The sequence below is a fragment of the Leucobacter faecis genome (genome assembly GCF_054456635.2).
Genome location: NZ_JBTJEP020000010.1, coordinates 57,231 through 114,901, shown reverse-complemented (window position 1 = coordinate 114,901; position 57,671 = coordinate 57,231). Strand labels below are relative to the sequence as shown.

The window sequence follows — 57,671 nt, the reverse complement described above, 5'->3', positions numbered from 1 at the left end:
GGACGGGTCAGAGGAGCGCTGACTGGTTACGCGGCGGGCTCGGGTTCGCGCACGGTTGCTTGATCCGGATCCGGCGCTAGGGTGCCTGCCGCGGTCGTGGCCGAGGCAGCGGCCGCAGCCGGTGCGGAGGCGGCAGCTGCGGCCTGAGCGGGACCGACGGCGGGGCTCCCAGCCGCGGGGTGCCCAACAGCGGTGCTCTCGACGTCAGCGCTCTCGACAGCGGCATGTTCGACGTCAGTGCTCTCGACGTCGGTGTTGTCGAACGCGAGGCCCTTGCGGGGCGCGTTGTAGAGCTGCTCGTCGAGAATTCCCTCGCGCTTGGCGACGATCGTGGGCACGAGCGCCTGGCCCGCGACGTTGATCGCGGTGCGGCCCATATCGACGATCGGATCGACCGCGAGCAGCAGACCGACGCCCTCGAGGGGCAGGCCGAGCGTGGAGAGGGTGAGCGTGAGCATCACGGTCGCGCCGGTGGTGCCAGCGGTCGCAGCCGATCCGACGACCGAGACGAGCGCGATGAGCAGGTACTGCACGATCGTGAGCTCGATGCCAAAGAACTGGGCGATGAAGATCGCTGAGATCGCGGGGTAGAGGGCGGCGCAACCGTCCATCTTGGTGGTCGCGCCGAGCGGCACCGCGAACGAGGCGTAGCCGCGCGGCACACCGAGGTTGCGCTCGGTGACGCGCTCGGTGAGCGGCATCGTGCCGATCGACGAGCGGCTCACAAAGCCGAGCTGCACCGCCGGCCAGACACCCGAGAAGTACTGCTTGATCGAGAGACCGTGCGCCTTGACGAGTGTGGGGTAGACGACGAAGAGCACGATTGCGAGGCCCAGGTAGAGGGTGCCCACAAACCAGGTGAGCGAGCCCATCTTGTCCCAGCCGTACTCGGCGACCGCGTTGCCGATCAGGCCGAGCGTGCCAAGCGGGGCGATGCGAATGATCCACCACAGGATCTTCTGGATGATCGCGAGCGCCGACTCGGTGAGCTTGATGAACGGTTCGGCCTTCTCGCCGATTTTGAGCGCGGCGATGCCGACGGCGACCGAGATCACGATGACCTGCAGAACGTTGAAGCTGGCGTTGGCGCTGAGGGCTCCGGTGTCGGCGTTGACGCTGCCGCCCACGCCGAGGCCGAGGAAGTTTTGGGGGACGAGGCCGATGAGAAAGTTCCACCAGGTGCCGACCGAGTAGGGGTCGCCGGGTGTTAGCTCTGACTGCGAAGCGGCGGCGCCGGGGCGCAGCACAAGGCCGAGCACCATGCCCACCGTGACCGCGATGAGCGCGGTGATCGCAAACCACAAGAGGGTCTGGCCGGCAAGGCGGGCCGCGTTCGTCACCTTGCGCAGGCCCACGATGCTCGACACGATCGCCGTGAACACGAGTGGCACCACCGCTGCCTTGAGCAGCGACACGTAGCTCGATCCGATGACGCTGAGCGTTGCGTGTAGGCCGTTCTTGTTGTCTGCTGAGTCGGGGCCGAGCGACATGGCGATGCCGCCGAGCACCAGGCCGAGCACGAGGCCCGCGAGGATCTGCCAGCCGAACGACGTGGTCCACTTGGGGAGGCGACGCTTCTGGGTGGGCGTGGTCGGTGTTGTTGGTGTTGTTGGTGTTGTTGACGTTGCTTGTGCGAGGCTTGCCGGCTGTGCGGGGCTTGCGCTGGCCGGTGTGGCGGGTGTGGCCGGGGTCGCCGGTGTGGCCGGGGTCGCCGCGGGGGAGTCGAGTGGCACTGGTGGGTTCCTTCTGGTGTGCGAGCTGGCCTGGGTCAGTGAGCCGGGTGGTCGGGCCCGGTAGTGCCGGGCTCGAGCGGCTCGATCTGGTAAACCGGGCCGAGACGAGTATACGCACATATTCGTTCACGTTATGGCACGCATCATAAAACATGACTTCATGTTGCAGGCGCGGGGCTGCGACCCCGCCCCTTGAAAATATGCGCGACTTCTTCCGTCTATGGGGGCCACTTAAGCAGAACTTGTCGCGCATATTTTCACGACGCGGCGCGGGCACGGCTCCACGCGATCCGTGTGCGGCGGCCGCTGGGCGGCCGCTGCTCCGCCGCTGCTCGGCCGCTGGGTGGACTATCTTCGTCCACAGGCACACAAAAGTAGTCAAAGTTGACCAGGTGTCGGGTTGGCTGTGGATAACCCATTTATAAGAGCGAAACCCGCCTAGCCTCGGCCACATGAGGCGACTTGCTCCGATTCAGGCCCCCGGCCTCACCGCACCCGTGGTGCGCGTGAGCGACCTCAGCGCGGCCGGCGTGAAGCGTTGGCGCCGCTACGGCTCAGACATGGTTGTGCCCATACGCGGCACGAGAGCGAGGCCGGGCACCGACGGGACCACGTGGGAAGCGCGCGTGGCCGGGCTGCAACTACTTCTCACAGAAGGCCAGTTTCTTTCCCGTCGCACGGCTGCCAGGCTCCTCAAGATTCCGCTGCCATGGGAACCGGTGAACCCGAGCGCACTGATCCGGTTCGAAGTGGGAGCGGTGCGGCCCAGTAGGCCACCTGAGATGCGTGAAGTCATGGGACACCAGGTGCAGCCGGGCGTTTTGAGTGAGCAGCCGAGCGCACCCGATTGGCTCCCGCACCCCGCCGACGCGTGGGCGCTCCTTGCGGCGGTGGTGGGCCTCGAGGACCTGATCATTGCCAGCGACCATCTCATCTCGACAGTGCGCAAAGACCCGTCGCCATCGTGCACATTCGAGGAGCTTGCTGGAGCGGTGGCTCGGTTCAAGGGATGCCCGGGAGCCGCTCGCATGCGCGAAGCGCTGCCGCAGATTCGGCCGGGGGTGGCGTCGCCGCCCGAGACTGAGTTGCGGCTGCTCGTGATGCGTGCCGGGCTGCCTGAGCCGGTGACGAACTGCCCGGTGCCAACGCCAGAGCGAACCCTGCACGCCGATCTTGGGTATCCACAGTGGCGTATCGCGATCGAATACGACGGCGCGTATCACTTCGAGAACGGCGCGGCGCAGGCCAAGTTCGACACTGCTCGCCGTGAGCGTATGCGCGCCGCTGGCTGGCGAGTGCTCACGTTCACCTCGCTCGACATGCGTGACCCCGTGGAGACGCTGCGGCGCATATCTGAGGCCATTGCGGAGGCGCGTGCGCTCGCCCGCTAGCGCTGCCCCGCACTTGAAAATATGCGCGACTTCTTCCGTCTATGGGGGCCGCTTAAGCGGAACTTGTCGCGCATATTTTTGCCACAGGGTGAGGTTGGTCACCGTGTCTGCTCCGGATCAATGGGCGGGGGCCGCCCGGGGGTGCAGCGATAGCCTGCAGCGATAGCCAGGCGCGCTCAGCCCGTTTCGTCTACGCTTGAGCACATGGCTGATTCTTCATTTGATGTTGTGAGCAAAGTCGACTCTATGGAGGTCGAAAACGCGGTTAACCAGGCCCGCAAGGAGGTCGAGCAGCGCTACGACTTCAAGGACGTGGGGGCCGACGTTTCGCTGTCGGGCGAAAAGATCATGATCAAGGCGAACACCGAGGAACGCGCGCTCGCAGTGCTCGACGTGCTGCAGTCGAAGTTCATCAAGCGCGGCATGTCACTCAAGGTGCTCGACACGGGCGAGCCCTACCCGAGCGGCAAGGAGACCCGCATTGAGTCGAGCCTCAAGGAGGGCATCGACCAGGCCACCGCGAAGAAGCTGAACAAGCTGATTCGTGATGAGGGTCCCAAGGGCGTCAAGAGCCAGATCCAGGGCGACGAGCTGCGCGTCAGCTCGAAGAGCCGCGACGATCTGCAGACGACGATGGCGCTGCTCAAGGGTGCCGACATCGACACCGCGCTGCAGTTTGTGAACTACCGCTAAACCACTTGAGCACAGGCGCACCGGGTGATCGTGTGCGTCTGTGCGAGTCTGCGGGAGTGTGCACGAGTCTGTGCGTCTGTGCGTCACCCGACGCCGCACGTGTGTCAGGCGAGCTCGGGCAGTCGCCCCTGGTGAGCAGAGCGCCGGCAGCGATAGTGTGAGCGCATGGCAGGCATGTTGTTGGGCGAGCACAGGCGCATCGTCGAAGAGCTGTTGTCACGGCTGCGCGCACTGCAGCGCGGCGACCGGGGGGCGCCTCGCGTCGTGCTGCTGCGTGCCGGGGCGGGCGAGGGTAAGACTCGCATCATCAGAGAGGTGTATGCGCGGCTGCGGATGCCGGCGCCGGCGTCATCATCATCGCAGCAGTACTGGCCCGAGCTTGCAGGTGCTGAGCCCCCCGCTGTGCCTGCTGCGCTTGCTGAGCCCGCTGTGCCTGCTGCGCTTGCTGAGCCCGGTGAGCACGCTGTCGGCTCGCCCTCGCCCACGGGGCAGTCCCCAGACCCAATCACGACGCGCAAGGAAGTGGCGCCATACCCTGCCGAGTTTGAGCGCACCATCGGTGCAGTGCCCCAGTTTGGCTGGTGGGTGTTCGACTGTGAGAGCCTCAGCTCGGGGGCATCACGCAGCGCCGTAGGCGCCGCACACCCGCAATGGGAAGCGCACGGGGCACCACTCGTGCTCGCCCGAAACCAAGCGGTGGGCGAGATCGCTGCCAAGGCCAAGCCCGGTGAGCCCGCTGCTGAGCCCGCTGCTGCGTCCGCTGCTGCGCCCGCTGCTGAGCCCGCTGCTGAGCCCGCTGCTGCGCCCAGCGCTGCGGCGCCTTACGCGGCCGTGTTCGCGGCGTGGGGTGAGCACGAGGCCGGCGCTGTCGGCGAGCAACTGCCCGAGTCGCTGGCCGAGCAGGGCATCGCGCTCGGCCGCACGCTGCGCTCCCTCGCCCACCCACAGTTGCCCGGCGTGATCATCATCGAAGACATGCAGCTCATGGGCGAGGAGCTCGCGGCGCTGGTCGACGAGGTGGGCATCTCTGATCCGGATCGGCCCGTGCTCATCATCGGCACCGTGACGTCAGACTCCGCGAGCGCCCCCGCGTTCATTGAATGGCTGGCGCATTCCGGCGCTGGCGTGCAAGTGATCGACGTCGCGCAGTTGCCCGCCCCAGACCTGATCGCCATGCTGTGTGAGTACGCCCCGGGCACCGATGATGCGACCGCGATGCGCGTCGTGGCGCGGCTGGGTGGCCCGCTGCACCTCGAACTCTGGCTGACGTCTGCCGCGGTGCGCAGGCACATTGCCGCGCACGACGGCGCGATTGTGCTCGCCGATCATTTAGGGCTCGCCGATCACTCGGAGCTCGAGGCGTCTGAAACGGCGGCCGCGGGTGACCGCGAAGGAGGCGTGCTGCTTCCCGAGCGCGGTGCCGACGTGCTGCGCGAGCGGTGGAGCGAACTACCGGCGGCCGTGCGGGCGGTGCTGGCGTGCGCGGTGTTTGCGCATCCGCGTCGCGCCGCGGGGGTGGCGCCCTTTGCCGTAGACGTGTTGACCGACGTGTGTGACGAGTTCTTGGGGCACGTGTTTACGCCTGCGCAGCTGCGCGACGCTTGGGCGAGCTCCGTAGCGCCGAATGGTTGGTGTCGGGTAGAAGCGGGGGTGCAGCGCTTTAAAGACACTCTGCTCGCGCAGACCGCCTACGCGGCTGCCGCCGTCGAGCTGCGCAGCCTCGGGCTGCACCGTGCGGGGCTGCGCGCGCTCACGCGTGCCCGCATCGCGCGCTGGGTCGAAGATAAGCAAGACGAGTACACGCTGCCAGACACAGACGAGGCCAGCCTGATCGCCCGCTGGAACGTCGCCTTCGCCGAGACGTTGGTGCCGGGGCCGCCTGCGAAACCCGCGCCGCCTGCGCCGCTCGGCCGCCCACACCCGGCGGCGCTGTGGCGCATCGCCTGCGACGCTGCTGCGCGCTTCAACTATGACGAAGCCGTCGATCGTGCGCGGCAAGCCGTCACCGAACTTCAACGTGTACTAGGCAAGGACCACCCGGCCGAGTATCTGCGCAATCAGCGAGAGCTGCAACAGCAGCAGGTCCAGCAGCACGCCCCACGAACCCTCGACGACCAGCCCAGAGTCGCACCCGAGTGGGCGATGCGGCTCGTCATTGCGGGGTGGCTTGGCGAGCTCGGGCAGCAGAGCGAAGCTATACATGCCCTGCGCGACCTGCTCACCGAAATGGAACGGCATGCGGGCACCCGCCATCTTGCCACGCTCACCGTGCGCCGAGATCTCGCGATTGAACTGCGCGACGCTGGCGTCACCGACGAGGCAATTGGCCAGTTTCGCACCGTCATCGCCGACCTCACCACGGTGGTGGGCGCGGGCGCGACCGAGACCCTCGACGCCCGCACCGGGCTGGCCGAGGCGCTCGGGCTTTCGGGGCAGTACGACGCCGCCGTCGCCGAGCTGCGTGCGCTGCTCCCCGCGTTCATGGAGGCGTATGGCGAGACGAACGCCAATACGTTCCTTGTAAGAGGTGCGCTCGCCGCGTTTCTGAGCCAGAGCGGCCAGCCGCACGCCGCCGCTGAGCAAACCCGCATGCTGCTCGAAGACCAAGAACTCGCGCTCGGCGCAAGCGACCCGCAGGTGTTCACCACCCGTAACAATCTCGCGGTGATGCTGCTTGACGGCGGCGACGCCGAGCAGGCCGCAGGCCAGTTCGCGCAGCTTGCCCGCGAGCGTGCCGAGGCGCTCGGTGAGACAAACCCCGACACGCTTGATACCCGCATGAACCTAGGGCTGGCGCTGCTCGAAGCGGGTAGGGCGAACGACGCGGTGCGCGAGTTTCGCGAGACACTCGCGCTCATGCAGCGCACGCTGCCGCCCGGCCACCCCAGTGTGCTGCGTGGCCGCGCGCAGTTGGCCGAGGCGCTCGGCCGCTCGGGCGACGCGCGTGCCGCCGCCGTAGTGCTGCGTGCGCTTGAGCGCGACATGGCGCGCAGGCTCGGTGCGCGGGCCGCCGACATCGCGCAGATCGCGGCGGCGGCCAGGTACTGGGAGCGCGGCGCACCGTAGGGCCTGCCGTGCTCGCCCCAGCTCGCCAGTTGGGCGCAAGCTCGGCAAGCCTCGGATCACAGCCCAGAACCCCTCGTAGACTGGCGGCATGATCGGCGAAAACCTTCTGGCCCCCGAGCCCACCCTGCTCGGCATCGACCCCGCTGCAGCCGCGCTCGCCGCGGGCACTGAGCTCGAGCAGGTCGTGCGCGACCACCCCGAGTCTCCGCTGGCGTGGGCAGCCCTCGCCGACGAAGCGAACAAGCACGGCCGCGACATCGAGGCGTACGCCTTCGCGCGCGTCGGCTACCACCGCGGCCTCGACGCCCTGCGCCGTGCCGGATGGCGCGGCGCGGGCCCCGTGCCCTGGTCGCACGAGCCCAACCGCGGCGTGCTGCGCGCCCTCTACGCGCTGCGCCGCGGCGCCATCGCGATCGGCGAATCGGGTGAGATCGAACGCCTCACCGAGTTTCTCGACGGCGCTGACCCGCGGGCGATTCAAGCGATCGAGACCGAACAGGCGCTGTAGCGCGGCGCTGAGCACGCACTGATCCGGCACGAAATGGCGCCGGATCAATCGGCCCGGGCCGAGTCTCGGCCCGCGCCGATCTGATCGTCGGTAGACTGGTGCAGTACGTGCTTGCAAAGGAAGGGGCTGAAATGCCCGCAGTTCTCATCACCGGTGCCCAGTGGGGCGACGAGGGTAAGGGACGCGCAACCGACCTGCTCGGTAGCCGCGTCGACTACGTCGTCAAGTTCAACGGCGGCAACAACGCCGGCCACACCGTGGTTGTCGGTGAAGAAAAGTACGCGCTGCACCTGCTGCCATCGGGCATTCTGACGCCGGGGGTGACGCCCGTGATCTCGAACGGCGTGGTCGTCGACCTCGAGGTGCTGAAGGGCGAGCTCGAAGCGCTGGGCGGTCGCGGTGTCGACGTGTCGCGCCTCAAGGTGAGCGCCAACGCGCACGTCATCACGGCGTACCACCGCACGCTCGATAAGGTCACCGAGCGGTTCCTCGGTAAGCGCCAGATCGGCACGACTGGCCGCGGCATTGGCCCCGCCTACGCCGACAAGATCAACCGCGTGGGCATTCGCATTCAAGACATCTTCGACGAGGGGATCCTGCGTCAGAAGGTTGAGGCGGCCCTCGAGTTTAAGAACCAGGTGCTCGTCAAGATCTACAACCGCCGCGCCATCTCGGCCGACGAGGTCGTCGAAGACCTGCTCAGCTACCGCGAAATGCTCGAGCCGATGGTGTGCGACACCGGGCTGCTGCTACACAACGCGATGGAAGACGACAAGACGATCCTCTTCGAGGCGGGCCAGGCGACGATGCTCGACATCGACCACGGCACCTACCCGTTCGTGACGTCGTCGAACGCGACCGCTGGCGGCGCGAGCACGGGATCGGGCCTGCCCCCGCACGCCCTCACTCGCGTGATCTCGGTGATCAAGGCGTACACGACGCGCGTGGGCGCGGGTCCCTTCCCCACCGAGCTGTTCGACGCCTCGGGCGACTACCTGCGCAAGCAGGGCTTCGAATTTGGCACGACGACGGGCCGCCCCCGCCGCTGCGGCTGGTACGACGCCCCCATGGCGCGCTTCTCGGCCCGCATCAACGGGGTCACCGACTTCGTGCTCACCAAGCTCGACGTGCTCTCGGGCCTCGAGACGATTCCCGTCTGCGTCGCCTACGACGTGAACGGTGTGCGCCACGACGAGATGCCCGTCAACCAGAGCGACTACCACCACGCGGTGCCGATCTACGAAGAGTTTCCTGGCTGGAGCGAAGACATCACGGGCGCGCGCAAGTTCGAAGACCTGCCGAAGAACGCCCAGGATTACATCGTCGCGCTCGAGAAGATGAGCGGATCGCGCATCTCGGCCGTCGGTGTGGGCCCCGAGCGCGAACAGGTCGTGGTGTTGCACGACCTGCTCGACTAGAGGCCCGGTCGTGAGCGAGCTTTCGCCGCAGCAGCGGCTCGAGCGCATTCGCGCGAGCATCGATAACATCGACGCCGCGCTCATTCACATGCTCGCTGAGCGGTTTCGCTGCACCCAAGAAGTCGGCATCTTGAAGGCTGAGCACGAGATGCCCGCTTCTGATCCGGATCGAGAGGCGCGACAGATCGCGCGCCTGCGCAGCCTCGCTGAGGCTGCGCACCTCGACCCCGAGTTCGCAGAGAAGTGGTTCAATTTTGTGGTCGCCGAAGTGATTCAGCACCACACCGATATTGCTGCCGAGCGGTAGTAGCCGCTCGCGCTTGCTGCTTGCGTAGAGGCCGTCGTCCCGTTGGGGCGGCGGCCTTTGGTCATTCAGGACACAGCTTGCTGATAGCTTTACATGTGTATGCCGTCCAGCTTTAAGGGGAGCTCAATAGTGCGTCAACCTCGCAACTCACGTGTGCAAACGATCAGGCGATGGCTGGCGGTGGGCGTAACCGCGCTGCTGCTGGGCTCGACCGCGGTCGCGAGCGGTGCAGGCATCGTGCCCGCCACGGCCGCGCCGAACGGTGCGCTGCAGATCGTCAAGAAGGTCGACGGGAAAGACGCGCACCGCGAGCTCACTCCCGGTCAGAGCGTCACGTACCGCGTTGAGTTCAGTGCAGAGAACTACGATGTCGACGGCGCGGCAGCTGACAACGGTGCCGTGAAGCTCGTTGACACGCTGCCTGCAGAGTTTGCGGGCTGGGCGATTAGCGGTGTAAACGTTGGCCTCGCCGGGCACAACTCGGCCGTATCAGTAAACGTGCCGGGCGTCTCGCCCTCCGACGCGGGCACGATTGGCACGGGTGATGCTGACCGCAGCATCACGGTCGATATCAAGGCCCCCACCGATGACGGGCTCACCGGTCTCCCCACCGGGGCGCAGGGCTGGCTCGAATACGTCATCACGGTGCCCGATACGCTTTCCCCGCGCTGGGATGGCAACAGTAAGGATCTCGTCAACACCGCCGAGATTAGCGGTCTCGGTGGGACGACCAACGGCGTGATCTCAAAGAACGACACCGCGGTCATCTCGGTTGATGTGCCTCTCACGGTCGACGTGACCCCCGCAAAGGCATGGGACCCCGCGAGCCAGGGCTTTGAGCCCGGCGCAGCGTCGACGATCACGATCGGTGCGACGCAGGCGTCAAACGTCGACGCGGCATCGCTCGTGCTGCAGGATCACCCCGGCGCCGCAGACGGCGCCACCGCCCTCGACGCCGAGAACCCCTTTCGCTACGTCGACTTCGCGGGCTTTACTACCGACCCAAACACGCAGGCGAACTGGCCCACTGGCGCCACCGCGGTAAGCGTGGAGGTCTACGCGTTCGTCGGCGGAACGTGGAACTGGACCACCTACGCCTCGTCGATCGACAACGCAGATATCGCGGGTGTGCGCCTCGGATACACGGGCGACATTGAGCCCGGCGCGGTCGCGACCCAACCGTTTGATGTGACGCAGCGTGAAGAAGACCGGCTCGGAACGGTCGACCTTTCGAAGGGCTACGACGCAAGCAACAAGGTCTCGGCTACCGTCACCGTGCCGGGGGAAGCGCCCGTCACGAAACAGGCTGACGCCCCGTTTGCCGTAACCCCGCTCGCCATCGCCGTTGAGGCGGGCAAGACGTTCATCGACAAGACCGGCACCGAGGTCGACCCGCTCACCACGGTCGCAGGCAACACCGTCGAGGTGCTCTTGACTGCGAAGAACCAGGACTCGCCGCAGAGCGCGACGCTCAATATGTTGACCATTGCAGAGCCGGGCGTAGGTGCCGACGCGGAATACTTCTCTGACGCCTTGCAGTTCGCGGGCTTCGACCCGGCGTTTACGGATGTGTGGCCTGAGGGCGCGAAGCGCGCGACGCTCACCTGGAAGTACGCGGACGGTAGGACCCAGGGCGTGCCGCTTAACACCCCGGGGGCAGCGCTTCCGGCGGCTCCCCCAGCGGGGCACACGAACGAAGACGTGGTGGGGTTCTGGATCAATTTCACAGGTGCGATCGTGCCCGGCGCGGTGAGCCAAGTCAAGTACAAGATCAATACCAGCGAGAACCTCGCGACGAACGCCGCTGAGGCGGGCCCGTTCACGAACGTGATCGATGTGACGGGTACACGCGCCGGCATTACGGAGCCTGCCACCGACAGCGACTCTGCAGACCTCAAGGTCGTCTCGCCGAAGATCGAGGTGGTCACCGAAAAGAAGATCAGCCCCAGCATTGTGCTGCCGGGCGACGATGTGATCGTGCAGCTGCCGACCACTGCCACCGCGACGGGCGATAAGACCAAGCCGACCGAGATCGTCGTGACCGACGAGCTCACGGGCGATGGCACGAACGGAGACGACACGTTCTGGGACGCCCATAATGTGACTCATGTGCTGGCGCCGATCGAGGTGCCCACCGGCGGCACGCTCAAGATTGAGCGCTTCGATTCGGGCACCGGCGCATGGGAACCGGTCTCCACGCTCACGGCGACGCAGACCTCGGGCGATATCCCGGTGCCAGGCGCGACAGGTACGACCGGTATTCGCTTCAATTACACCAATGCGGCTGGCTTTGGTGAGACGACGCTCGTGAAGCCGAACCTCAAGTTCAAAGCGCGCACTGAGCTGCGCAGCGGCGGCACGACGACGCCCAACGACACCGCGCCGTTTGATCCGACTCCGTACGAAAACACGGTGACGGCCGAAGCCGAGGGAATCCTCGACACGCGCCCGGTGACGGACGATGCATCTGCCACCGAAAACGTAAACTTGCGGGCCCCCGAGTGGGATGGCCCAGGTCACGGAATTTACGCGACGAAGAAGTGGACTGATTCCCACCTTGTCACGCAGTCTGACGCCGAGACTTCGACCGTGCATACCTGGCACGTGTCAAAGACCGGCTACACGAAGGTCCTCTTCACTGACCCGTTGTCGCCGACCGCGTCGGTAGATAGCTCCGTCTTTGACGCCTTCAACCTGACGGGCGTGAAGCCGATAACGCTCGCTGACGACCCGCAGCTCGCGTGGGACATCGTCTCCAACGTCGAGCTCTATGACGGTTTGTCGTGGGTCGCCGCGACCAATGCCCCGGCAGACGGCAACTGGATGAACGCCACCGGCTTCGTTGGGGTTACCCTCACCGCGGCCGAGCAGCAGTCCACGCTCGGTATGCGCATCAGCTACGCCCCCAATGACACTGCACGTCAGACCGCGATCGATGCGGGCGATATCGGTGTGCCGGCAGCCGGAAGTGGTATTTCTGCGTCTGGCGCCGACCGCAGCTACGAGCTCACTTGGCAGCTGCGCGACAAAGCCCGCAGCGGTGACTGGGTGACGTCGGACGAGGCGTTCAACTGTACGACGGGCACCCCTGCGCTCAAGCAGGGATGCGTGCTCAACTCCTTTGAATTCAGGGGCTATACATCGAGCGGCTATACGGTGGGGGCTGATTCAGACGAGATCAGCCTGATCGACGGCACCCCCAACGTGGGCCTCGTGAAGACCGTCGGTGGCCTTGACGAAGACGAAACGGTATCGCTCGTCGTACCCAAGTACGGTGACGTCGACCCGGCGTTCTACCCGGCCACCTGGTTCACACTCACCGCGACGAACGCGTCGGGTAACGACCTCTTGACCCCCAACAACGCCAACGGCATCATGAAGCTCGGCAAGATCCGGGTCACCGATGTCGCGAGCAGCAGCGTGGGTAACAGCGACATGGGCGTGAGCCCGTTCGCGGGCCGCGATTTTGACGCCGAAGCGGCAAGCAACGACGGCAACACCTTCGACGAATTCAACCTCACCGGGCTGACCTTCGCAGCCTTGCCGAGCTACATCGACAAGAGCGCGAGCACGGTCGAGCTGTGGCTGTACAACGAGGGTGCAGAGAGCACCGTGAGCTACTCGATCGCCGATGTCGAGGCGGGTCTCGTGCCCGCCGCCGAGTTTGCCGACGCGATTGGTGTCTCGGTGACCTACCAGAGCACCGATCCAGAGGCCAACGGCAACGCGATCGTCGCGGGCGACCAGCTCACCGTGCGGCTCGACGTGCAGATGCGCGCGACGCACCGCGCGGGCGAGACGGCTACGACCCCGGGCAAACCTGTCACGGGCGGTGAATCGGGCGCCGCTATTCCCGTCTTTAACTCGGCGCAGGCAGTAGGTCAAGACAACGTGATCCCTCGGGCCGAGAACCCAGCTGACATCGATGACGCCGAGGTGCTGCTTACCGACGCGAGCATCGACGTGCTGCTCGAAAAGCAGATCGCAGTGCGCGGCGGTGCGACGACGCTCATCGAAGCCGAGGCAGAGACCCCGGTCGACGTGACGATCAAGGCCACACCCGGCGCATCAAAGGTGCCGCTGTCGGAGCTCACGATCGAAGACACTACGCCTGCGTTCTGGAGCACCTTCGAGCTCGTCTCGCTGCCTGAGCCGGCTTCGAAACCGACCAACAGCGATCAGTACCGCTACGACTATTACGTCGACGGAGCGTGGGTCGCGCAGAGCGCATTCACCGGCGAGCTCGGTGATGTCGCGGGCGTACGCATCACATTCGACCGGGTCGACGGCAAGTACTTTCCGCTTGGTGCCACCTCGTGGACCTCGAGCTGGGGCAGCGCCGAGCTGCCCATCGAAGTGAAGCTGCGCAACCCAGAGTCGATCGACTGGAAGAAGGGCGTGAGCGTCGAGAACGTCGCGAAGACGACGGCCAACGGCAGCCCGGGCATGACCGTCTCAGCTAACGCACCCGCCGAGCTCGATTTCAACGAGGGCACGCACAAGCTCACCGTGCAAAAGCGCGCTCCGCTCGACTCGACGACGCACCAGGTCGAGCCGCTCACCAGCATGCCGTGGCAGCTGATCTTCACGAACAACGGCACGGGCTACCTGCCGCTCGAGACGGTCACCGACCACCTGCCGGCGACGCTTGACTGGAACGGCGCACAGCCGACCTTCTCGCAGACGGGCGGCACGGGGGCGACGATCGACCCCGAACAGATCGAGGTGGAGCTGTCAGCAGACAGCCGCTCGCTGCAGTTCACCTGGCCCGAGGGCACCCGCATGGATCCGGGCGAGACGATCACGATCGAGCTGGGCATCACACTGCAGCCCGGTCTCACCGCCTCGCAGCAGGCATGGAACTCAGTGGTCGTCGAAACGGGCGTTGAGCTCGCAAGCTGCACGCAGCCGAGCAACAACGGCCAGCAGTCGGCACACGCGCCTACTCTGGGAACGACTGACTGCGCGAACGCCAACTTCGTGACCCCGCGCACGGGCACTCTCGTGGGCGCTCAGAAGTTCGTCAACGGTGAGTACATCGACACCCTGAGCGAGAACCTCGTCACTGGGTCGATGAGCACCAAGAAGCCTGAAGCAGCAGACTGCGTGACTCCCGGCGCTCCCGACGACTACACGCGCACCGAGTGCGCTGACTACACCACGGTCGGCGCCACCGACAACTGGCGCCTCCAGCAGGTCAACGCGGGCACTACGAACCTTAACCGCATGACTATCGTTGATCTGCTGCCCACCCCTGGTGACATGCTGCTCGTGCAGGGGCCAGCACCGCGCAACAGCACGTTCCGCCCCGTCATCGATCTCGACTCGCTCGAGTTCGATGAGCTGCCCGCGGGCGCCGAGACCGCTATCGACGTCACCACGAACGCGCAGGCGTGCATCGGTGACGGCTCGGGCCCGTCGTTGTGGACGGCGGACGATCCGTTCTGTGAAGACACCACGATTAACCCGGCAAATGCCGACTGGACTCCGCTCGAGAGCTTCACGGGCGACGCAGCAGACGTTGCGGGCTTCCGCGTCATGGTTGAAATGACCGCGTCGCCCCTCGCGCCCGGCAAGTGGGTCAACATGAACTACGACACGGTCAACCGTGTCGCGGGTCAGGCCGCTGGCGGTCTGCAGCCTACGCTCGCCCAGTTCGAGCAGCCGCAGTTCGCATGGAACCAGCACGGTGTGTTTGCGTGGGACACCGCGGGCACCCCCATCAACCTGGTGAAAGCCCCGCAGCCCGCGGGCGTCACAGTGAAGACGGGCGCTCTCGAGGTCTCGAAAACCGTGGCAGCAAACGGTGTGACTGACACTCCCGAGGCATTCGACGTTGAGCTCGCGTGCACCGTGCCGAGTGGCCTCGCGGACCCCGAGCGGGTCGCGCTTGACCTCGGCGACGAAGCTACCCTGACGCTGCCCGCCGATGGCACCCCGGTGCGCGTCGACGGCCTGCCGATCGGCACGAACTGTGAAATCAGCGAGTCGGGTGAGCTCGGCGACCACGGCGAAATCGCGCGCACCTTCCAGGTGAGCGACGGCGTCAACCCGTCGGTCGACGGGCAGACCGCGCAGATCGAGATTCGTGAACCGCGCGCGCAAGGTGAGGCGACCCTCGTGGCGCTCACCAACACCTATGGTCAGGGTGGGCTGATCGTCGAGAAGAGTGTGCGCAGCGATAACGAGTATGATCTCGACCAGGAGACGCTTGCCAAGAGTTTCGATTTCGAGCTCTCGTGCGTCGCCCAGGGCGCCAAGCAGCCCATCGAGCGCAAGTTCTCACTCAAGACCGGTGAGCAGTACGCGCTGAGCGACCTGCCGCAGGGCGCGGTCTGTGACCTGACAGAGGTCGCCACGGGCGGCGCGAACTCCGTCGAAATCACGGTGGCTGGCACGTCGTCCACGGGCAACGGCGGCGCGACCGACGAGGCAGGCGCGACCGTCACCGGCGTCACAGTCGGTGCTTCTGCGCAGCACGTGCTCGTTTCGAACGGGTTCTTGGGCAAGAAGCCCGCCGACCAGGGCACGGGTAACAACGGTGAGGGCACGACGGGTCAGGGCGCTGGCGGGCTGGGCGTCACGGGTGGCGACATCACGGGCATGATCGCCGCCGCCGTCGTGCTGCTTGGGCTGGGCGCGGGCGCGCTCATGCTGACCCGCAGGCGCAAGCGGGCAAACTAGCAACAGGCACGTAGCACCCACGAGATGAGGGGGCGCACCCGAAAGGAGGCGCCCCCTTTTCCTGTCGCCCCGACTGCGCAGCGGCATTACAGTCGGCATCGAAATGACGAGACGCCATCGAAAATACGTATTCATCGGGCCGATTCGTCACTTCGATGCCGTGTGGTGACCGGTGCGTTACGGGCGAACGGTTCTAGTCCTCGCGATCGCGTCAAGCAGTCTGTTCCGGATCGCGTCGCCGCGCGCCGCAAACCCGCGCTGCTGGCGCGCGTACTCGCGCTTGCCGTCGGGGGTTTCGATGGGTACGGGGGTGAGCGGGTCACCGGTGGCGCTAAAATATCCGGTGACGTCGTAGGGTGAGGCGCGCATGTCGAGCTCGCGTATGTCGCGGGCGAGCACGAAGGCGTCGAGCAGTAGTTCGCCCGGCACGATGGGGCCGAGCTTTAAGGCCCACTTGTAGACGTCCATGCCGGCATGTAGACAGCCCGACTGTTCGGTCTCGTGCTGAGCCTCACGGCTCACCTCGATCGTGTTGAGCGGTGCGGCCTCGGGCGTGAAGAAGCGAAACGCGTCGAAGTGGGTGCATCCGATCGTGTGCGATTCGACGACGGCGTTGGTCGCCTCGTGGCCAATGCGCAGCGGCAGCGCAGAGTGCCGCAGCTGTTCGGGGGTCATGCGGTACACCATCGCCCACTCGTGCAGCCCAAAGCAGCCGTAGCGCGGGGTGTGTGCGAGCGTGGCGGTGAGCAGCTTCTCGACGTAGTCCACGGTTTGCGCGCGACGCTCTAGGTACGCGGCCACGTCGACCTCGGCGTGCGCTGCGGTCGCGCTGTCGGTCTCACCAGTTGCGCTAGCCTCCCCGGTATCCTCGCTGAACTCAGCGCGCGCCGCGCTCGCGAGTGCGTCGCCGGTCGCGCGGTAGTGCTTCCATGAGGCGCGATCCGGGGCAGCGTTTTCGAGCAGCACGCCGACCCCTGGATGCCAGCGCCGCAGCTCGCGAGGCTTGACCGAATAGTAGGTCCAGAGAAAGTCCTCGATGGGGTGCGTCTCGCCGCGCAGCTTGCGAGCGCGGTGTGCTTCGGTGAGTGCGTCGGCGCGCGCGGCGTGGGCGGCCTCGAGTGCACGCCACTCGGGCTCGCCGAGCTGGGCGGGGTACGGATTCACTCAACCAGCCTAGGCGATCATGGCCTGACGGCTGCTGGTGGTGTGGATGCGCCTCCCGTGGTCCACTAGCCCGCTAAAACTCGGTGTCGCGGCCGCGCAGGCGGTCGATGTCGCGGCGCTCGCGCTTCGTGGGGCGACCAGCGCCACGGTCGCGCACGATGGCCGCGGGCCGCTCCTCACGGGGCAGGGGAGGCGGGGTGAGGTCCTCGTAGTGCTTCGCAGCTTCGGGGGCGCTGCCGCGCTTCGTGGGCAGGCCAGTGACACGGTAGATCTTGTCGAACCCGTGCAATCGCACTTTCACGACGTCGCCGAGTTTGACGGGCTGCGCGGCCTTCGCCGTCTGGTCGTTGATGCGCACGTGGCCGGCCCTGCAGGCGGCTGTCGCCTGGCTGCGGGTCTTGGCCAGCCGCACACCCCACACCCAACTGTCGACGCGCACGCTACTCATGCCCCGATCGTAGCGCGCCCGCAGCTGAGGTGGTGCGCCCGCAGCTGAGACGGTGCGCCCGCAGCTGAGACAATGGGTAGATGGCACATCGCACGGAGTACGAAACGGTGGCAGGGCGCACCGACATCGAGATTGAGGTGTCGCGGTCGCGGTTTATCACTCGGCTCGAGCAGGTGAGTGACGAGCGCGCGGCGCGTGACATTATCGCCGAAGTGAAAGCAGAAGAACCGCGCGCGAGGCACCACTGCACCGCGTTTGTGCTCGGACCAGACGGCCGCGTGCAGCGGTCGAGCGACGACGGCGAGCCGAGCGGCACGGCGGGCGCACCCATGCTCGACGCGCTCGTGTCGGCGGGGCTCAGCGATGTGGTCGCTGTGGTGACTCGGTACTTTGGCGGGGTGCTGCTTGGCGCGGGCGGGCTCACACGCACCTACCGTGCAGCGGTCGCTGAGGCGGTACTGGTAGCCCCGCGGGTGCGGCGCGGGCTGCGGTTTCCGGTCAAGGTCACCTCGGCGTACGACGTCGCCGCTCAGATTGAGTCAGAGGCGCGCCGCCGCGGGTTCGTCGTCGGTGAGGCAGGCTACACAGATCGGGTGGCGCAAGAATTTTGGGTGGCGGAGCCAGACATCGATCAGCTCACGGCGGCCGCGCAAGAGCTGAGCGCCGGTGTGGCCCTGTTTGAAACGGGCGAACCGCGCTACGTCGACCTGTAGGGCGCAGGGGTGCTTGGCCGCTCGCAGGGGGTGCTTGACCGCTCGGCGCTGGGGTGCTTGGCGCTGGGGCGCTGGGGCGGTCGCGCGCAACGACAACTACATCAATCTCGCGTAGACCATCAAATTTTGTGAGTTCTTGATGGTTTACGCGAGATCGGTGGCGGTGGCGGTGGCAGTGGCGATGACGGGCCGGTGGCGATGGCGATGACGGGCCGGTGGCGCTCGCAGCCCGCGGGCCCGTGTCAGAGGCACACGCTACGCTAAACGGCATGGACTTCTGGTCAGATATCGCCGGTCAACAGGCCGCTGCGCAGACCCTTGAGCGGGCGGCCGCTGAGGGTGCCACTCCCGCGCACGCCTGGCTGATCACGGGGCCTCCGGGGTCGGGCCGGTCGAACATTGCGTACCGTTTCGCGGCGGCGCTCATCGCGCGTAGCGAGGCTGATCGTGAGCGCGTGTACGCGCAGGTGCTCGCGCGCACGCACCCAGACTTGGGGGTGCTCACGACGCAGACCACGGTGATTAAGATCGACGCGGCCCGCGAGGTCGTAGCGAGCTCGTACTACGCCCCGAGCGAGGGGCGGTATCGCGTGTTTGTGATCGAAGACGCCGACCGCATGACCGAGCACACCTCGAACGTGTTACTGAAGGCGCTCGAAGAGCCGCCCGAGCGCACGGTGTGGGTATTGTGCGCACCGAGTGAGGCCGACCTGCTGCCCACGATCAGATCGCGCACGCGATCGCTGCGGCTCGTGACGCCCGCGGTGACTGACGTGGCCGCCCTTTTGCATGCGCGCGACGGTATCGACCTCGCCGACGCTGAGCGGGCGGCGAGGCTCGCGCAGAGCCACATCGGCATGGCGCGCAGCCTCGCGCGTGATCCCAACGCGCTCGAGCGACGTGAACGGGTCATTCGTGGGGCGCTTTCGGTGCAAACGCTGGGAGATGCGATGGCCGTGGCGGGGTCACTCATGAAGGTGGCCGAAGCAGACGCAGCGGCCACGACCGAGCGACGGGAGACCGCTGAGCGTGAAGACGCGATGCGCAGCCTCGGGTTGGCGCCGGGCGCTGCGATTCCGCCGCAGATGCGCTCGCAAATACGCGCGCTCGAAGAAGACCAGAAACAGCGTGCCAAGCGCGGCGTGCGCGACGGCGTTGACCGCATCTTGACCGATGTGCTGTCGCTGTACCGCGACGTTGTTGTGACCGCGCTGATGCACGAGGGTGCCTCGGGTGCTGGCGCTGTGGGTGAGGGCGCTGCGGGTGCTGTGCGCGCTGCGAGTCCCGCGCTTGTGAACGCAGAGTATGCGCGGCAAATCACCGAGCTAGCCGAACGCTGGCGCGCGAAGGGCGCGCTGCGCGCCGTCGACGCGGTTGAGTCAGCGCGCGAGCGTCTCGGCCGCCAGATTACGCCGGGGCTCGTGCTCGAAGCGCTCTTCGCGACAGCCGTGGGCGCGGGCAGCGAACGGTGATCGGCCAGCAGGGTGTCAAACAGGGAAGGGCAACAATGATCCGGATCAAGAGCGGCGCCGAGCGCTGGCGCGCTCGTGCGGCCGCGGGGGCCGTCGCGCTGACGGCAACGCTGGCGCTTGCGCTGACGGGGTGCAGCTCCCTCGCCGGGCTACTGGCCGAGGTGACAGGGGCGGCGGCGCAGGGGGGCGCGACACCTGGCGGCGCCGATCCGGTCGATCTGCCCGAAAAACCTGAGGGCACGGTCGAGGGCTTCGGGGCGCAGCAACCCAACTGGCGCGATTGTGCCGCGGGTATGCAGTGCGCCGATGTGTACGCCCCGCTCGACTGGGCTGACCCGGGCGGTGACCTGATTACGCTGCGGCTCGTGAAGCACGAGGCGACAGGCAAGAACCCGCAGGGCACACTGTTCGTCAACCCGGGCGGCCCGGGCGCCTCGGGCGCAAGCTATGTCACCGACAGCCTCGATTACTCGGTGCCCAGCGAGATTCAGCGCGACTACGACGTGATCGGCTGGGATCCGCGGGGTGTGGGAGCCTCGTCTCCCGTCGCCTGCCTCGACGCAGCAGGCATGGACGAATACCTGTTTGGTGAGGGTGCCGGTGAGGCCGCCGACGCAGGCCTTGAGCGTGGCAGCGATGAGTGGCTAGAACTTGCCGAGACCGAGTCGCGCGCCTTTGGTGATGCGTGCGCCGAGCAGACGGGTGAGCTACTTGGCCACGTCGCCACGAGCGACACGGTGCAAGACCTCGACATGCTGCGCGCCATTGCGGGTGACGACAAGCTCAACTATCTCGGGTTCTCTTACGGCACGTACATCGGTGCCCGCTACGCCGACGCTTACCCCGAGACGGTGGGCAGGCTCGTGCTCGACGGCGCGATGGATCCCAAAACGACCATGCGTGAGGTGGTACGTGAACAGACCCTCGGATTTGAGCTCGCGCTGCGTGCGTATGTCACCGACTGTCTCACTCGCAGTGACTGCCCGCTGAGCGGCAGCGTTGACGAGTCAATGGCCCAGATCTCGGGGCTGCTCGACAAAGTCGACAGCTCGCCCCTCACCGGCAGCGACGGCAGGCTCGTGACCGCCAATACGCTGCTCACGGCGATCATCACCCCGCTCTACGCGCAGAGCAACTGGGGCTACCTCGATCAGCTGCTGTTGACGGTGCATCAAGACGATGCAGACGTCGCACTGCAGCTCGCCGACTTCTACTATGAGCGCGAGAACGGTAAGTATCTGTCGAACTCGACCGAAGCGTTCTCCGCGATCAACTGCCTCGATTACCCCGAGCGCGAGATCAACGTGCCGCGCATGCGTGCAGAAGCCAAGGATCTCGCCGAGATCGCGCCGACAATCGGCCGGTTTCAAGGTTTCGGTGACATCTCGTGCGCCGTCTGGCCGGTCGATGGCAAGGGCGAACGAAATGGTGTGACTGCAGCGGGTGCAGACCCGATTCTCGTGGTTGGCACCACGGGTGACCCCGCCACGCCGTACCGCTGGGCCGAGTCGCTTGCCGACCAGCTCGAGAGCGGCGTGCTGCTCACCTATGAGGGCGAGGGCCACACGGCCTACGGCGAGAGTAACTGCGTCGACGAGGTGATCAACACGTACCTGCTCACGGGGGAGGCTCCCAGTGCAGCTGTGACCTGCAGTAAATAGTGCTCGCCGCGCCCGCGACTCGCGGGTGCCGCGAGCACCTCAAGCGCTCGTGACACGCGAGGGCCGCGACCCGTGTCACGAGTAGCGCTCACCGCGTGCTAAAGTGTTCCCTGGTGTGCGAGAGATTGCGCGCCAGGCCGCCTTAGCTCAGTCGGTAGAGCGATTCACTCGTAATGAATAGGTCGCCGGTTCGATTCCGGCAGGCGGCTCAGCCAGAAGCCCTCACAGCATATGCTGCGAGGGCTTCTCTCGTCTCGCGGCAAGTATCCTTGATGCATTCGAGCCACGGAGGTTCACTTTGAGCGTGTCACCCACACCCCAGCAGGGCCCGCAAGGCCAGCAGCGCCAGCAGGGCCCGCCCGCCCCGCGGCCCACGCGCAAGCGCATCGCGCTCTGGGACAACGCACGCTTCTTGATCATCGCGCTCGTGGTTGTGGGGCACGTGATCTCGACGGTGCGCACCGACTCTGCGCTCACCTTTGGGCTCTACGCCTACATTTACCTGTTTCACATGCCCGCCATGATTCTGCTGTCGGGGTACTTCGCGCACGCCGAGGTCTCACCCAAAGCGATCAAGTCGACGGTTCAGCTCATCGCGGTGTGGCTCATGTGGGAGGGCATCTGGGCGATCATCCATTTTACGGTCGAGGGCGAGGAGCCCGGGCCCAGGTTCTTGATCTCACCCGCATGGACCCTCTGGTTTTTGGTGAGCCTCGCCACAATGCGCATCTTGCTGCCGTACCTCGCAAAGATGCGTCACCCGTTCATCTTCTCGGTCGTGGTCGCGCTGCTGAGCGGGCTGCTGCCCGCGGCTGGCACCGAATTCTCGGCGTCTCGCACGCTTTCGTTCTTGCCTTTCTTTATGCTCGGGTGGCTCGCGCGCACGCGCGGCTGGTTCACGGGCGACTGGTTTGCCCGCCCCACGCTGGCACTGCGCGGAGCCGGCTGGGGGCTGCTCGCCGCGGTTGGCCTGGCGATCGCGTTCATTCCAAACCTGCGCGAGATCTGGCGCATCGACACGTGGCTCACCTGGCGCGACAGCGACGCACAGCTGCTCTCGGAGGCGCCTATCGATGAGTGGCGGGCCCCCACCGAGCTGCTCGGTATGCTCTCGGGCTTCTCTATCACGGCGATGCTGTTGGTGCTCGCGGCGGGAATGACGCTCGCGGTGCTCATCGTCGTACCGCGCGGCCACTCGATCATCACGGTGTGGGGCACCCGCACGCTCTACGTTTATCTGCTGCACGCGCCCATCGTCTGGGTGCTGCGCAAGACCGGCGTGATCGACGCCATCTACGGTCTCGGTCTCGGGGGCATCACACTGCTCATCGTCCTCGGGGTCGCGCTCACTGTGCTGCTTTCGACGACGCTCGTCTCGCGCGCCACGCGCCCTCTCATCGAGCCCCGGATCGATTGGCTCTTCACCCGTGATCCCGGCGAGAAGTCGCGCAAGTAGATTTAGTGCACCGCGCAATACGTCACCTGTAGACTCCGAGTAGCGTTGCCGTAAGACGCTTCAGCTGCCGCTCGCCGATGAGCCAGCTTCGGTGCTACAGGGGGGATACCAATGACGTCAACCATAGTTTTGCACAATGCCCAGCTGATTGATGGGACCGGGCGCGACGTGATCGCCGATGCCGTGGTGATCATCGAAGCTGCCAAAATCGTTTGGGCGGGGTCCGCGACCGACGCCCCCGAGGTTGACGCTTCTAAGAACCCGGTCAAGGTAGATCTTTGCGGCAACACGATCACGCCGGGCTTCTTTGATGTGCACGTGCATCTGTCACTTCCCGGTCCCAGCGGTGGTAGCCAAGCCCTCATGCAAGAAGCGATCGTGCCGCCCTCGTTTCGCTATTTCGAAATCGCCGCGCGGCTCGAGAAGACGCTGGCGGCCGGAGTGACGACTGTGCGTGATCTGATGGGCACTGACACGGGGGTGCGGCTGGCGGCGCAGTACGGGCTCATCAAGGGTTCGCGCCTGCTCGTCGCCGACAAGATGCTCAGCCAGACGGGCGGTCACGCTGACTGGCACATGGGCTCGGGGGTCGACGGTACCTCGGTGGTCGGTGGCAAGCTCGTCGATTCGGTCGATGAAGCCCGTAAGGCTGCACGGGAGCTGCTGCGCGACCATGTTGACGTGATCAAGATCGCGTCGAGTGGAGGCGTCACCTCCATGAACGACGACCCCACGTGGGTGGGCATGCGCACAGAAATGGTGGCAGCCATTGTCGAGGAAGGCAAGAACTACGGCAACATTCCCGTCGCAGCGCATGCCATCGGTTACGGGGGCATTAAGGCGGCGGTGGAGGGCGGCGTGCACAGTGTCGAGCACGGTTACGAGATCGACGACGATCTGCGCCAGCAGATGGTACAAAATGGTCAGTTTCTCGTGCCAACGCTGCTCGAAACGATCCGCCCAGACACCGCGACCCCGCAGGCGCGGGCGAAGAGCGAGAAATGGCACGCGATCGCGCACGAGTCGGTGCGCGCCTCGATCGCCGCGGGCATTAAGGTCGCCGTGGGCACCGACGCGGGCCTGGTGCCCGATCACGGGGACAACCTGGGTGAGCTCCCGCTGCTCGTCGAGTACGGCGGAATGACCCCGATGGAAGCGATCGTGGCGGGCACAAAAACCTCTGCCGAGTGCTGCAGGGTTGACGATATCCTCGGCACGGTAGAGGCTGGCAAGCTCGCAGACATCGTGGTCATCGACGGTGACCCGCTGCAAGATATCTCGCTGGTCACTGACAGTAGCAAAATCTTGTTGGTGATGAAAGATGGTCACCCGGCCGTCAACAGGGGTGGCTTCACCTTCTAGCGTTCTAGTCATCGCGCGCAGGCGTTTCATGTGGTCTAACAATGTGGGATCTGTGGCTCCGCCGCGTCGCCAGGTTGAGATTGCTTTTCGCGGTAGCGTCGAAACCACACAAACGAGCAGGGGGCAATCGTGAGAGCCAGCATGAAGACCGATGGCCGTCGTGCAGGTCGGATCGCTACGGCCGTAGCAGCGGGTCTGTCCGCGGCGCTGCTGGCCGGCTGCGCTGGCCCTCCCGCCGACGCCTCATGGGTGCCGCCCGTGTGGCCCGCGGGCTCCACGGCGGTCACGATGCTTGTGGGAGATGACGCAGGATCCGGATCAAAACCGGCCGCCCCCGAAAGCGGCGCCGAAGAAGCAGATGCCCAGAGCGTAGCCGCCGTGTCACCCGCGAGCGACACAGCAGGCCTCGTCGACGGGCGCATTCGCAACGACGCCGTGGCGCTGCAGGCGCGGTACGTCGAGATGCCAGGGGCTCCCCAGTTCACTGAGCTGGTGCGGGGCGTGCTCGATGCCGCGATCGATGGTGCGGTAGGGCGCTCGGGGGCGGCGAGGTTTGTGCCCGAGGTGTTTGACGGGCAGGCCGGGCTCGGTGACCGCGGTTGTGTGGCTGGCTCCGCCCAGCGGCCCGCGGCCGAGCTGCTCGCCGATCCGACAGTCGGGCCGGTGGGCGGCGCGGGCACGGCCGTCGTATGCGAGCTGACGGAGGCGTTTGGCCCGATGCTCGGGGTCATGTTTCGCACCGTCACTGGCGCAGCAACCGAGGTGACGGGAGACGAGGCTGAGCTGTTCTTCGTCAACGTTGAGACGGGCGAAGCGGTCGATGCGGGGGTGCTGTGGGCGCCCGAAGCGGCCGCTGGCCTGTGGGAGCTCGCTGTCGAAGGGGTGCGCCGCGACGCTGGCGCGCTGAGCGCCGCGCCGCTCGCGGCCCCGAGCGAAGAACAGCTCGAGCTTGCACGCGGGGCGCTCGGCGCCGTGCGGCCCGCGAGCGGCGGGGGCTCTGGCGCTGGTGACGGCGGTGCTGACGGCGGCGACGGCGGCGCTGACGGCGACGGCGACGACGACGGCGGCGGCGACGACGACGGCGGCGGCGACGGCGACGGTGCTGACAACGCTGGCAGCGCCGGCTTCGAGTTCACGCTGCCCGAAGGACTCGCAGCCGACGAACTCGCGGCGCTCGGCGTCACTGCGACGACCGCGCCCCTCACTCTCACGGTCAATGAGCTGCCCGACGGCTGGCTGACACCCGACGGGCAAGAACTGTTCGCGCAGCGCGACGCCCCGTTCGTGGGTGTGCCCGCGTGGAGCGGCGCCCACAACGTCGACTGTGACCTGGTCGCCTGCGTCGCGGTGACCTACGACGACGGTCCCTCGGCGTTCACCGCCGAGCTGCTCGATACGCTGCAGGCGCAGGAGTCGCCCGCGACGTTCTTCATGATGGGCAATATGGTGGCGGGTAGCGCCGATGTGGTCGCGCGTGCCGCGGGCGAGGGGCACGAGCTCGCGAGCCACTCGACTACGCACCCCGACCTCACAAGCATTAGCCCGAGCGCTGCCCGCAGCGAGGTCGTCGGCGCGGGCGAGGCGATCACCGATATCACCGGCCAGCCGGTCACCATGTACCGGCCACCCTATGGCGCGGTCAACGACAGCGTGCTTGAGGCGGTGGGGCTGCCCGCCATCTTGTGGTCGATCGACACGCTCGACTGGCAGGGCCCCGGCGAAACCGAACTCGTGAACCGCACCGTTGACGTGGCCGTTCCCGGCGACATCATCTTGTTTCACGACACACACGCCGACTCGGTCAACGCGGCCGACGACGTGCTCGCGGGGCTGAAAGACCGCGGGTTCACGCCCGTCACGGTGACTCAACTGTTTGGCGGCATTGTGCCGCAAGGAAGGGTGTCTGCCCGATGATCCGGCACACCAACACAGAGACGCCGCTGGGCGAAGAAGCGCTGGGTGAAGAACTGCCCGGTGGTTCGCTGCTCGATGAGCCGCCTGCCGCGGCGGGTGTCGCACGCTCGCCGCGGGCGCGGCGGTCGCCGCGGTCGCGGCGGTCGCGGCGGTCGCGCCGCGTCATCGCTGTGACCGCGAGTGCCGCGCTGCTCTTGGTAGCGGCGGCCGCGTACCTGGTCACGCTGGCTCCGGATCACTATGCGGCGGCTCAGGCCGAGCGCTTGAGTGGCGACTCGGTGGTTGAAGTGAGTGGCGTGGCGCAGGTCGTGCCGGGTGAGGGGTGGATCGCGCAGCCGCGCGTTACCAATTTGGTGGCGTGGCCGCCGCTGCCGGCCGTGCGCGACTGGCGTGTGCTCACCGGCGCCGATACCGGGGTTGAACTGCTGAGCCCCGATCGCGGGTTGAGCGTCGAGCTCGCGGCTGCGCCTGGTGGTGGCGGTGCTGGTGCTGGTGGTGCTGGTGGTGCCGGTGGTGCTGGTGGTGCTGCGGCCACGTGGCTGGGCGAAGGCGCGAGTGATAGCGCCGCGCCCGACACCGCTGCCGTGCTGAATGAGACCCTCGCGTCGGGCGCGCAGCTGCAGCACGTCGATGCGACCGGTGAGGTGCGAGCGGTCGTCACGGTCGACGGGCAGCGGGTGCGGGTGCTCGCGCGCATCACGGGGCAGCCGGGGGCCGCGAGTGACAAGATCGCCGACTACCGGCCGGCACTGTCGGAGCTACTCGAGTCGTTGCGCGTGGGCTGAGTGGTTGGGCCCGGCCACATCTTGACAATAGAATATGCGCGACAAATTCCGCTTCTGGGTCAGTCATAAGCGGAATTTGTCGCGCATATTTTGGCTTAACACACTCATCGAGCATCCGTGGAGTGAGCCAGCCCTCTGACGGGCTAGTCTTGCGCCACGAGCAATTGGTGTTGTGCGAGCTCGCGGTAGAGCGGCGTCGACTCGACGAGCTCTGCGTGTGTGCCCTCACCGATGACGCGGCCCTCTTCGAGCACCACGATCTTGTCTGAGTCGACGACGGTGGACAGGCGGTGCGCGATAACGACAAGCGTGCGCCCGGTTGCCACCGAGTCAAGGGCCTCGCGCATGAGGCGCTCGTTGACGCCGTCGAGGCTCGCGGTCGACTCGTCGAGCAGCAGAAACGGCGGCGCGGTGAGCAGCGCTCGGGCGATTGCTAGGCGCTGCTTCTCGCCGCCCGAGAGCATGACGCCGTTCTCGCCGACCTGCAGGTCAAGCGCCTTCGACAGCCAGTCGGTCGCGGCATTACCTGCCGTGTGTGCGCGCGCCGTTTCAGTTGCACTGCCGTTGGTGCCGTTGGTGCCGCCGCTGCCATCGCTGCCGTCGGCGTGGTCGCTGCCGTTGGTGCCGTTGGTGCCACGGTTGCCGCTGATAGCTGCCGAATGCGCAGTAGTGGCACCAGGGCTGGCTGATCCGGAGCGATCGAGCAGCGAGCCGAGGTTCACCGCGCGCAGCACGCGTTCGCAGGCGGCATCGCTCGCGTCTGGCGCGCCGAGCGTGAGGTTGTCGCGCAGGGTGCCGGCGAGCACCGCGGCGTCTTGTTCGACGTAGCCGAACTGGGCGCGCAGCTCGCGCCGGTCGAGGGTGCGCAGGTCTTGGCCAAAGATCGACACCGAGCCCGACTCGGGGTCGTAGAACCGCTCGATCAGCGCGAGAATCGTCGACTTGCCCGCGCCCGAGGGGCCCACGAGGGCGACGCGGGCGCCACGCGGCACGGTGAAGCTGACGCCGTGCAGCACGGGCGTCTCGAGAATCTCGGCGGGGGCGGCTTCGGCGTCGCGGCGCGACCCGCGGCCGCCACTGCGTACGAGGTCGCGGGCGTCGGTGCGGGCGGGGGCCGCAGAACGATAGGTGAAGTGCACGTCGGTGAACTCGATGGCCGGGACAATGCCCGTGCCGGTGCCGGCGGTGCCGCTTGCGTCGCTACCAACGTGGCTGTCCACGTCGCGCAGCGGCTCGATGCGGCCCGTGGGCGAGAGCTCGGCGTCGTGTTCAGTCTCGGTGGGCAGCGCCGTGATCTCTTGGATGCGGCCGAGAGCGCCGAGGGCCTGGCTCACGGCCGCGATCGCACCGAAAGCCTGCCCGAGCGGCATCACCATCAGAAACAGGAAGATGATGAACGTGACGAGCTGGGAGATGGTGATCGCGCCGGTGGCGACGCGGTAGCCGCCGAGCCCGAGCACGATGAGAAACGAGAGCTGCATCGCCAGAAACGAGACGGGCACGATGAAGGCCGAGATCTTGGCGACCTTCACGCCCAGCACATACGCCTCCTCGGCGTCGCGCTCGGTGGCGCGCTGCTCGCGCTCGGTAGCTCCGGCCGCGCGAATGGTGCGAATGGACGAGATCGACCGGTCGACCTGGGCGGCGAGATCGCCCACTTTCTCCTGCGATCGGGCGACCGCGGGACGAATGCGCCCCGAAACGATAACCACGACGACGAGGGCCACCACGATCACGCCAAACGTGATCAGAAACAGCACAGCGTCAATGATGAGCATGCCCACGAGTGCGCCCACAAATACGAGCATGCCGCTGATCGCCTCGACGAGACCCTGCGTGAGCACGGCCCGTAGTAGGGTCGTGTCGCTGCCGACGCGCGAGACGAGGTCGCCCGTGCGGCGACGGTCGAACTGGGTGATGGGCAGCTGTAGCATGCGGGCGATAAGCCGCTTGCGGCTGGCGAGCACAACGCCCTCGCCCATACGCTGCAGTACGTAGTGCTGTAGCCCGCCAAGAATCGCGCCGGCCACGACAATCGCGCAGAGAATTCCGAGCAGCCAGCCGAGCGGCTCGGCGCCCTCGACACGGGTGATCAGCTGACCGAGCAGCAGCGGCTGCGCGAGCGAGGCCACGGCCCCCGCGAGCCCAAAAGCGATCGCGAGGGTGAGTAGGCGCCGCTGCTCGAACAGGTACGGGAGCAGCTGCTTAAGCGAGGCGCGCGGGCCGCGATGCTGCGTACTGCCTGCGCCCCTGCCTGCGCGAAAGCTGCGCGGGCCGCGGGCCCGTGTGGGGCGGCGCTTGGAATCGCGCTGCGGGTTCATCGTCGTTGCTGCGTCTTGAGTGTGCCCGGTCACGGCCCTACTCTAAGCTGCGCCCCCTGACAGTTGCCCTGGCACGCTACCCGTATGGCCGTTTGCCGACGAGCCGGTATCGACCCGTGTGGTGGTTTGCCGACGAGCCGGTATCGAAATGACGAGTCGGCCCGATAAATACGTATTTTCGATGCCGACTCGTCATTTCGATGCCGAGTGGTCAGGCTTCGCGGCGCGCGGCGGCAGCGCGCGGCTCTGGCGGCCTGCGTTAGCTCCGGATCGCGCGCGTGGTCACCGCAAGGTGAAGCGCAGCCTCGGCGGCCTCGCGCCCCTTCGACTCGGGGTCGCCCGGGCGACCTGAACGATCGAGCGCCTGCTGCTCGTTGTCGACCGTGAGCACGCCGAACCCGACGGGGCGGCCCGTGTCGAGCTGCACCCGCGTGAGGCCGTCGGTGACGGCGTTGCACACGTAGTCAAAGTGCGGTGTGCCTCCCCGCACGATCACACCGAGGCACACCGCCGCATCAAACCGCGGCCCGGCAGCACCGGCACCGGCACCAGCGCCGCCGGCACCAGCACCGGCTACACCGGCTACGCCGCTGGCGCTGCTCAGCGCTGCCTGCGCCGCGAGCGGCAGCTCGAACGCGCCCGCCACGCGAAACACCTCGGCGGTGGCGCCGGCCGCGGCCACCGCGCGCTGCGCCTCTTCGATCATGGGCGACAAGATCTCGTCGTGCCAGTGGCCGGCGATGATGGCGACCGACAAGCCGCTCGCATCGACCGACAGGTCTGGAGCTCCGGCTCCGCTCATGGGGTACTCCTTTGGTTGGTTTGGGTGGGTGTGGATTCTGCGACTCCTGCGTCGCGCAGAATGACGGGTGGGTGGGCCGCGCAGAATGACTGGTGGGTGGGTCGCGCAGAATGACGGGTGGGTGGGCCCCGCAGAATGACGGGTGGGTGCGTCGCGCAGAATGACGGGGGACGGTGCCCGCGCTACCCCTCGTCATCCGGCGCGAAGCGAGCTTGCGAGCGAAGTCGCCGGATCCAAGCGACTAGCTCGTTTGAATATCCTGCGGCAGGTCGTGGTTCATGCGGTCGCGCTTGGCCGACATGTAGCCGATGTTGTGCTCGTTCACGCCCACCACGAGCGGCACCCGCTCGGCGATGTCGATACCCGCTGCGCGCAGCTGTTCAACCTTGTCGGGGTTATTCGTGAGCAACCGAATGCCCGAAAGCCCCAGGTCGGCGATGATTTCGGCGGCGGCTGAGTAGTCGCGAGCGTCGCCGGGCAGCCCCAACTGCAGGTTGGCATCGAGCGTGTCGACGCCCTGCTCTTGCAGTTGGTAGGCGCGCAGCTTGTTCGCGAGCCCAATGCCGCGCCCCTCGTGCCCGCGCAGGTACACGACGACGCCGCCGCGCTCATGGATCAGCGCGAGCGAAGCCTGCAGCTGTGGCCCGCACTCGCACTTCATCGACGCAAATGCCTCGCCCGTGATGCACTCTGAGTGCACCCGCACGAGCGCGCCCGCCCCCGGTGCGGTGCCGTCGGGCAGCGGCGCAACAAGCGCCAGGTGGTCAACGCCCACCCGGCGATCGCGGTATGCGCTCGTCTGAAACTCGCCGTACTCGGTCGGCAGCATCGTGCTCGCGCGCACGCTCACCCGCCGCTGCTTGGGGGCAGCGGCCCGCTGATCCGGATCAATAGGATCGACCGCGTCGAGGTGCGTGATGAGCTGTTCGATCGTGATCACAGGAATATTTTCTTGCGCCCCGAGCTCGATCAGACCGGGCAGCCGCATCATCTCGCCGTCTTCGGCGACGATCTCGCCGATCACGGCGACGGGCGAGAGCCCCGCGAGCTTCATGAGCTCGACGCCGGCCTCGGTATGCCCCGCGCGGGCGCGCACGCCGCCGTCGACGGCACGCAGCGGCAGAATGTGCCCTGGACGGTGCACATCGGTGGGCACAGCTTTGGGGTTCGCGAGCGCGCGCAGGGTGGTAGCGCGGTCGCTCGCGCTAATGCCCGTGGTGACTCCCTGCGCCGCGTCGACGGTGACGGTGTAGGCGGTGGCGCGTACGTCTTCGTTGCGCTCGACCATCATGGGCAGGTCGAGCTGGTTCGCGACGTCGTTGGTCATGGGAGCGCAGAGTAGCCCCGACGACCAGCGCACGGCCCAGCCGATCCACTCGGGCGTCGCGAGCTCGGCAGACAAGATCACGTCGCCCTCGTTCTCGCGGTCCTCGTCGTCGGCGACGATGACGGGGCGGCCGGCCTTGATGGCGGCGACAGCTTCGTCGATGGTGGAGATGCCTGGTGTGATCATGAGCTGAGCCCTTCGGTTGAGGCGGAGTTGGCGGAAGTAGCGGTGGTAGGGGCGACGCCCATGCGCAGCATGCGGGCGACGTGGCGGGCGAGAATGTCGGTTTCAACGTTGACGAGAGCGCCGATGGCGAGGCTTCCGAGCGTCGTGGCGGTGAGCGTCTCGGGAATCAGCGACACTTCAAACCAGTGCTCGTCTGCTGCGTCGGGGTCAGACACGTTCGACACCGTGAGCGAGACGCCCGACACCGTGACCGAGCCTTTATCGACGAGCAGCGCCGCGATGTCGCGTGAGACCGCGAAGCCCAGCACCCGCCACGCCTCGTGTTCGGCGACGCTCACGAGCCGGGCGGTGCCGTCGACGTGGCCCTGCACGATGTGGCCGCCGAGCCGGGTGTCCATGCGCACCGCGCGCTCGAGATTCACCGCGGCCCCCACGGTGAGGGAGCCGAGCGTCGACATATTGAGCGTCTGCGCCATCACATCGGCCACGAACGTGCCAGCGTCGGTGCCGCCCTCGACGCCGCCCTCAGCGCCGCCTCGCGCGACGACGGTGAGACACACCCCCGACACACAGATCGATGCGCCGTGCTCGGCATCACTGGTGACGAGCGGCCCGCGTATCGTGAGCCGCAGTGAATCTGCGACCGGCTCGATCGCGACGACCTCACCGACCTCTTCTACTAGCCCTGTGAACATCACATTCCCTTCGATGGTTGGTGCGTATCGCCAGCAGAGTCGGCCTCGCCTGCTGAGTCGGCCTCGCCTGCCACGATCTCGGCCTCGAACAGCCAGTCGGTCCCCAGCTGCGTGAGCCGTGCAGCCCGCAGCGGCTTCAACCCCGCCATGCTTGCGACGCCCAGGTCACCAAGCGCGACCCGCGGCCCGCCCAGCAGCGCGGGCGCCACGTACACGAGCACGTCGTGCGCGAGCCCCGCCGCAATCAGCGCGCTCACAATGCCCGGGCCGCCCTCTACAAACACGCTCCGGATCCCGCGTGCCGCAAGCGCCCGCAAGTCGTCGGCGAGGTACTCGCCGGTGTACTGCAGCGGGGCGGTGAGCGCGTGCGCGGCGAGGGCCGGGTGCTGGTTAATACGGGCTGACGCGGGGATCGGCCTGCGGCCGAATACCACGGGTATGGGTTGTTGCTCGGCGGGCACGAGCAGTTCACCGCACGCGGTGCGCGCGGTGAGGCTCGGGTCGTCAGCGATGAGGGTGCCCGTGCCGACGAGAATCGCGTCTGCGGTCGCGCGGCGGCGGTGCACGTCGGCGCGGGCGTCTGGCCCGGTGATCCACTGGCTCGAGCCGTCGGCCGCGGCCGCACGCCCGTCGAGGGTTTGCGCCCATTTCACGGTGATGAGGGGCATCCCCTCACCGGCCACGGTGTGCGTGGATGCTGCGACTCCTGCGTCGCGCAGCATGACAGGGGAGGGGGTGTGCGAGGGTTCCCCCTCCGTCATCCTGCGCGAGGAACGAGTCGCAGGATCCAGGTCGCGGTGCATGGATGCTGCGACTCCTGCGTCGCGCAGCATGACGGGGGTGGGGGCGCTCGCTCGCGTGGCCTGCCGCGCCAGCCAACCTGCGATGAGCTCGCGCGCTTCGGCCGCCAGCACCCCGCCGCGCACCCGCACCCCCGCGGATCGCAGTGTGGCTGCGCCACCCGCCGACGCCCCACCAGACGAGGCGCCGCCCGGGTCGGCGAGCGCATACACAACCGCCCCGATGCCGGCCGCAGCGAGCGCGACCGCGCAGGGGCCCGTGCGGCCCGTGTGGTTGCACGGCTCGAGCGTCACGACGGCGGTGAGTTCGCCCGCACGGGCCCGCCACGACGCGGGCAAGCGCGCGAGCGCGGCGGCTTCGGCGTGGGGCGATCCGGCGCCCTCATGCCAGCCCTCGGCGACGATCGTGCCGCGGGCGTCGATGATGACGCAGCCGACCTGCGGGTTCTCGTCGAGCGCTGGGCCGCGGCGCGCGATAGTGAGCGCCCGCCGCATGGCATCGTCGACCAGCGAGTCAGTGGTCACCGCGTCGTTCATGGCCGCCATTCCTTGCACGCCGGGTACGCAAGGAACCGCGGGGTGCGCGGTTTCTGCGTTCCTCTCATCCGGACTAGAGCGAAAGCATCGCCCATCACCGTCGGTACCGGAGTTTCACCGGTTCAACATCGCGGATGCGACGCTCGCGGACTATCACCGCCGGTTCGGATTCTCACCGACCCCGGAACACATTCTTCATCGTAGCCCGTGACGGGAGGGGTGCGAAATAGCAGGATCTGCCGGTTCGCTGTTGGCGGAGGGATAGTCGCGCTTCAAAGCTGAAGCGCCGTGCTGCGCTTCCGATTGCACTAGGGGCGCACTATACTTCTCACTGTGGTGAATGTGAAGAATAGTGCGCACGGTGCTCAAGTGCTAGTGCGAGACCAGGGTGGTTTTGGCGCGTTCGTGCGTTCGTCGCGAATCCAAGCTGGTCTAACTCAAGAGCAATTGGCGGGTATGGCCGCGAAGAGCCGTCGATGGCTGCAAGATGTTGAGGGAGGAAAAACGGCACCATCCCTGCCAAGCGCGATCGCCCTGGCGAACGCACTCGGGTACGAAATTATGGCTGAACGCTCAGAGCCTTCGAGGCTGCTTGACCAAGTGTTTGGAAACTTGGAATGAGTGGCGACGTAGACACACTCGACCTGTGGCTTGATGGCCGTTTGGCGGGTCAGCTCTTGCGCGGCGTGGCGGGGGACGTTGAATTCATTTACGATGCGGCTTATTCGCATGACCCGTATGCGACTCCGGTGTCGATGAGTCTTCCCAAATCCCATCAGAACCATGGGCCTGATCGGGTGATGCCGTGGTTGTCCAATTTGCTTCCAGATGCCCAGGAAGTGCGTGAACGGTGGGCAAGAAAGTTTCATGAACATCGGAGTGACCCGTTCACGCTGCTTCGCTACATGGGACAAGACGCGCCTGGGTCGGTTCAAATTGTTCCTGAAGGTGAAAGCCCCTCGCAAACAGGAGTTCTTGCGCATATTAGCGAGGCAAAGATTGCAGATCGCATTGCGGGGATCCTCGTAGATCCAGAACACTGGGTTGACGACACTGATGAAGACGAAAGCCGGTTTTCCCTTGGCGGTTATCAAGGCAAGTTTGCGCTATCTCGGGTAGGAGATCGCTGGTTCGAGCCCAACGGGCGCGCTGCGAGTACTCACATTGTGAAACCTGGGATGGTGACCGCAACAGGTGCGACGAATGACTCCGTGCAGGCGGTCGAATTTGTCACTATGCGAGCGGCACGGGCTGTCCAAGTACCAGCAGCTACTGTTGAGATCCTTGACTTTGCTGGTACACAAGCGTTTGTTACCACCCGGTACGACAGGGTTGTGCAAAACGACGGCGAAGTGACACGGGTACATCAAGAAGACTTTTGCCAGGCGCTTAGTGTGTTTCCCACGCGCAAGTACGAAGACGATGGTGGGCCAACCCTGGGTGACACCGAATATCTCGTTCGTACTGCGTCTTCACCCTCATATAGAGATCAGGATCGTAGTGCCCTTGTGCGCCTTGCTGGGTTTAATCTCTTGGCGGCGGGAGTGGATGCGCACGCAAAAAACCACAGCCTACTGCTTGTTGGTAGAAATGTTCGTCTTGCTCCGGCATACGACCTTATCTCGGCGCATGGAATTTGGGATGAGCATCGAGTTCGGTTTAAGTCGGGCGCAGCTGTGAAGTATGGCAAGAATCGGAGGTATCGGAACATCACCGGACGCGATTTAGCCCGAGCAGCAGATGTGCTACGAATCGACCGAAAGAATTTCGTGGAGCAACTACGCGAGCTGGCCAAAGCTCTACCTGAGGCTTTTGACCAGGCTGTCGCAGAGCTCCCCCAAGGTTTCGCAGTGGAACAGGTGCGACGCATGCCAGACCGGGTTTGCCGTTTTGCTGATGATGTCGTAAACCGAGTGTCTGAGTCTGACTTGCTCGAGACCCCTAAATTTGAGGGGGCCCGAATGGATATGGCGACTTTTTCGACCAGGGTCTGGATGCGTGGACACCGCGCGAGCAACGGTACTTGGCAGACGGGGTATTACAGGCATCGAACTTAGCCCCACCCACTCACCCAAACAGGTCGGCGAACATCTTGCCGTTCGCGATCACGTTCATGGTGAGCACAATGATCATCGCGTTGAAGAAGAACGCGATCGAGGTGTGCCACACGATCGTCCACCGCATGCGCGAGCTCAGCACCTGCACGTCTGACACCGCGAACGTGGTCGCGTTGGTAAACGACAAATACGCGAAGTCCACAAGCTTCGGCTCGGGGGTGCCCGGAAACTTGAGCGGCGGCATCTTCGCCCGCAGATAGCGCGAGTAGTAGATGCGCGCATACCCCCAGTTAAACATTGCCCACGACAGCAGCATCGCCCACACCGCCGCGGCCTCCGACGCAGCGTCGTGCTGGTCCATGCCGAGGCTCGTGATCAGATCGATCGCGACGCTCAGGCCGATGAAACTCGAGCCAAACGTGAACAGCACCGACAGCAGCCGCGTGATCGGGTGGCCCACGATCGTGCGCGTGACGAGCGCGTCGGGTCGCTCGCGCATCGCCCCGACCGTGAGCGTGATCGCGGTCGCCCCCAGATACAGAGTCGCGATCGCGCACCACACGAGCAGCCGCAAAATATCGAAGCCGTCATCGGGCCCCCACAGCAGCTTGGCGCCCAGCCACACGAGCCACAGCTGCATCAAGATGCCGGTAATCGCGACCGCGAGGCCCACGGCGGTACGCCATCTTTGAGATCCGGATCGTGCCGTGCCGGTCATGCCCGTGCGCCTGTCGAACCGGGCTTTGCTTGTGATTCGGGCTTCGCTGGCCCTTCGGGCTTCGCGGCCGCCGAAGCGACGAGGTCGCGCAGCGTCGCATCGGGCAGGTACGCGCGCGTGAGGGCGATGCCGATGCGGGGCAGATCACCCTCGTCGCGAAACAGCAGGTGCAGAGACTCGTGGCGCGGATTGAACTTCTGTTTGAAGCGGTGCAGCGACTTGAACCCGTAGAGCGGTTCGATAAGCTCGCCCACCTGCGCGAGCACCTGGTCTACGGGCCCGGTCTCGGCGTCTGCCGGGCGCACGAGTGGGGCCCCCGAGAGTGACACAAACTCGTACCCCTGCTGCGCAAAATGCTGCGCCGACGACGCGATCAAAAACTCCATCACGGGGCCAAACCCGCCGTCGCGACGCCGCATCAGATCGAGAGTCCATCCCACAACGCGGGGCTCACCCGTCGCCGGGTCTTGCGGGCCATACACGGGCAGCCACGAGGTGATGCCGTGCAGGCTACCGTCGGCATCGACCGCGATGCCCACGAGTACGCGCGGGTCGAGCGCCTCGTCAACCGTGCCCAGGGTGAAGCGCATCTCGGGTAGGCCTTTGTCGCCCGTCCACTGCTCAGAGATCGCACGCACCTGCGCGAGCGTCGACCACGGCTCGTCTGTGAGCGTCACCATGCGAAACTCGATGCCCTCGCGGGTGGCCCGGTTAATCGCGGTGCGCACATCGCCCCACGGCTTACCCTTGAACTCGAGACCAGGCAGGTCGACGATCGTGTCTTCTGCGACGATCACGCTGCGCCAGCCCGAGGGCCGGGCACTCGCGACGTCAGCGCTCACCGAGAACGCACACGGCACGAGCCCCGCCTGCTCGGTGACCTGCGCAAACTCCTGCAGCGCGTCGGCCGTCTCGTGCGCGGCGACGATCGGGTCGCCCAGCATAATCGCGACGCCCGAGTGTGACTGGTACGCGAGCGCGCCCGATGCGGCAGCGCCGGTCGTGCCCACGGCAGTCGGCCCGGCAGTAGCCACCGCGCCCGCCGCGATGCGCTCATTGAGGTTCCACGTCGTCATCCACGAGATCGTGCCACCGCCAAAGCGTTCGAGCCGAGCCACGAGCTCCTCCCTGGATAGGGCTTCTGCGGCAAGCGTGCGATGCGCTCGCCGCAGCCGCACGCGAAACGAGCCGCGACCCACAAACAACACAGCCAACATTGCCGCCCACAACACGCTGGGGGCGAAAGCGAGCCCCACAATGTCGATGGGGGCATCGATCAGCTCGTATTGCAGCATCAGCGGCAACGCGAGCGTAGCGAGTACGCCCGTGACCACGTTGTAGAACCCCAAAATAAGCGCCACCACCCAGCCCAGTTTGTGGCCGAGGCGCAGACCGTTCGCGATGAGTGCGATCACCGCCACATCGATGGCGACGTCAACGAACGACGCGACCGGCTGATTGCGGCCGAGTGGCCCGTCGTATGGCACGACCAAATTGAGAATCTGAATCACACCAATGGCGATGATGCCGGTGAACGCGATCAGTCGCCATTCGCGCTGGCTGGGCCGCCCCGAGCGGCGCCGAAACGCGGGCAGAAAGCCGCTCACCGCGAGCGCTATCGCCATCGCGATGGCATGTTCGAGGTCGTGGATCATGCCCAGGTAGAACACTGAGATGGTGACCCACAGGAAGACCGCGATGCGGGCGCGCAACCGCCACGGCGACGGCAGCGTGGCAATCGCAAACACGAGCGCGGTGAGCGCACCGCAAGATGGCCCCACGTCGTACACGGTGGCGAGGTGGGTCGCCCAAAGCGAGTCGGTTTGGGCCGCGGCGGCCAAAAGTGCCGCCGCGCCCAGCACACCCACCAGGTGCCCGGCAACGAAGAGGCCCGCTGTGCGCAGCGACCCAAACTTCCACTCGGCCCAACCGGTGCCGCCGATCACGAGCGGGGCGAGGGTGACGTAGACCCACGGGTGACCGGCGAAGAACATGGCGGTGAAAACCGTCCACCAGCGTCCCTCGGTGAGCGCGGGCAGCCCCGTGGCAACGTCGTGAAACCAGGGTTGGTCGGCCGCTGCGGCCCACAGGCTGCCCGTGGCCACACCCACTATGAGCATCGCGAGCACGAAGCTCGTGGTGAAGGGGGTGCGCCGCAGTACGCGCAGAGTGGCTGAGAGCCCCGCCCTGCCCCGCCCCGACCTCGCCGTTTCGCTGACCGCTGTGTCGCTCATAGACACAGTCTACGAAAAGCGGGCAACCAAACGCAGGATTTAGCGCAGCAGTCCGATGCGTTCGTACACGAGCTTCAGGGTGCGCTCGGCGACTTCGTTCGCGCGCTCGGCGCCCTTCGCGAGCAGCCGATCCAGCTCTGCCGGGTCTGCGAGGAGCTCTTCGGTGCGCTCGCGCACGGGCGCAAGGCTGCCCTCCACGACCTCAACGAGGCCCTTCTTGAGGTCGCCGTAGCCGCGGCCGTCGTACTCAGCGACGATGCTGTCGACCGTCTGGCCCGACAGCACCGAGTAGATGGTGAGCAGGTTCGAGACGCCGGGCTTCGCGTCGCGGTCAAACCGCACCACACCCTCGTCGTCGGTGACTGCGCGCATGATCTTCTTCTTGGTCACATTGGCCGGATCGAGCACGTTCACGAGCCCGGCATCGCTCTCGGCCGACTTCGACATCTTGGCGGTGGGGGTCTGCAGGTCGTAGACCTTTGCGGTGCCCTTCGAAATGTGCGCCTCGGGCACAATGAACGTGTCGCCAAAGCGCGAGTTGAAGCGGTTCGCGAGGTCACGCGTGAGCTCGACGTGCTGGCGCTGGTCTTCGCCCACCGGCACCGAAGCAGCCTGGTACAGCAAAATGTCGGCGGCCATCAGAATCGGGTACGTGAACAGGCCCACCGAGGCGGCGTCGGTGCCCTGCTTCTGCGACTTGTCCTTGAACTGCGTCATGCGGCCGGCCTCACCGAAGCCCGTCATCGTGTTGAGCACCCAGGCCAGCTCGGTGTGAGCGGGCACGTGTGACTGCACGAACAGGGTCGACTGCGCCGGATCAATGCCTGCGGCGATGTACTGCGCGGCGGTGCGGCGGGTGCGGGCGATAAGGCCTGCCGGATCCTGCGGCACGGTGATGGCGTGGAGGTTGACGACGCAGAAGAACGCGTCGAAGTCCTCTTGCATCTTCGTCCACTGGCTCAGTGCGCCGATGTAGTTGCCGAGCTGCAGGGAGTCGGCCGAGGGCTGCATGCCCGAGAACAGAACGGGCTTTACGGTGTTGCTGGTGTCAGTCATAGTGTTGCTTCTTCGCTAAAGGTTAAAAAATTGTGGTGTTGCGAGGGTGGGGGCTTCGGGCCCGCCGCTCTCCGGTCGCTTCGGCTTCGCCTTCGCTCCTGCCAGGCCCAGCCAATCGGCGGGCCCGAAACCCCCACCCTCGCAGCCGATCGATTGTTACTCGAGCAGTAGCGGTTGGGGCTTTGCCCAGCGCTTGGCTGGGTCTGGCGGGAGCGGCGGCGCAGCCGACGCGGATGGAGAGCGCTGGGCAAAGCCCCAACCGCTAATGCGGAGGACTACACGCAGTAGTCAACGACGACGGCAGCGTGGTCCGACCATCGCTCGTCGTAGGCGGCCGCCCGGTCAATCACGTAGTTTTCGACGCGCTCACCGAGAGCGGGCGTCACCACGTGGTAGTCGATGCGCCAGCCCGTGTCGTTGTCGAACGCCTGCCCGCGGTTTGACCACCACGAGTAGGGGCCGTCGACCTCGCCCGCCCACTTGCGGCCCACATCGATCCAGCCGAGGCCGGGCCCTTCTGAACCGTCGACACCGATGATGGTTTCGCCCTTCGTGCCGAAGTAACGGTCGAAGTAGGCACGCTCCTGGGGCAGGAAGCCGGACTTCTTGACGTTGCCCTTCCAGTTCTTAATGTCGAGCTCGCGGTGACCCACATTGAAGTCGCCCACGATTGACACGAGTGCGCCGTCGGTGTCGAGCTCGCTCATGCGGTCGCCCATGGCGTCGAGGAACGCCCACTTGGCTTCCTGGCGGGGGGTGCCCACCTCACCCGAGTGGGTGTAGTTGCTCACCACGGTGAGGGTCTGGTCGCCCAGCTCGAAGTCGGCCTCGATCCAGCGGCCCGACGACTGGATGCGCTCCTGCGCGTCGGCGGGGCCCAACCCGATCCGGTGCGAAATGGAGGGAAGTCGGCTCGCGATCGCGACGCCCGCGCGCCCCTTGATCTCGCAGGGGTCGTGCAGCCAGTGCCAGCCCGCGTCGCCCAAAAACTGCTGCAGGTGCTCGTCTTGCGCGCGCACCTCTTGCATGGCGAGGATGTCGACGTCGCGAGACGCGAGCCACTCACCCATGCCTTTGCGGTAGGCGGCACGAATGCCGTTGACGTTGACGGAGGCGACGCGCAGGGTTTCGACCATGCGCTCTAGTCTACTCAGCCGTGACCGGCCTGTGGCCTAGAACACCATGGGGCGGTCGTACTCGTCTTCAAACGTGCCGCCCAGCAGCTCGACGTCGATTTCGGCGACGACCGGCACGTGGTCGCTGGGGGCGTCGCCGCGGCGCTCGTCACGGTGAATCGCGGCCCCCGTGACGGCGTCAGCGAAACCACGCGACCCCATGATGAAGTCGATGCGCATGCCCTCATTTTTGGGAAAGCGGCCCGCCTTGTAATCCCAGAACGTGAACCCGTCGGGCACGATTGGGCGCACCACGTCTTCGACGAACGGCTCGAACGAGGCAAACATGTCGCGCTCGGGCGCCGAGACGTGTGTGGACTTACCCACCGTGAACGATGGATCACCCATGTCGGCCGCGAGGGGCGCGATGTTCCAGTCGCCCATGAGGGCGAGGGGCAGATCCGGATCTTCATCGAGCCACGCCTCGGCATTGCGGCGCAGCGCCGCAAGCCACTCGAGCTTGTACGCGTAGTGGGGGTCGTCGATGCCGCGACCGTTGGGCACGTAGAGGCTCCAGAGCCGCAGGTCACCGACGGTGACACCGAGCGCGCGCGCCTCGAGCGGTAGGCCGTTGGGTCCTTCGCCCTGCACTCCCTCTTGCCCCTTGATGGGCTTGCCGAAGCCGGGCATGCCGTCGAACTCGCGGGCGACATCGGTCATCTCGTGTCGGCTGGCGAAGGCGACGCCGTTCCACTGGTTGAGGCCGTGTAGCTCGAGGTGGTAGCCGGCGCGCTCGAACGCTTCGACGGGAAACTGGTCGGGCCGGCACTTGATCTCTTGCATGGCGAGCACGTCGATGTCTTCGCGTACGAGCCAGTCGACGACGCGGCCGACACGGGTGCGAATAGAGTTGACGTTCCAAGTGGCGATGCGCATGTCTCAAGCCTAACGGGGAGCCGCGATTTAGCTGGGGGTTTAGATGCTCCGAGGGCCTGCACAGTGGATTCGGGTAGATTTGTGGCTCGGTCATGTGCGTAAACCGCACCTGAAGACACGGGGAATACTGAATGAGCAAGAAACTCGCTGACGGATCTGTGCGTCAGGCGTTTGTGCGCCACGGCAAGCTGCGCCGCTCGAAGAGCTGGAGCAATGCGCTGCGGATTCTGTTGACGACCGCGATTGTTGTCGTGCTGAGCGGCGTCGCGACGGTTTCGTATGCGGTGTGGGGCCTCGCGAAAGAGATTCGCACCGTCGACCTGGTTGATAAGAAGGGCGATGCCGTTGGGGCGGGCAGCCAGTCGCTCGATGGTGAGCTGACGATTCTGCTGGCGGGCACGGACTCTCGTGTCGGGCAGGCCATCGACGACGGCGAGGAGGGCGAGCTCAACGACGTCAACCTGCTGCTGCACGTCTCGGCCGATCACCAGAACGCGACGGTGATTAGTTTTCCGCGTGACCTGATGGTGCCGATTCCGAGCTGCCCCGGCCCGAACGGTGAACCGAACTACTACTCGGCGATGAGTGAGCAGCAGCTCAACACCGCCATCTCGTACGGTGGTCTGCCGTGTGTCGCGGCGACAATTTCAGAGCTCACAGGCATCGACATTCCCTACGCCGGGCTCATCTCGTTCGACGGTGTGATCGGTGTCTCCAACGCGCTGGGTGGCGTTGACGTCTGTCTCGCGCAGCCCATTGTCGATCCCCATGCGAACCTCGATCTGCCCGCCGGTATGGTCACCCTGCAGGGTATGGATGCGCTGCAGTTTCTGCGCACCCGTCACGGTGTGGGCGATGGTGGCGACACTAGCCGCATCAGCAACCAGCAGGTGTTCATGTCTGCCCTGATGCGCGAATTGAAGAGCGCTGAAACGCTGTCTGATCCCGTCAAGGTGTACGGGCTTGCCAAGGCGGGCGTTGAGAACATGACGCTGTCGAAGAACATGGCGACGGTGCAGTTTATGCAGGCTCTCGCCGGCACGGTGAAGGACATCGACCTTGATCGTATTAATTTCGTGCAGTACCCAACGTTCTCACACCCCTACGAAGAGGGGCGCCTGACTCCCGATTACCTCAATGCGCAGACTCTCATGGATATCGTCAAGAGTGGCCAGCCGTTTGCGGTGACTGCGGTGGGCGAGGGTGTCGCGCCCGATGCGGGCGCTGGGGGAGACCCGTCGGTGCCGGCAGAGGATCCGGCCGTGACTGACCCGGCGGCAGACCCTGCTGTGGACCCCGAGACCGGCTTACCGATCGAGGGCGACGGGGCCGCGCCTCCCGTTGATGCAAGCGGAGCGGTCAAGCTGCCCGAAAACATCACGGGCCAACAGGCCAGCAACGAGACCTGTTCGGCGGGGCGCACGGTCTTTTGATCCGGTATTTCGCGTGACACGCCGAGAGACCCAGCTCACGATTTCACGTGAGCTGGGTCTTTCCGCTACAGTGGGGAACGGTGTTTACACCTAGGAGACGTGCCGGAGCGGCCGAACGGACTTCACTGCTAATGAAGGGTCGGGGTTAAACTCGACCGGGGGTTCAAATCCCCCCGTCTCCGCCAGATTGAACAACACGCAAGGCCCCTACTCCCTTAGAAAACATTGGGAAGTAGGGGCCTTTGCCGTTTCTAGTTTTCGCCGCGTGACAACAAATTGACAACAACCGCCGCACGCCGGGCGTGATCCAGGGCCACCGCCACGCCGTCTAGGTCGTCATCGAAGAGATCGGCGTACGTGTCTAGCGTCATGGCTGCGCTTGCGTGGCCGAGCATGCGCTGAACAGCTTTCACGTTTGCCCCGGCACTAATGGCAAGACTCGCTGCAGTGTGCCGCAAATCGTGTGGTGTGACGCGCGGCATTACCGGCGGCTCCACCTCGCCCCGCGCTTTGGCTTTGGCTGCTGCCTCGATGTCTTCGGCAATCACTTGTTGCACGGCCCGCTCAAACCAGCCCGAAGCGGCGTTACCTGGGCCGAGGTGAGCGCCACCGCGCCCCGCCCAAATAAGTGATGCCGGGCTCTTGCCTTTGCTCATACGCTCGAGATCCGCGTCTAGAAAAGAAGGGTAGGGCACTGAGCGTTGCTCGTGTGTTTTTGGTGTGCCGACAATGACGGTGCCGCCAACGTTGACAGCGTTCTCGACGATGTTGGCGCGGCGGCGCTCACGGTCAACGTGTTTGACGCGCAGCCCGGTTGCTTCGCCCCACCGCAGGCCGGTGTAAGCGAGAAAGCGCAGCAGCTCAGGATATTTGGACGCTGCAGCGACTCTCTCAACTTGAACGTGTGACAGGTAAACGCGGGGCTTGCTGCCCTTGCGGGGTGTCTTGACGTCGCGCGCCGGATTCGTCGTTATGCGGCGGTCTTTCACGGCACCGTCAAGGATTGAGGCGAGCACGCCGTGAGCGCGCTTCACGATGGTTGCTGAGCGCTCCTTGCTGAGCTTCGCAACCCAGGCGGCTACCTCAGTGTGACGGATTGACCCGACTTTGCGTTTGCCCCATTTGGGTCGCACATGGATGCGCCAAGACGTTTCAACGCTCGTGTGAGTGGAGGGTTTTACGGCGGCATCGTGGGCGTCGAGCCATTGCGCGCCGAGATCGTCAATGGTGACGTTGGCGTCTGTGGGGTTGACGTATTCGCCCCGGTGTTTGGACACCTCGACTTGCGCTAAGCGGGCTTCGGCGTCTCGTTTGCGTGTGAAGCCTCGCTCGTTGGTTTGGGTGTTGTCTGGGCGACGGTATGCAATGCGGTAGAGCTTGTCCCCTTGCGCGTTGGTGTATGCGTGAACGCTACCCATTGCTGTGGAACTTGTCGTGATCGGCACGCAGCGCTTCCATGACTGCTAGGGCGTGGTGCCCGGTCAGCTCAACTCGGTTCAGCTTTAGCGTGGCTTCAAGGCTGCCCAGCACGTCGCCCGAAGCGACCCATCCGGGGGTTTGGCGCGTCAGGCCGTCGCTTGCAAACTGAACGATATTTGCATGTGGATCAGTCAGTCCGTCAACAGTTTGGGCGTATGCGAGCATGGCCCGCCCGTATGCTATTGCGGCCCCACGCAAAGTGTTTGACGCTTCTTCTAATCTCCCTGCCACTGTCGCTAAGGGCACGCCGCTATCGCCGCCACCCAGCAGGTTCGAGGCCTCAACGCCGAGCGAGCTGGCGAGCGCGACGAGTTCCGCTGCTGAGACTCGCCTTTGACCTTTTTCAATCTTATTGAGCGTTTGCTGCTTGAAGTCAAAACCTCTTGCGTTCATGTATCCCGCGAGATCCGTTTGTGACATGCCTTTGGCTTCGCGTACAGACCGAACTCTGCGCCGTATCTCTTCCTCGTGAATGTTCATGCCTATGAGGATACCTAAAAGTGTGAGTGGTCACGAGAAATTAGCGCATTTCGCAAAAATCATGTTAGGGTGTGAGTGTTCACACGAAACCGTGACAAGTCACACCGAAAAGGAGTATCAGTGAGTGCGGAAAACGCAGAGCCCCTACAGCTCGCGAACTACAAGAGCCCTCAGGAAATCGCCGACCGTATCCCCGGCATGACCGTCTCGAATCTCGCGCAGCTGCGATTCAAGGGGCAGGGGCCGAAGTACATGAAACCTAGTCCAAAGGTCGTTATCTACGACTGGGCCGATGTCGTGGCCTGGCTTGAATCAACGAAGCGCGACGGAACTGCGGAGGTCGCGTAATGACTGCCCACCAGAAAGAAAACGGCCCCGAGCGAGTTGCAGCTCGCCGAGGCCAGAAGCTCAACACCCACGAAGGAATTGAAACCATGAACAGTCTCTCACACACCGACGACGGCCGCGATATTCGGTTCGAGCTCCCCAGCCTCAACGCGGGCGACGTGTCCGTTAGCAGCGGCTACCTCACCGGCGGCGGCGAACCCGACAGCCCGGTTATCGTGCTCGACGTTCCCGAACGTGACGCGGCACTCTCCCTGGAACAGGCGCTCAGTGTGATGGCGGCGCTCCAGTCCAGTGTCGTGCGGCTCATGGAGGAACAGGGCCGGCAGATTACCCGCCGCACCGAACCCGGCGCGCCCAGCTTTGAGGAGACGATCTAATGCGCGCCATGCACCAGCTCAGCAATGGCTGGACAATCGAAGAACGCGACAGCAGCAGGTCTGCGTTTATTGGCCCCGACGCGATCCACGACGGCTACGCCCGATTCACGGCCCGACTCGTGCGCATCCCCAGCAAAAAACTCGTTCGCGTCCTCCACTACCTCAACACAACCGACGAAGAGAAGGCCCGCTCTCTTCGCTCAGCCGCAAAAATCGCGCGCGGTAAAGCACGCAACCTGCCCTGGCAGCGCAGCCGCGCAAAGAACAGCCGCGCATGGGTGTTCGGCGTCACCCTGGGCGACCATATCAACGAAGCACAGGAGTTTGAACGGATCAGTCGCGAACTCACGACAGGTGCGCTTATTGGTGCTGAGACCATCGGGGGAGCCCTGTGAGCGGGCAGGTTGGCGGGCTCGACTTCGGCAGCGCATACGCTGCAGGCCACGACCTCGCCAAAGAACTCGTGACCATCGCCACCAGCCACGATCTAGGCGACATTCGCGAAGACGCCACCATCGAAGCGCTAGCGCGCGTCGTCAGGAAAACTGACAGCGGCATGTGGGGCGTAACGCTCGCTGAAACGGTGAAAATGCTTGCGGTCGCGCTTGCCGTATATGCGGATCTCGCGGCCGGGCGCGACCCGATGAACCCTACCGGCGGCACACCATGTCACGGCTGAGCATCAGCGCAGCGGCCACCGTGCACCTCGACGCGTGGTTTACCGCGCTCGACCGGGGGGAACTCGCCTTGTGGCAGCTCCCCCCGGCGGTAGCCCAGTACGTGTACATGGGTGAAGCGCTGGGCCGCGAACCGCTACTGCAGCAGATTCGCCGCCTGGAACACGAAGCCGATCTGCTTTACCTCGCAGCGTTCAGCCCCCGAGAGCGCGCCGCTCAATACCGGGCGCGCCTTGATCAGCATTTTCGACTTGAAGAGCAGCGCTTCTTTGCTGCAGAAGGTGGTCACAATGACTTCACAAACAATGGAACGAGTGAACGCGGCACCCTCCTACGGGCCGCATGAATTCTGGGACGCGCTCCCAGTGCTGGCGCAGATCAGGCAGCACGCCCGCGCACGCCTCGTAAGCCCGTGGGCAACCCTCGGGGTAGTCCTCGCCCGCGTCGTTACGACCATAGCGCCCGAGGTGGTACTACCGCCCATCGTTGGCGGGTACGCATCACTCAACCTATTCGTCGCGCTCGTCGCCCCGTCTGGTATGGGCAAGGGTGGAGCCGAAGCAGCAGGCCGCGAATTCTGTGCATGGCATCAGCCGCTCAGATTCTCAGAAATCACCATCGGCTCAGGTGAAGGAATCGCGACAGCGTACGGTCACACCGCGAAACACGAAGACGGTTCAGCCGCGTTTGAGCAGCACACCGACGCGGCCCTATTCAGTGTTCCCGAGGTTGACACGTTTCTAGCAGTCGCCGGGCGTTCAGGCTCGACGCTCTCAAGTGAGCTGCGCAAGCTGTGGAGTGGTGAAACTCTCGGCTTCAATAACCGCAGCAGCGAGCGGTCAGTGATTGTGCCCGCGCACCACTACCGGGCAGCTCTCCTCATGGGGGTGCAGCCCGAGCGGTCAGGCGCGCTGCTCGGGGACGAATCAGCAGGTGGGCTACCTCAGCGAATCCTGTGGTTGAGTGCAGCGGATCCAGACATGCCAGATTATGCGCCCGATAGCGTGCCCGCGCTCCAGGCATGGAAGCCGCCCACGCTGCCCGCCAACGAACACGGCAAACAGGTGTTGAACGTCTGCCATGAGGTGCGCCAGGTGGTCATGGACAACCACCGGGCCCGGCATCGCGGCGAAGGTGACGCGCTCGACGGCCACGCGCTTCTAACCCGGCTGAAAGTCGCCGCCGCGCTCAACATGCTTGCCCAGTCGCCAGTGCCAGGCGTGAACTCTGACGACTGGCATCTAGCGGGCTACGTGATGGACGAATCTAGCCGGGTGCGTCAGTCCTGTTTGGACGCGCTCAGGGGCGCTGCGCACGCCGCGAACATGGCCCGCGCGCTCGCACGCGGCGACGCCGAGATCGAGACCGACGTGCGCGCCGCCGATGTCGCGACCGCGAAAGCGAAAGAGCGGATCTTGTTGCACGTTGGGGCTGCTCCCATTGGTGCGAGTGCAGTGCGCAAAAAGCTCTCACCGAAGCTTCGCGACTACTTCGATGCCGCCCTCGAGGAGCTCGAGCAGGAGGGTGTCGTGACAGTGGCCGAGGTTGAATACCAGGGCCAGAAGGGCCTGAGAATCACCCTCAATGCGTCTAGGGGTGACGAAATCACCACCCCTAAAAACGGCTAAAACATTGGGCTGTAAGGGGTGGTGAAAACGTCACCCCTTACGGTCAAAACGATAGGAAACCCATGAACACCAAGTTTCGCGGCCTCAAAGTACGCCCCTACGAATTCCGACAAAAAGACGGCAACACACGCCCCGTCCTCGCGTTCTACGCAGGCGGCGGCAAACCCATCGCGTTCATCGAATTCGACGCAGCACGCGGTCTTGTGGACGCGGTGCATGATGCGTGTGATGCACACGAACAGCTGCTTCGAGAGGCCGACAAGTGAGGCTCACACCTCGAGCGCACACAGCGTTTGAGCGACTACAAGACGCCCTCGAAACAACCCGGCCCGACTGCCACCGCGACGACAGGTTTATCGCCGACCGGCAAGACCTCGAGCCCGGCGACCTCGACGTGATGCGCGCCATATGCGCCGCGTGCCCGGTACGCGTGCCATGCGCAGAATTCGCGGCAACCGCCAAACCATTAGCCGGCCACTGGGCCACCACACGATAGGAGCATGACATGACCAGCATCAACGATCTCGAGCAAGACGTCGCCAGACTCAAACACGCGCTCGCTGCTGAGCGCGAATGCCGACGCAACGCGCAACGCAAAGCCAACAAGCTACAGACCGACCTCGACCCCGCCCGGCAACAAGTCGTGCGTCTGACCACCGAGAACGGGGTGCTGCGCTCCAAACTCGCAGACATCGAAAATCGTGCGACCGCCGCTGAACATCGCGTAGTAGTCGCCAAGGGCGAAGCCCTACAACACCGTGCCGCAATCGAGCGACGCGACCAAACCATCGCGGGGCTGCGCTCCGCACTCACCAACCGAAAGGATGCTATCCATGTCTGACCAGATGAACGACGTACAGGCCGACGACACCACCGAGGTCGTTGAAGAAGTTTCTGTTTCTGAATCCGTCGAAGATGAGACCATCGACACTGACACGGTGCAGGATGACACGGCACCGGACGACGACGACCGCACCGACCCGCGCGTGAAAAAAGCGCGCGACGAATCCGCACGATACCGGCGCGCGCTTCGAGACGCCGAAACCACACTGGCTGAACGCGACACCCTCATCGAATCACTGCAGAGAGACCTCATCGCCTCACAGCTGCAGCGCGTCAAGGCCGAAGCTATCCCCGCTCTCGGTCGAACCTACGCCGAATTCTTTGTAGACGGCACCATCGACCTCGAAGCCCTCGCCGAGTTCGAGAAAGAAGGAGAAAAGACGTTCGGAATCAGGCGGTTCCAAGGCGGCGGACATCAAGGTTCAGGCGGCCGCCACCCGAGCACCGAACAACCCACCTTCGGCGCGCTACTACGCCGATAGCCGCCACGACGCCCGGCTGATAGAATCGTTCCAGGTACTATCAGCCGGGCGCTGACGTACCAACACCCCGCAGACAGGTTTCTGCACACACCACCTGCGCCAGGCGCGCACCGGGTAGAGCATGGCTCCCCGTACTCAACAAATCATTTTGAGCGCGCCAACAATCACACGGCGCAGGAAGGCCAAAATCATGGCTACCTTCAACAACAACACACCGGCAACATTCACCCCCGCAGACTTCGGCGAACTTCTCGTCGCGACCGCACAGCAAACGTCAGTCGCAATGCAAGTCACAAACGTTGTCACCACCAACTCGCGCGAATACCGCATTCCCATCGTCAACCAGGAAATCACTTCCGCATGGTACGGCGAAGGGGAAACATTCACGCCCTCAGACATCGGCCTCGACGAAGAAGTTATCGAACCCAAAAAGATTGTTGGGTTCACGAAGATCTCGCGCGAGTTCGCCGCCGACGCGTCACCCGAAGCGCAGACCATCGTAGGGCAGTCCATCGCACGCAGCATCGCCCGTTGGGTAGACGTCGCGTTCATCGCTGGGGAAAGCCTCAACCCGAAACAGCCCGCCGGCCTCAACGACATTCCCGACAGTCAGGTGACCATCGTTGAAGCGGGCGCAGCATGGGAGAACGTCGACCCCTTCACCGAAGCGACCATCAAGGCCGAATCGGTTGGCGCGCCCCTCACAGCATTCGTCGCCGGTGCAGATGTTGTTACCGTGCTCTCGAAGCTGAAGCGCGAGGCAGGCTCCAACGAACCACTACTCGCACCCGACGCGAACAGCCCCACGCTCCGCACCATCGCAGGTGTGCCGCTCTACGTCAGTAACACCAGCTTGCCCGGTGTCGTGTACGGCATTAGCGCACCAACAATCACCACCGTTGTACGCAACGAAGCAACCATCGAGACCGACCACTCGCGCTACTTCGATAGTGGTCAGGTCGCAGTACGCGGCGAAGCACGCATCGCGTTCGGGTTCCCGTGGAAGAAAGCCATCGTACGCATCAAGCTCGACAGCGCGCAGGCAATCCCCGACCCCGAAGGCTAACCACCTAAGAGGCTGGGGCGCAGCACACACCACCGCTGCGCCCCAGCCCCAGGGGAGACACACCACCGCCCAACATCAGGTGGGGGCGGGGCCAGGCTCGACCTCGCACCCCAACCCGCCGGTGAGAGCCGAAGAGTGTTTGTGTCTCCTTAGCTCGGTTTTTTGGAAGGACTGAATGATGGTTGATGAGTTTGATGGTGAGCCGGTGCCGCCGCCCGAGTATTTGGGTGTTCGTGGTGCCGCGTTTTGGGTGGCTCAGCAAGCCGCGTATGAGTGGGATGAGCATGACTCGCAGGTGTTGGTGGAGGCGTGCCGCACGTTGGACACGATTGATGCTCTCGCCGCTGCTATTGAGCATGATGGTGTGATGCTTGCGGGGTCGCAGGGGCAGCCGGTGCTCAATGGTGCGGTGGCTGAGCTTCGGCAGCAGCAGACCTCACTTGCTCGTTTGCTTGCTGCGTTGGATCTTGACGCCGAGGAGGTTGGGGTGAAGAGCCCGCAGCAGGTGCGCTCTCAGACTGCGAATCGCGCCCGGTGGAAGGGTGGCCGGCGTGGCTAGGCGTAGGCGTGTTCGTGCCGTCGTTGTTGTAGATGAGAGCATCCCGAGTGAGCTGCTGAGTGTTGACGCGTTGGAGTGGTCATCGTGGGAGATGTTGGCGGCATGGTGTGCTGAGCGTGGCTATCAGCGGCCGCGTGGCAGGTTGCGCCCGTGGTTCACGCCGGTGATGTTTCATCGGCAGGCGGTAGAGCGGTGGGCTCGCGCTAATGGTCGTGTGGTGGGGGATAGTGGGCGTGTTGATTGGGTGGCTCTTGCCGCGTCTGGGGTTCCTGCCGTGACCGCGCAGCAGTCGGTCTCGTGACAACATTCTGACAACAAACATTTGAGATTGAACGCGCCCCGAAGTGATCGAGATGACCAAAGAGCCGCGTGATAACAACGAAGTTAAAGAGGAGCTAGTGTCTGAGCGGATCTGATTAGGTTTCAAATCCCCCCGTCTCCGCCAGATTTACAACAAACACAAAGCCCCAACTTTCCAGTAATTCAAGGAAGTCGGGGCTTTGTTGTTTTGCGGTCAGCCGCGCGGGGAACAAGAGAACAGCTATTCCAGGTTGACCCTATTAACCTGGAATAGTGGCGACACTATTCCAGGTTGCGCCTGCAGCGCGTTCAGTTTCGCGTGGCCCAGCCTCGTCACGCTGTTCGAATCAAGGAGCCATATTCGGAGTGGTTTGCGCCGCCCGGCGACGGGTCGCCAGCCAGGCGATAAATTATTACCGTGACCATGCGCAACTACAGCGAGGTCGACGTGTTCTCGTCGACACCATATTTCGGCAACCCGCTCGCGATCGTTCATGGCGCCGAGGGGTTAACGACTGAAGAGATGCAGCGCTTCGCGAAGTGGACGAACCTCGCCGAAACCACGTTTCTACTGCGACCGGCCGACCCCGCCGCCGACTACCGGGTGCGCATCTTCTCTGCCAGCCAAGAATTTCCTTTCGCCGGGCACCCCACCTTGGGGTCTGCGTTTGCCTGGCTTCAAGCGGGTGGCGTGCCGGCACAAGCAGGCACCGTCGTGCAGGAGTGCGGCGCGGGGCTCGTGAAGGTGCGGGTGGACGGCCAGAAATTCTCGTTCTTGGCCCCACCTCTGACGCGTTTTGAGCCAGTCGAGGAGTCCCTCGTGCAGGAGCTGGCCGCTGCATTGGGTGTTCCCCGGGAGCGCATCCTGGACGCATCATGGGTAGTCAACGGACCAGAGTGGATTGGTGTCAGGCTCTCGAGCGCGCAAGAGGTGCTCGCGTTGAGCCCCGATCCCGCAGACCTCGGCTCACTCTCGATAGGTGTCGTCGGGCCCTACGCGCCGGGCGGCGACGTGCAGTTTGAGGTGCGTGCGTTTCTAGGTGGCGACCCGGTCTGGGAGGACCCCGTCACGGGCAGCCTCAACGCAGGCTTGGCCGAGTGGCTGACATCGGTTGGAATCGCAGACCGGCAGTACGTTGCAGCCCAGGGGACGGCTATTGGTTACCAGGGCCGCGTGCACGTGTCCGTCGAAGACGACGGCATCTGGATCGGTGGAACGGTCTCGAGCTGCGTCAGGGGCGAAGTGAACCTCTGAGTTTAGAGCGTAGGTTGGGTCGTGCGGCTCATCGCAATGTCCGCTCTATTTCAAGCAGGGCACACTTCTAGAATGCGTCGCCCTACCGCTCACCGCGCGCGAGCTTCGACTCCCACGGCTATGTCCACTGATGCCTATGGTTTCGACTGGCGCCTATGAAACCGTGCGCTGTAACGCCGACGAAACCATAGGCGCGGGTCGCAACCATAGGCGTAGGTGGAGGCAAACACCGACACGGCCACAACCGCCCTACCGTTCGCCGCGCGCGAGCTTCGACGGCCACCACACCTTGCGCCCAATATCGGTCGCCAGCGCGGGCACCAGCAGCGAGCGCACAATGAACGTGTCAAGCAGTACACCGAACGCCACGATGAAGGCGATCTGCGCGAGAAACAAGATCGGAATCACCGCGAGCGCCGCGAACGTCGCAGCGAGTACGAGCCCGGCCGATGTAATCACGCCGCCGGTGATCGCGAGGCCCCGCGAGATGCCCTCGTGGGTGCCGTGCGCAATCGATTCTTCGCGCACCCGCGTCATCAAGAAGATGTTGTAGTCGATGCCCAGCGCCACCAAGAACACGAATCCATAGAGTGGCACGGCCGGATCTGCACCCGGAAAGTCGAACACGTGGTTGAACACGAGGGCTGCGACGCCCAGCGCGGTGCCAAACGACAACACGGTCGTGGCGATCAGAATGAGCGGTGCCACGATCGATCGCAACAGCAGCATCAAGATCACCAAGATTACGAGCAGCACGACGGGAATAATGAGCGTGCGATCGTGAATCGAAGCATCATTCGTGTCGATCGCGGTCGCGGTCACGCCGCCCACGAGCGCCCCGCTGCCCGCAAGTTCGTGCCGGATCTCGCGCACCGTCTGCTCCGCCGCATCTGAATCTGCGGCGTCGCTCAGGGTGGCTTGCAGCAGCACGTCGCCCGCGGCGACTGTCGGTTCGGGCGCGGGGGTGCCGGGCGGCCCCAGCGGTTGCACGCCGTCCTTCGTGACGGGGGCGGTGCCGCTGGGGGAGTCGGCCGCGACCACCGTGACGCTGTCGACGCCCGCGACGCCGAGCACCGTGGTGGCCGCCTGCTGCAGATCCGGTGCCTTCGTAATTACGTACGCCGGGCTGCCAGAACCGCCAGGAAAATGCTTGCCGAGGGCCTGCTGGCCGTCGCGCGCCTCGCTCGCGCCGAGCACGAGATCGGACTGGGGTACGCCCGAGGCGTTCAGCTGGCCCGCGCCCACGACACCCACGAGCAGTACGAGCACGGTGATGATCCAGATGGGGCGCGGGCGGCGGCGAATGAGCGCCGCGAGCCTGGCCCACACGCCCGTGGGCATGCCGTGTTCTGCGGCGACGAGCTCGGGCTCGAAGTGCGGGCGCCTGGGCCAGAACGCGGCCCGCCCAAACGCGAACAGGATCGCGGGCAGCAGCGTGAGCGCCGCGAGCATCGCAAACACGATGCCCACCGAGGCGACCGGGCCCAGCGAGCTGTTCGACTTCAGATCAGACAGCAGCAGGCACAAAAGCCCCGCGATGACCGTGCCGCCCGACGCCAAGATGGGTTCAAACGAGCCCCGGATCGCCTGCAGGGTGGCCTCTCCGCGGTCTTGCGTGATGCGCAGCTGCTCGCGGTAGCGCGAGACGTAGAGCAGTGAGTAGTCGGTGGCGGCGCCGATCACGAGGATGAAGAGGATGCCCTGGGTTTGGCCCGAGAGCATGAAGAGACCCCATTTGGCGAGCCACCAGTTGGTGAGGAGCGCGACGGTGAGGGCCATGAGGCTCGTCGTGAGCACCGCGACAGGCAGCAAGAGGGACCGATAGACGACGACGAGAATAATGAAGACGGCGATGAGGGCGACGCCGAGCAGTAGGCCGTCGATGCCCGAGAAGCCGTTGACGAGATCGGCGGTGAAGCCGGCGGGGCCGGTCACATACACGTCGACGCCTGCGGGGGCGGCTGCGCGCAGCTCATCGCCAATGCCCGTGGTCGCCTCGCGAATCGTGTTCTTACCCTCGATGGGTACGAACGCCTGCGCCGCCATGCCGTCTTCTGAGGGAATGAGCGGCGAGATGTCGGTCGACACATTGGGTACGGTGCTTGGAAGGTCGTTCACTGCCGTCGAGAGCGCTTCGAGGGTCGCTTCGCTGAGCTTCTCGTCGCCCGTGATGACGACGACCGCGGGGATCGCCTCTGAGTCGCGAAAGTCGGCGAGGCGCTGCTGCACCTGAGTCGCGTCGGCCGAGCTGGGCAAGTAGGTGGTCTGGTCGTTGGAAGACACCTCACTCACCTTGCCGAAGTAGGGACCGCCCACGCTGCCCGCGCCCACCCACAGCAGAATCAACAGGGCGGGAATAAGGATGCGGAGCCAGCGGCGGCGTCCGTGTTTGGGGTGTTGGTTCATGACCCTCTCCAACTTATCTAGCCAGGTTGTTTAATATCTAAGTGGATATAGATTCTGTCGGCTAATATAGCACCATGTCTGCGCCGGATCCATCCCAGCCCCCAGCCGTGGGACTGTATGACGTGGGGTCCAACGACCCCAATAGTCAGCTGATCGACCGCACCGGGATCGACCCGGCCTCAATGGCACAGATCGGCTCAATCATGCAGGCGCTCGGCGCGCTGCGCGACGCCGAAGAGAAGCTCGCAGAGGCCTCGCTCGCATACATGAAACTCGGGCGCACCGATATGCGTGCGCTGCACTACCTCATCGTGACGTCGAACTCGGGTCAGGTCGTTACCCCCGGCGCCATTGCGGCCCACCTCAAAATCTCAACCGCCTCGACGACAAAACTGCTCGACCGGCTCGAGCGGGGCGGCCACATCACGCGGTCGATTCACCCGAGCGACCGCCGCGCCTTTGCGATCGAGATCACGCCAGAAACTCGCGAGGCCGCGATGCAAACCGTCGGCCGTCAGCAGGCGAAAAGGTTTCACGCGGCCGCGCGGCTCACAGGCGACGAGCGCGAAGTAGTTGCACGGTTCCTCACAGACATGGCGCGCGAGCTCGACGTCTCGGGTGAGCCCTGGGCCGAGGGGCTGGGGTAGTGGCGCCGGGGGCGGCGGGCTCCGAGGCGGTCGGCCCCGATTCTGTTGTAAGCCTCGTATGGTTTCGCGATGACCTGCGGGTGAGAGATCACGAGGCGCTTACCGCAGCGTTCGCTGCCGAGGGGTCAGTCATCGGGGTGTTCGTGCTCGACGAAGAGTCACCGGGCGTGCGCGCACTGGGGGGTGCGAGTAAGTGGTGGCTGCACCACTCGATCGAATCGCTTGCAGCTTCACTCGCCGCGCTCGGGGTGCCCCTGGTGTTGCGGCGCGGGCCTGCGGCGCAGGTGGTGCCCCAAGTGGCTGCGCAGACCGGCGCGACGGCCGTTTTCTGGAACCGTCGATACGGTGGTGCCGAACGGCGGGTCGACGCCCAGGCCGAAGCAGCGATCGCGGCAGCGGGTGTGGCGGCGCATACCTTCGCGGGGAGCCTGCTGCACGAACCAGGCGAGATTCTCACCGACACGGGCACGCCCTACCGTGTCTATTCTGCGTTCTGGCGGCAGGTGCTGCGCAGGCCGGCGCCCCGGCAACCGCTGCCCGCGCCGCTGCCCGCCAGCACCGCGACCGGATCCGGATCCGGATCTGCACCTGCCCTCGCTCCCGCGGTCGTTAGCGACCCATTGAGCGAATGGGAGCTCCTGCCCACGCGCCCCGATTGGGCCGGCGGGTTGTGTGACCGCTGGCAGCCGGGCGAGCGCGCTGCGCAATCGCGCCTCGCAGAATTCTTGCGCGACGATATCGCCGAATATGACGAGGCACGAGACGCGCTCGCCAACGAGGGCACGTCGTCGCTCTCACCGCACCTGCGCTGGGGCGAGATCAGCTCGCGGCAGGTCTGGCACGCGGCGGCGCAGCACGCGACCAACGTCGGCGGATTCTTGTCAGAGATTGCGTGGCGTGAGTTTGCATGGCACACGCTGTTCCACAATCCAGACATGGGCACGGTCAGCCTCGATGCACGGTTCGACCCGCACGCGTGGGTGGTGCGCCCCGCGGCAGAGCAAGCAGCAGTGGTCTCGGCGTGGCAGCGTGGCGAGACCGGGTTTGGCGTCGTCGACGCTGGCATGCGCGAGCTGTGGCACACGGGCACCATGCACAACCGCGCCCGCATGATCGTGGCATCGCTGCTCACCAAGAATCTCGGGGTGGATTGGCGCGTGGGGGAGGCGTGGTTCTGGGACACCCTCGTCGACGCAGATCAGGCCAACAACCCGTTTAACTGGCAGTGGGTGGCGGGCTGCGGTCTCGACGCGGCACCATACTTTCGTATCTTCAACCCCGAGCTGCAGGCCAAGAAGTTTGATCCACTGGGGCTCTACCAATCACGCTGGGCGGCAGACTCACTCGGGTTGCCACCAATGGCCGATCTACGCACCAGCCGCATCGCGGCGCTCGCGCGCTATGACCGCATCAAACACGCCTGAGGGTTACGGCTTGAGGTTTGACACCCACGGCCTCGCGCGGTGTGAGCGGTGAAGCGGACTGGTGCCAAAATAGTTGAGGGGGTGTCGGAGCTTTTGCTCCGACACCCCCTCAACTCTGTGTGTGCGTTAGCGTGCTGAGCGACGACGCATTGCGAGTGCGCCTGCGCCTGCTGCAACCAGCAGCAGCGCTGCGGTCCCAGCGATCAGCGGTGAGGCTGCGCCGGTCGCGGCGAGGCCTCCCTTGGCGCCGTTTGCGGCACCCTGTGCGTTGTCACCCTGAGCGTTGCCGCCCTGAGCGCTTGCACTTGCCTGTGCGCTTGCCTTGGCGCTAGCTGCGCCCTGTGCGTTGTTGCCTTGCGCGTCTGCACCGTTGGTACCAGCGTTTGCGCCGTTGGTGTCTGCGTCTGCTCCGTTGGTGTCTGCGTTTGCGCCGTTGGCATCGGCGTCTGCACCGTTGGTACCAGCGTCTGCACCGTTTGCATCTGCGTCTGCACCGTTTGCATCTGCGTCTGCACCATTGGTGTCTGCGTTTGCGCCGTTGGTGTCTGCGTTTGCGCCGTTGGTGTCTGCGTCCGCGCCGTTAGCATCTGCGTCTGCGGCGGCCCCGTTTTCCTCGAGGACCTTCACGGAGGCCTCGCCGCTAACAACGACCGGGCCAAGTGCCGCAGTGGTTGCAAAAACCTGGCAGAACTTGTCTTGGCTGACGAT

Annotated in this window: 48 protein-coding genes, 2 tRNA genes and 1 riboswitch (1 of these 51 only partly in view); of the genes, 32 read left to right on the top strand and 18 right to left on the bottom strand. The window is 65.2% G+C overall.

Going from position 1 to position 57,671, the window contains the following annotated elements; translation table 11 throughout:
* Positions 1–26: 26 nt before the first annotated feature.
* Positions 27–1,535, bottom strand: coding sequence for a dicarboxylate/amino acid:cation symporter (locus ACXR2T_RS09635; RefSeq protein WP_458838548.1), 1,509 nt, complete (start codon positions 1,533–1,535; stop codon positions 27–29).
* Positions 1,536–2,185: 650 nt separating this feature from the next.
* On the opposite strand from ACXR2T_RS09635, the gene ACXR2T_RS09630 reads away from it, so the two are divergent.
* The 7 genes from ACXR2T_RS09630 to ACXR2T_RS09600 all read left to right on the top strand — a co-directional run bounded on the left by ACXR2T_RS09630 (position 2,186) and on the right by ACXR2T_RS09600 (position 15,800).
* Positions 2,186–3,124, top strand: a complete 939-nt coding sequence (locus tag ACXR2T_RS09630; RefSeq protein ID WP_458838508.1) for an endonuclease domain-containing protein — start codon at positions 2,186–2,188, stop codon at positions 3,122–3,124.
* Positions 3,125–3,328: 204 nt separating this feature from the next.
* On the top strand, positions 3,329–3,817 hold the full coding sequence (locus tag ACXR2T_RS09625) for a YajQ family cyclic di-GMP-binding protein (RefSeq protein ID WP_458813352.1): 489 nt from the start codon (positions 3,329–3,331) through the stop codon (positions 3,815–3,817).
* A 165-nt stretch (positions 3,818–3,982) separates the two neighbouring features.
* Complete coding sequence (locus ACXR2T_RS09620; RefSeq protein WP_458838507.1) at positions 3,983–6,883, top strand: tetratricopeptide repeat protein; 2,901 nt, start codon at positions 3,983–3,985, stop codon at positions 6,881–6,883.
* A gap of 88 nt (positions 6,884–6,971) precedes the next feature.
* Positions 6,972–7,391: a DUF3151 domain-containing protein gene (locus ACXR2T_RS09615; protein WP_458813348.1), complete on the top strand. Its 420-nt coding sequence runs from the start codon at positions 6,972–6,974 to the stop codon at positions 7,389–7,391.
* A gap of 131 nt (positions 7,392–7,522) precedes the next feature.
* Positions 7,523–8,809 (top strand): adenylosuccinate synthase, encoded by a 1,287-nt coding sequence (locus tag ACXR2T_RS09610; RefSeq protein ID WP_458813346.1) that lies wholly within the window; start codon positions 7,523–7,525, stop codon positions 8,807–8,809.
* Between the two features lie 10 nt (positions 8,810–8,819).
* Complete coding sequence (locus ACXR2T_RS09605; RefSeq protein WP_458813344.1) at positions 8,820–9,116, top strand: chorismate mutase; 297 nt, start codon at positions 8,820–8,822, stop codon at positions 9,114–9,116.
* Positions 9,117–9,245: 129 nt separating this feature from the next.
* Positions 9,246–15,800, top strand: a complete 6,555-nt coding sequence (locus ACXR2T_RS09600; RefSeq protein ID WP_458838506.1) for a DUF5979 domain-containing protein — start codon at positions 9,246–9,248, stop codon at positions 15,798–15,800.
* A gap of 177 nt (positions 15,801–15,977) precedes the next feature.
* Here ACXR2T_RS09600 and ACXR2T_RS09595 read toward each other — a convergent pair whose 3' ends face one another.
* Together ACXR2T_RS09595 and ACXR2T_RS09590 are read right to left on the bottom strand one after the other, a co-directional pair.
* Complete coding sequence (locus ACXR2T_RS09595) at positions 15,978–16,964, bottom strand: 3-methyladenine DNA glycosylase (RefSeq protein ID WP_458838505.1); 987 nt, start codon at positions 16,962–16,964, stop codon at positions 15,978–15,980.
* 73 nt (positions 16,965–17,037) lie between these two features.
* Positions 17,038–17,412 (bottom strand): RNA-binding S4 domain-containing protein, encoded by a 375-nt coding sequence (locus tag ACXR2T_RS09590; RefSeq protein WP_458838504.1) that lies wholly within the window; start codon positions 17,410–17,412, stop codon positions 17,038–17,040.
* Between the two features lie 80 nt (positions 17,413–17,492).
* Here ACXR2T_RS09590 and ACXR2T_RS09585 point away from each other — a divergent pair, with 80 nt between their 5' ends.
* The 8 genes from ACXR2T_RS09585 to ACXR2T_RS09550 all read left to right on the top strand — a co-directional run bounded on the left by ACXR2T_RS09585 (position 17,493) and on the right by ACXR2T_RS09550 (position 26,775).
* Positions 17,493–18,125, top strand: coding sequence for an IMPACT family protein (locus ACXR2T_RS09585; protein ID WP_458838503.1), 633 nt, complete (start codon positions 17,493–17,495; stop codon positions 18,123–18,125).
* 269 nt (positions 18,126–18,394) lie between these two features.
* Entirely contained in the window at positions 18,395–19,597 is a 1,203-nt protein-coding gene (locus tag ACXR2T_RS09580; protein WP_458838502.1) for a DNA polymerase III subunit delta', read from the top strand.
* Between the two features lie 35 nt (positions 19,598–19,632).
* Positions 19,633–21,258 carry an alpha/beta hydrolase gene (locus tag ACXR2T_RS09575; RefSeq protein WP_458838501.1) on the top strand — a complete coding sequence of 542 codons (1,626 nt, stop codon included), beginning with the start codon at positions 19,633–19,635 and terminating at the stop codon, positions 21,256–21,258.
* Between the two features lie 136 nt (positions 21,259–21,394).
* Positions 21,395–21,467: transfer RNA gene (locus tag ACXR2T_RS09570), tRNA-Thr, on the top strand.
* 95 nt (positions 21,468–21,562) lie between these two features.
* A complete protein-coding gene (locus tag ACXR2T_RS09565; protein ID WP_458838500.1) occupies positions 21,563–22,714 on the top strand; it encodes an acyltransferase family protein in 1,152 nt (383 codons plus the stop codon).
* 111 nt (positions 22,715–22,825) lie between these two features.
* Complete coding sequence (locus tag ACXR2T_RS09560; protein ID WP_458813328.1) at positions 22,826–24,076, top strand: metal-dependent hydrolase family protein; 1,251 nt, start codon at positions 22,826–22,828, stop codon at positions 24,074–24,076.
* Between the two features lie 129 nt (positions 24,077–24,205).
* The gene (locus ACXR2T_RS09555) at positions 24,206–25,990 is read left to right on the top strand and encodes a polysaccharide deacetylase family protein (protein ID WP_458838499.1); all 1,785 of its coding nucleotides are present in this window, start codon (positions 24,206–24,208) and stop codon (positions 25,988–25,990) included.
* The gene (locus ACXR2T_RS09550; RefSeq protein ID WP_458838498.1) at positions 25,987–26,775 is read left to right on the top strand and encodes a hypothetical protein; all 789 of its coding nucleotides are present in this window, start codon (positions 25,987–25,989) and stop codon (positions 26,773–26,775) included. The genes ACXR2T_RS09555 and ACXR2T_RS09550 overlap by 4 nt, the downstream gene beginning before the upstream one ends.
* 143 nt (positions 26,776–26,918) lie before the next feature.
* Here ACXR2T_RS09550 and ACXR2T_RS09545 read toward each other — a convergent pair whose 3' ends face one another.
* From ACXR2T_RS09545 to ACXR2T_RS09525, 5 genes are all read right to left on the bottom strand, one after another.
* Positions 26,919–29,096, bottom strand: a complete 2,178-nt coding sequence (locus tag ACXR2T_RS09545) for an ABC transporter ATP-binding protein (RefSeq protein ID WP_458838547.1) — start codon at positions 29,094–29,096, stop codon at positions 26,919–26,921.
* 259 nt (positions 29,097–29,355) lie between these two features.
* Positions 29,356–29,898 carry a 6,7-dimethyl-8-ribityllumazine synthase gene (ribH, locus tag ACXR2T_RS09540; protein ID WP_458838497.1) on the bottom strand — a complete coding sequence of 181 codons (543 nt, stop codon included), beginning with the start codon at positions 29,896–29,898 and terminating at the stop codon, positions 29,356–29,358.
* Positions 29,899–30,139: 241 nt separating this feature from the next.
* The gene (ribB, locus tag ACXR2T_RS09535) at positions 30,140–31,411 is read right to left on the bottom strand and encodes a 3,4-dihydroxy-2-butanone-4-phosphate synthase (protein WP_458813320.1); all 1,272 of its coding nucleotides are present in this window, start codon (positions 31,409–31,411) and stop codon (positions 30,140–30,142) included.
* Complete coding sequence (locus ACXR2T_RS09530; protein ID WP_458838496.1) at positions 31,408–32,106, bottom strand: riboflavin synthase; 699 nt, start codon at positions 32,104–32,106, stop codon at positions 31,408–31,410. Before ACXR2T_RS09530 ends, ribB begins: the two co-directional genes overlap by 4 nt.
* Positions 32,106–33,443: a bifunctional diaminohydroxyphosphoribosylaminopyrimidine deaminase/5-amino-6-(5-phosphoribosylamino)uracil reductase RibD gene (locus ACXR2T_RS09525; RefSeq protein WP_458838495.1), complete on the bottom strand. Its 1,338-nt coding sequence runs from the start codon at positions 33,441–33,443 to the stop codon at positions 32,106–32,108. The genes ACXR2T_RS09530 and ACXR2T_RS09525 overlap by 1 nt, the downstream gene beginning before the upstream one ends.
* 52 nt (positions 33,444–33,495) lie before the next feature.
* Positions 33,496–33,636, bottom strand: a riboswitch (FMN riboswitch).
* 140 nt (positions 33,637–33,776) lie between these two features.
* Between ACXR2T_RS09525 and ACXR2T_RS09520 the strand changes: the two genes are divergently transcribed.
* Together ACXR2T_RS09520 and ACXR2T_RS09515 are read left to right on the top strand one after the other, a co-directional pair.
* The gene (locus tag ACXR2T_RS09520) at positions 33,777–34,064 is read left to right on the top strand and encodes a helix-turn-helix domain-containing protein (RefSeq protein WP_458838494.1); all 288 of its coding nucleotides are present in this window, start codon (positions 33,777–33,779) and stop codon (positions 34,062–34,064) included.
* The gene (locus ACXR2T_RS09515; RefSeq protein WP_458838493.1) at positions 34,061–35,500 is read left to right on the top strand and encodes a type II toxin-antitoxin system HipA family toxin; all 1,440 of its coding nucleotides are present in this window, start codon (positions 34,061–34,063) and stop codon (positions 35,498–35,500) included. Before ACXR2T_RS09520 ends, ACXR2T_RS09515 begins: the two co-directional genes overlap by 4 nt.
* 10 nt (positions 35,501–35,510) lie before the next feature.
* On the opposite strand, the gene ACXR2T_RS09510 is transcribed toward ACXR2T_RS09515, so the two are convergent.
* The 5 genes from ACXR2T_RS09510 to ACXR2T_RS09490 form a co-directional block, all read right to left on the bottom strand.
* Complete coding sequence (locus ACXR2T_RS09510) at positions 35,511–36,218, bottom strand: DUF1345 domain-containing protein (RefSeq protein ID WP_458838492.1); 708 nt, start codon at positions 36,216–36,218, stop codon at positions 35,511–35,513.
* Complete coding sequence (locus ACXR2T_RS09505) at positions 36,215–38,452, bottom strand: bifunctional lysylphosphatidylglycerol flippase/synthetase MprF (protein WP_458838491.1); 2,238 nt, start codon at positions 38,450–38,452, stop codon at positions 36,215–36,217. The genes ACXR2T_RS09510 and ACXR2T_RS09505 overlap by 4 nt, the downstream gene beginning before the upstream one ends.
* A 39-nt stretch (positions 38,453–38,491) precedes the next feature.
* On the bottom strand, positions 38,492–39,508 hold the full coding sequence (gene trpS, locus ACXR2T_RS09500; protein WP_458813309.1) for a tryptophan--tRNA ligase: 1,017 nt from the start codon (positions 39,506–39,508) through the stop codon (positions 38,492–38,494).
* Positions 39,509–39,783: 275 nt separating this feature from the next.
* A complete protein-coding gene (locus ACXR2T_RS09495; RefSeq protein ID WP_458838490.1) occupies positions 39,784–40,644 on the bottom strand; it encodes an exodeoxyribonuclease III in 861 nt (286 codons plus the stop codon).
* A gap of 36 nt (positions 40,645–40,680) precedes the next feature.
* Positions 40,681–41,559 (bottom strand): exodeoxyribonuclease III, encoded by an 879-nt coding sequence (locus ACXR2T_RS09490; protein WP_458838489.1) that lies wholly within the window; start codon positions 41,557–41,559, stop codon positions 40,681–40,683.
* A 131-nt stretch (positions 41,560–41,690) separates the two neighbouring features.
* Here ACXR2T_RS09490 and ACXR2T_RS09485 point away from each other — a divergent pair, with 131 nt between their 5' ends.
* Positions 41,691–42,992: an LCP family protein gene (locus ACXR2T_RS09485; protein WP_458838488.1), complete on the top strand. Its 1,302-nt coding sequence runs from the start codon at positions 41,691–41,693 to the stop codon at positions 42,990–42,992.
* A 93-nt stretch (positions 42,993–43,085) separates the two neighbouring features.
* Positions 43,086–43,177: transfer RNA gene (locus tag ACXR2T_RS09480), tRNA-Ser, on the top strand.
* A 66-nt stretch (positions 43,178–43,243) separates the two neighbouring features.
* Here ACXR2T_RS09480 and ACXR2T_RS09475 read toward each other — a convergent pair.
* Positions 43,244–44,410 (bottom strand): tyrosine-type recombinase/integrase, encoded by a 1,167-nt coding sequence (locus ACXR2T_RS09475; protein WP_458838487.1) that lies wholly within the window; start codon positions 44,408–44,410, stop codon positions 43,244–43,246.
* Positions 44,403–44,951, bottom strand: a complete 549-nt coding sequence (locus tag ACXR2T_RS09470; RefSeq protein ID WP_458838486.1) for a helix-turn-helix domain-containing protein — start codon at positions 44,949–44,951, stop codon at positions 44,403–44,405. Before ACXR2T_RS09470 ends, ACXR2T_RS09475 begins: the two co-directional genes overlap by 8 nt.
* A 120-nt stretch (positions 44,952–45,071) precedes the next feature.
* On the opposite strand from ACXR2T_RS09470, the gene ACXR2T_RS09465 reads away from it, so the two are divergent.
* From ACXR2T_RS09465 to ACXR2T_RS09450, 4 genes are read left to right on the top strand one after another with little or no spacing between them, the layout of a single operon-like run.
* On the top strand, positions 45,072–45,299 hold the full coding sequence (locus ACXR2T_RS09465) for a helix-turn-helix transcriptional regulator (protein ID WP_458838485.1): 228 nt from the start codon (positions 45,072–45,074) through the stop codon (positions 45,297–45,299).
* Positions 45,299–45,676, top strand: a complete 378-nt coding sequence (locus ACXR2T_RS09460; protein WP_489945519.1) for a hypothetical protein — start codon at positions 45,299–45,301, stop codon at positions 45,674–45,676. The genes ACXR2T_RS09465 and ACXR2T_RS09460 overlap by 1 nt, the downstream gene beginning before the upstream one ends.
* Positions 45,676–46,071, top strand: coding sequence for a hypothetical protein (locus ACXR2T_RS09455; RefSeq protein WP_458838483.1), 396 nt, complete (start codon positions 45,676–45,678; stop codon positions 46,069–46,071). Before ACXR2T_RS09460 ends, ACXR2T_RS09455 begins: the two co-directional genes overlap by 1 nt.
* Entirely contained in the window at positions 46,068–46,355 is a 288-nt protein-coding gene (locus ACXR2T_RS09450; RefSeq protein WP_458838482.1) for a hypothetical protein, read from the top strand. Before ACXR2T_RS09455 ends, ACXR2T_RS09450 begins: the two co-directional genes overlap by 4 nt.
* Positions 46,356–46,489: 134 nt before the next feature.
* On the opposite strand, the gene ACXR2T_RS09445 is transcribed toward ACXR2T_RS09450, so the two are convergent.
* Positions 46,490–46,642 (bottom strand): hypothetical protein, encoded by a 153-nt coding sequence (locus ACXR2T_RS09445; RefSeq protein ID WP_489945518.1) that lies wholly within the window; start codon positions 46,640–46,642, stop codon positions 46,490–46,492.
* A gap of 1 nt (position 46,643) precedes the next feature.
* Between ACXR2T_RS09445 and ACXR2T_RS09440 the strand changes: the two genes are divergently transcribed.
* From ACXR2T_RS09440 to ACXR2T_RS09410, 7 genes are all read left to right on the top strand, one after another.
* A complete protein-coding gene (locus tag ACXR2T_RS09440; RefSeq protein ID WP_458838480.1) occupies positions 46,644–47,981 on the top strand; it encodes a YfjI family protein in 1,338 nt (445 codons plus the stop codon).
* 62 nt (positions 47,982–48,043) lie between these two features.
* Positions 48,044–48,247 carry a hypothetical protein gene (locus ACXR2T_RS09435; RefSeq protein ID WP_458838479.1) on the top strand — a complete coding sequence of 68 codons (204 nt, stop codon included), beginning with the start codon at positions 48,044–48,046 and terminating at the stop codon, positions 48,245–48,247.
* Between the two features lie 239 nt (positions 48,248–48,486).
* Positions 48,487–48,822, top strand: a complete 336-nt coding sequence (locus ACXR2T_RS09430) for a hypothetical protein (protein ID WP_458838478.1) — start codon at positions 48,487–48,489, stop codon at positions 48,820–48,822.
* A complete protein-coding gene (locus ACXR2T_RS09425) occupies positions 48,815–49,306 on the top strand; it encodes a hypothetical protein (RefSeq protein ID WP_458838477.1) in 492 nt (163 codons plus the stop codon). The genes ACXR2T_RS09430 and ACXR2T_RS09425 overlap by 8 nt, the downstream gene beginning before the upstream one ends.
* A gap of 190 nt (positions 49,307–49,496) precedes the next feature.
* On the top strand, positions 49,497–50,372 hold the full coding sequence (locus ACXR2T_RS09420) for a phage major capsid protein (protein ID WP_458838476.1): 876 nt from the start codon (positions 49,497–49,499) through the stop codon (positions 50,370–50,372).
* A gap of 175 nt (positions 50,373–50,547) precedes the next feature.
* Positions 50,548–50,931 (top strand): hypothetical protein, encoded by a 384-nt coding sequence (locus tag ACXR2T_RS09415; RefSeq protein ID WP_458838475.1) that lies wholly within the window; start codon positions 50,548–50,550, stop codon positions 50,929–50,931.
* A 724-nt stretch (positions 50,932–51,655) separates the two neighbouring features.
* A complete protein-coding gene (locus ACXR2T_RS09410) occupies positions 51,656–52,486 on the top strand; it encodes a PhzF family phenazine biosynthesis protein (RefSeq protein ID WP_458838546.1) in 831 nt (276 codons plus the stop codon).
* 249 nt (positions 52,487–52,735) lie between these two features.
* Here ACXR2T_RS09410 and ACXR2T_RS09405 read toward each other — a convergent pair whose 3' ends face one another.
* On the bottom strand, positions 52,736–54,892 hold the full coding sequence (locus ACXR2T_RS09405) for an MMPL family transporter (protein WP_458838474.1): 2,157 nt from the start codon (positions 54,890–54,892) through the stop codon (positions 52,736–52,738).
* Between the two features lie 74 nt (positions 54,893–54,966).
* Here ACXR2T_RS09405 and ACXR2T_RS09400 point away from each other — a divergent pair, with 74 nt between their 5' ends.
* A complete protein-coding gene (locus ACXR2T_RS09400) occupies positions 54,967–55,539 on the top strand; it encodes a MarR family winged helix-turn-helix transcriptional regulator (protein WP_458813297.1) in 573 nt (190 codons plus the stop codon).
* Positions 55,539–56,963: a cryptochrome/photolyase family protein gene (locus tag ACXR2T_RS09395; protein ID WP_458838473.1), complete on the top strand. Its 1,425-nt coding sequence runs from the start codon at positions 55,539–55,541 to the stop codon at positions 56,961–56,963. Before ACXR2T_RS09400 ends, ACXR2T_RS09395 begins: the two co-directional genes overlap by 1 nt.
* A 126-nt stretch (positions 56,964–57,089) precedes the next feature.
* Here the strand turns inward: ACXR2T_RS09395 and ACXR2T_RS09390 are convergent, their stop codons facing one another.
* A protein-coding gene (locus ACXR2T_RS09390; protein ID WP_489945517.1) for a hypothetical protein crosses the window boundary here: on the bottom strand, positions 57,090–57,671 show its final stretch. Its footprint extends 1,203 nt past the window's final position; the window shows 582 of its 1,785 coding nt (coding positions 1,204–1,785); its start codon lies off the right edge, out of view; the stop codon is at positions 57,090–57,092.

Coding starts and splice junctions, on each gene's coding strand:
- ACXR2T_RS09630 (WP_458838508.1), top strand. CDS start 2,186: ATGAGGCGACTTGCTCCGATTCAGGCCCCCGGCCTCACCGCACCCGTG.
- ACXR2T_RS09625 (WP_458813352.1), top strand. CDS start 3,329: ATGGCTGATTCTTCATTTGATGTTGTGAGCAAAGTCGACTCTATGGAG.
- ACXR2T_RS09620 (WP_458838507.1), top strand. CDS start 3,983: ATGGCAGGCATGTTGTTGGGCGAGCACAGGCGCATCGTCGAAGAGCTG.
- ACXR2T_RS09615 (WP_458813348.1), top strand. CDS start 6,972: ATGATCGGCGAAAACCTTCTGGCCCCCGAGCCCACCCTGCTCGGCATC.
- ACXR2T_RS09610 (WP_458813346.1), top strand. CDS start 7,523: ATGCCCGCAGTTCTCATCACCGGTGCCCAGTGGGGCGACGAGGGTAAG.
- ACXR2T_RS09590 (WP_458838504.1), bottom strand. CDS start 17,412: ATGAGTAGCGTGCGCGTCGACAGTTGGGTGTGGGGTGTGCGGCTGGCC.
- ACXR2T_RS09585 (WP_458838503.1), top strand. CDS start 17,493: ATGGCACATCGCACGGAGTACGAAACGGTGGCAGGGCGCACCGACATC.
- ACXR2T_RS09580 (WP_458838502.1), top strand. CDS start 18,395: ATGGACTTCTGGTCAGATATCGCCGGTCAACAGGCCGCTGCGCAGACC.
- ACXR2T_RS09575 (WP_458838501.1), top strand. CDS start 19,633: ATGATCCGGATCAAGAGCGGCGCCGAGCGCTGGCGCGCTCGTGCGGCC.
- ACXR2T_RS09560 (WP_458813328.1), top strand. CDS start 22,826: ATGACGTCAACCATAGTTTTGCACAATGCCCAGCTGATTGATGGGACC.
- ACXR2T_RS09550 (WP_458838498.1), top strand. CDS start 25,987: ATGATCCGGCACACCAACACAGAGACGCCGCTGGGCGAAGAAGCGCTG.
- ACXR2T_RS09545 (WP_458838547.1), bottom strand. CDS start 29,096: ATGAACCCGCAGCGCGATTCCAAGCGCCGCCCCACACGGGCCCGCGGC.
- ribH (WP_458838497.1), bottom strand. CDS start 29,898: ATGAGCGGAGCCGGAGCTCCAGACCTGTCGGTCGATGCGAGCGGCTTG.
- ribB (WP_458813320.1), bottom strand. CDS start 31,411: ATGATCACACCAGGCATCTCCACCATCGACGAAGCTGTCGCCGCCATC.
- ACXR2T_RS09530 (WP_458838496.1), bottom strand. CDS start 32,106: ATGTTCACAGGGCTAGTAGAAGAGGTCGGTGAGGTCGTCGCGATCGAG.
- ACXR2T_RS09525 (WP_458838495.1), bottom strand. CDS start 33,443: ATGAACGACGCGGTGACCACTGACTCGCTGGTCGACGATGCCATGCGG.
- ACXR2T_RS09515 (WP_458838493.1), top strand. CDS start 34,061: ATGAGTGGCGACGTAGACACACTCGACCTGTGGCTTGATGGCCGTTTG.
- ACXR2T_RS09510 (WP_458838492.1), bottom strand. CDS start 36,218: ATGACCGGCACGGCACGATCCGGATCTCAAAGATGGCGTACCGCCGTG.
- ACXR2T_RS09505 (WP_458838491.1), bottom strand. CDS start 38,452: ATGAGCGACACAGCGGTCAGCGAAACGGCGAGGTCGGGGCGGGGCAGG.
- trpS (WP_458813309.1), bottom strand. CDS start 39,508: ATGACTGACACCAGCAACACCGTAAAGCCCGTTCTGTTCTCGGGCATG.
- ACXR2T_RS09495 (WP_458838490.1), bottom strand. CDS start 40,644: ATGGTCGAAACCCTGCGCGTCGCCTCCGTCAACGTCAACGGCATTCGT.
- ACXR2T_RS09490 (WP_458838489.1), bottom strand. CDS start 41,559: ATGCGCATCGCCACTTGGAACGTCAACTCTATTCGCACCCGTGTCGGC.
- ACXR2T_RS09485 (WP_458838488.1), top strand. CDS start 41,691: ATGAGCAAGAAACTCGCTGACGGATCTGTGCGTCAGGCGTTTGTGCGC.
- ACXR2T_RS09475 (WP_458838487.1), bottom strand. CDS start 44,410: ATGGGTAGCGTTCACGCATACACCAACGCGCAAGGGGACAAGCTCTAC.
- ACXR2T_RS09470 (WP_458838486.1), bottom strand. CDS start 44,951: ATGAACATTCACGAGGAAGAGATACGGCGCAGAGTTCGGTCTGTACGC.
- ACXR2T_RS09460 (WP_489945519.1), top strand. CDS start 45,299: ATGACTGCCCACCAGAAAGAAAACGGCCCCGAGCGAGTTGCAGCTCGC.
- ACXR2T_RS09455 (WP_458838483.1), top strand. CDS start 45,676: ATGCGCGCCATGCACCAGCTCAGCAATGGCTGGACAATCGAAGAACGC.
- ACXR2T_RS09440 (WP_458838480.1), top strand. CDS start 46,644: ATGACTTCACAAACAATGGAACGAGTGAACGCGGCACCCTCCTACGGG.
- ACXR2T_RS09435 (WP_458838479.1), top strand. CDS start 48,044: ATGAACACCAAGTTTCGCGGCCTCAAAGTACGCCCCTACGAATTCCGA.
- ACXR2T_RS09430 (WP_458838478.1), top strand. CDS start 48,487: ATGACCAGCATCAACGATCTCGAGCAAGACGTCGCCAGACTCAAACAC.
- ACXR2T_RS09425 (WP_458838477.1), top strand. CDS start 48,815: ATGTCTGACCAGATGAACGACGTACAGGCCGACGACACCACCGAGGTC.
- ACXR2T_RS09420 (WP_458838476.1), top strand. CDS start 49,497: ATGGCTACCTTCAACAACAACACACCGGCAACATTCACCCCCGCAGAC.
- ACXR2T_RS09415 (WP_458838475.1), top strand. CDS start 50,548: ATGATGGTTGATGAGTTTGATGGTGAGCCGGTGCCGCCGCCCGAGTAT.
- ACXR2T_RS09410 (WP_458838546.1), top strand. CDS start 51,656: ATGCGCAACTACAGCGAGGTCGACGTGTTCTCGTCGACACCATATTTC.
- ACXR2T_RS09405 (WP_458838474.1), bottom strand. CDS start 54,892: ATGAACCAACACCCCAAACACGGACGCCGCCGCTGGCTCCGCATCCTT.
- ACXR2T_RS09400 (WP_458813297.1), top strand. CDS start 54,967: ATGTCTGCGCCGGATCCATCCCAGCCCCCAGCCGTGGGACTGTATGAC.